Consider the following 56,250-nt stretch of genomic DNA (forward strand, 5'->3'; position numbering starts at 1 on the left):
CTCACGCCTGATCGGGAGGAAAAATAATCATGGCTCAATCGAATCACGACTTTATCGAACGCAAGGTTGGCTGGCTGATCGTTTTTACTCTGCTGACCGTCAGTGTTGGTGGCCTCGTAGAGATCGTTCCCCTGTTCTTCCAGCACTCGACCACTACTCCGGTAGAGGGTCTCAAGCCTTATGACCCGGTGCGCCTCGTTGGCCGGGACGTGTACATCCGCGAAGGTTGTTTTAACTGTCATTCGCAGATGATCCGTCCGTTCCGTGCCGAAACTGAGCGCTACGGCCATTACTCCGTTGCCGGCGAATACGTCTATGACCACCCCTTCCAGTGGGGTTCCAAGCGTACTGGTCCGGATCTGCATCGTGTTGGCGGCCGTTACTCCGACCAGTGGCACCGCATCCACCTGTTGAACCCGCGCGACGTTGTGCCCGAGTCCAACATGCCTGCTTTCCCTTGGCTTGACCGTCCGGCCAGAGTGGACGACATCGAAGCAAAGATGACGGCGCTTCGCAAGGTTGGTGTCCCCTACTCCGACGAGGAGATCAAGGGCGCCCGCAAGGCACTTGAAGGCAAGACCGAGCTAGAGGCAGTGATCGCCTATCTGCAAGGGCTTGGCACTGCGCTGAACGCCGGCAAGCCGGCTCCGGTTGCCGAGGCCGCTCAAACGGCAGCTCCGGCTGCTGACGCCTTGGGCAAGGTCTTCTTTGAGGTTGGTTCGAGCGCACTGCCGGCAGATGCAACTGCTGCTGTCAATACCGCTGCCGAGTTCCTCAAAGGTAAGGCTGATGCCAAACTCGATTTGACCGGCTACACCGACAAATCCGGTGACGTCGAAAAGAACCTCGAGTTGGCCAAGGAGCGCGCCAAGGCTGTCCGCGAAGCGCTGAAGGCTGCGGGTGTTCCGGAAGACAGGATTAACATGAAGCCGCCGGTCAGCATTACCGGTTCTGGCGACAATGCTGAAGCCCGTCGTGTCGAGCTCAACCCGGCCAGTTGATCGGCTTCGGGAAGACCATTCTGAGAACGAAGGAGTGTGACCTTGGATATCAATGATGCACGTACGGTGCTGACCGTTATGGGATTGGTGTGTTTCATCGCCATTTCCCTGTGGGCGTTCAGCGGGCGAGCGCGTAAGGGATTTGACGAGGCAGCACTCCTGCCGTTCAGCGAGGACGACTTGCCGGTCCTGGATGCAGGGCGGCAAACCAAGGAAGGAAATAAAAATGGCTGACTTTGTTAGCGGTTTCTGGAACGCCTACGTGATGGTGCTGGTGTTCCTGAGTATCGGTTTCTGCGTGTTCGTGCTTGTTTCGAACACCACCAAGCGGACATCCGGCCCGGTCGGGCTGCATGATCACGTCTGGGACGAAACCCTCCAGGAATACAACAATCCGCTGCCGCGCTGGTGGATGTACATGTTCTGGATCACGATCATCTTTGCGATTGTGTATCTCTCCATGTACCCCGGTTTTGGCAACAACCAAGGTAAGCTTGGCTGGTCTGCTGCAGGTCAGTGGGAGGCGGAGCAAAAGGCCGCAGCCGAAAAGTACGGCCCGATTTTCGCAAAGTTCCGTACCATGGACTTGAATACGGTCGCTACCGACAAGGAGGCGAATGCCATGGGGCAGCGTCTGTTCGTTACCTACTGTGCGCAGTGCCATGGTGCTGATGCCAAGGGTGCGAAGGGTTTCCCCAATCTGACCGATAACGACTGGCTTTATGGTGGTGAGCCGGAGACCATCAAGACGACCGTTCTTGGTGGTCGCCAGGGCATGATGCCTCCGTTCGGTCCGGCTCTCGGCGCCGATGGAGTAAAGGATGTTGCGAACTATGTTCGTTCGCTCTCCGGTCTGGCCAATGATTCGTTGCGTGCGCAGCGTGGTAAGGAGCTTTTTGCTCAGAACTGTGTGGCGTGTCATGGTCCGGAAGCCAAGGGTACTCAAGCTCTTGGCGCTCCGAATCTGACCGACAAGACCTGGCTCTACGGTTCTGCTGAGGCGACGATCATCGAGACCGTTACAAACGGCCGTACCAACCAGATGCCTGCGTTCAAGGAATTCCTGGGCGAAGACAAGGTTCATCTGCTGGCCGCTTACGTTCTGAGTGTTTCGAAGAGCGCTGCAGCTCCTGTGGAAGCCAAGAAGTAATCATTGATTGGTGTGGTTTTGCGCCAGGCAAGCAACTCCCCGGGCCGGTCCCGGGGAGTTTTTGAGTTCTAATATTAGAATATATTTAAATACTGATCATGAGCCAGCCAGAAACCCAAACTCCAAAAGCACCGGAGCCCCAAGTCAAGGCCGGTCCGGAAGAGGATACCTTGTATGCCGTTCGGCAGAAGGTTTATCCGCGAGCTGTCACCGGTATCTTTGCAACGTGGCGCTGGATTCTGGTTTGGGCTACGCAGCTCATTTTCTACGGGCTGTGCTGGTTGCCATGGAACGGCAGACAAGCCGTGTTGCTTGATGTAGTTGAACGCAAGTTTTATATCTTCAACTGGGTTTTCTGGCCCCAGGATGTGTTTTTTCTGGCGATCCTCCTGATCATCAGTGCGTATTCACTTTTTTTCTTTACGGCAGTTGCAGGACGTTTGTGGTGTGGCTATGCATGTCCGCAAACGGTGTACACAGAGATCTTTATTTGGATCGAAGAGAAGATCGAGGGTAATCGCGCGCAGCGGATGAAGCTCGATCAGGCTCCGCTGAGTGCCCGTAAAGTGGGCATCAAGGCTGCCAAGTTCGGCGCATGGGGCCTGCTTTCACTGTGGACGGGATTTACCCTCGTAGGCTATTTCACGCCGATTCGGGAGCTTGTCCAGGAAGCCATTACATTCAGTTTCGGACCATGGGAGCTCTTCTGGATTTTCTTCTATGGTGGCTTCACCTATTTGTTCGCGGGACTGATGCGGGAGCAGGTCTGCAAATACATGTGCCCCTATGCTCGTTTCCAGGGCGTGATGTTCGATCCCGATACCCTCGTCATTACCTACGACCCGGAGCGGGGTGAGCCGCGCGGTGCGCGCAAGAAGGGTGTTGATCCAAAGGTGATCTCCAAGGGTGATTGCGTTGATTGCGGGATATGTGTCCAGGTTTGCCCGACGGGTATTGATATCCGGAATGGCCTGCAGTACGAGTGCATTGGTTGCGCAGCTTGTATCGACGCGTGCGATCAGGTCATGGACAAGATGAATTACCCGAGGGGGCTCATCCGCTATACCACCGAGAACGCGATGAAGCGCCATTGGGGACGTAAGGAAATTATTGGGCACCTGATGCGGCCGCGAATCATGATTTATGCGGCGGTGCTGGTAGCGATCTGCGCGGCGTTTGTTTGGGGACTGGCAACGCGGTCCACTTTGCGCGTGGATGTTATTAAAGACAGGTCAACCTTGAGTCGCGAGGTAGAGGGCGGACTGATCGCCAACGTTTACAACCTTCAGGTCATGAACATGACCGAAAGTGCTCGTCGATTCACGCTGTCTGCGAGCGGACTCGAGGGTGTTCAAATTACGCCGAATACTCCGTTTGAGGTGGATGCCGCAAGCTTCAGGTCGGTTACTGTAGAGGTCGCTGTTCCGCCCGAGTCCGGCAAGCCGGGCTCAAACACGATTTATATCGAAATCAAGGCTGTGGACGACGAAAAGGTCCGTGTGCGTGAGAAGACTGCTTTCCTGCTGCCGCGATAGGATAAATATTTAATGAATACGACAACAATGAAAACTGGCGGCAATCCGACTCCTTGGTACAAGGAACGCTGGACTTGGTTATTGATGCTCATGCCGGCAACGGCAATTGTCGCCGGGTTCATTACCCTGTGGCTGGCGGTAACAACCTTCGATGGCCTCGTTGCTGATGATTATTACAAGCAGGGCCTGGCTATAAACCAGACACTGGCTCGAGCTAATGCTGCACAGGAGCTCGGGCTGGTGGGACAGGTCAAGTTCTCTGCTGAAGATGTTCGTGTTGTTCTTTCCGTCAGACAGGGCGTCGAATTGCCCAGCAAACTGTTGGTGACACTCGCTCACCCGACAAGAGGCGGACTGGATCAGAAACTGGTGCTCGAGTTGCGCGATGGTGCTTATCTTGGCAGCTTGCAGGCGGCGCTGACCAGCGCTCACTGGAAGGTTTTAATCGAGGACGAGTCACGCAGTTGGAGGTTGTCAGGGGTCGCATTTCTCCCCACCGAGACCGAAATCCGCATTAATTCAGCCGATCTCAAACCTGTAGATTGACCGGCTGTCATGGTGTGGCAAGCGTTGCTCAAAACCGATGTCACTCTTTTGAGTAGGTTTGCGACCGGATTTGTTCTTGTAATAGTGCTTATCGGTATCGTTTTGCCCCGCGGTATATGACCGAAGACGAGTGGAAGGTCACACGGTTGAAAATGGCGGGCTAAACGTCTGCTTTCAAGGGAGCTAGTCGATGTTGAAACTGATTCAGGTTTTGTGGCCGTCGTTTCTGGTGGCGGGGGTTGCGGAAATCGTGTTTTTCACGGTTGTCGCTCCCCGTGAGTTGTATTTGTTTGGCGAGCCGGCGCATTTCTCGGCTATCGCCACTTACTCTATCGGCTTCTTTGCATTCTGGATTGTGTGTGCTGCGTCGAGTCTGACGACACTCTTCTTTCAGCGCACATCGAACGAAATAAACCAGTCGGATTCTATTTAGCTGCTTCCTTGCCGGGCTGATTTTTATTTTTCGGCGCAAGATGTAAAAAGGCCTCGCAGATTGTGCGAGGCCTTTTTCATATTTGGATTTTATTTGATGCGAGGTGAGTTTCAGCGATAGACGAGAACCGGAACCTTGCTGTGGGTCAGAACCTTCTGGGTTTCGCTGCCGAGTAGCAGACCGCTGAGACCGCGGCGGCCATGAGAGGCCATGAAAATCAAATCGCTGCGGTTGCGTTCAGCGGAGGCGATGATGGCCTCGAACGGCACTTCGCTTACAACCGTATCACTCCCGGCCGTTACGCCTGCAGCTTCCGCTGCTGATTTGGCTTGGGTCAGGATCTTCTCTGCTTCGGCGGCGGCTGCCCGGTTGAACTGTTCGGGGGTTGTCGGATCGAACAACGCGCCTTCGCCGTAAATCGGCGTCGGGAAGTCGGGTTGGGCATAGAAAAAGATAATGCTTGCACCGGCGTCCTTGGCGAAATCAATGGCGCGGGAAACTGTGGATGCAGAGAGTTCTGAGCCGTCGGTGGGTACAAGGATATTTTTGAACATTGCGTCTCTCCTGGTGCTTGTGGGCGTGTTGTCATTATAGAACGTCTCATCTTCGCAACGAGATTGACGAATGTCAATCAGACCATACACCGCTTGTCGCACGATCAGTATGAGGATGAAAACGTCGCGGATGCTTGTCTGCGCTGTGTTCAACAGAAAGAAGGAGTGCTTGATTATGTCTCGCCGCGAACCTGCCCCGCCGATTGATTTCGCCCGAAAATCCTTGCGGCAATTACATGACTCGGTGGAGTCATCGATTGATCCTCTTGGCATGGCCGCGCCTCTTGTTCATGCCCAGCTTGCCTGGATGGCTCATCCCCAGGAGCTTGCCGAGGCTCTTTCAAGGGTTTCGACCAGTCTGTGGACGCTCCAGTGGCATAGCTTCCGGCGGATCATGGGCTTGCCAAGCCAGGATCCCGTCAAGCCCAAGGAGGACGATAGCCGTTTTGTGGATCCTGTTTGGGCGGAGTCTCCAGGCTGGGATCTGGTCAAGGAGTGGTATCTGCTTCTTACGCACCACATGCAGGACATGCTTTACGACACACCTGGACTTTCCCAGAAGGAGAGACGCCGCGCCGCCTTCTGGTGGCGTAATGGACTTAATGCCGTGGCGCCTTCCAATTTTTTGCTCACGAATCCTGTAGCGATGCGCATGGCCATTGAAACCAATGGCGAGAGTCTCACGAGAGGTTTCCGGAACTTTCTCGACGATCTGGCTGCCGGCAATATCCGCATGACCAATCCGGATGATTTCAAGGTGGGTGAGAACCTTGCCGTTACGCCGGGCAAAGTCGTTTTTCGTAATCATCTCCTTGAGGTGCTGCATTACACGCCGACCAGGCCAAAGGTTCATCAGACGCCCATTGTTATTGTGACGCCATGGATCAACAAGTTTTACATTCTTGATATCAATCCCAAAAAGAGCATGATCCGCTATCTGCTCGATCAGGGGTTCGATGTATTCATTACAAGCTGGAAAAATCCCGGCGAGGAAATGCGGGATTTGCGTTTCGACGACTATCTCACCGACGGTATCCAGCCCCTGATCGATACCGCGCGGGGCCTTTCGGGATCTGCCAAGGTGCATGCCGTAGGTTATTGCATTGGCGGCACGGCGCTATCGACCTATATGGCGTGGGCCAATCACCATTTCACGCCGGACGAAGTGCCGGTGGCACACTGGACGCTCTTCACCACGCTCGTGGATTTCCACAAGCCGGGCGACATTGAAGTGTTTGTGGATGAGGGCAGCATCCGCTTCATAACCCAGAACATGGAGCGCAAGGGCTATCTTGATGGTGCCGAGATGGCTTCGTCATTTCGGCTGCTGCGCTCGAACAGCCTGATCTGGCATTACGTTGTGCATGGCTGGCTTTACGGTGAAACGCCTCCGCCGTTCGACGTGCTTTACTGGAATATGGATACCACGCGGATGCCCTATGCGATGCATGCCTGGTATTTGCGCGAGCTGTACCTTAATAACAAGCTGATCGAAAAGAATGCCCTGACCGTGGCGGGAGAGTCCATCGATCTTGGGGCCATATGCCAGCCGCTGTATGCCGTTTCTGCAGAGGATGACCACATTGCGCCGTGGCGCCAGGCATTCAGGGCCATGAATTACGTAGGCGGTTCAAAGCGTTTCGTATTGTCCAGTTCGGGGCATATCCTCGGTATCGTCAATCCTCCGGTCAAGCCCCCGAAACGAAGCTTCTGGGTTGGGCCCGCCCGGCGTAGCGACACGGCAGATGACTGGCGGGGGGATCTGCCGGAGCAAGCCGGAAGCTGGTGGGATGACTGGATGGCGTGGCTGAAGCCCCAGTGTGGCGAGCTGGTGGATGCGCCTGCGGTATCGAACGAGGCTTTCCCGGCCCTCGGGGCGGCGCCGGGAAGCTACGTGCTCGAACATTGAGCATCGCCCCTGGGGCAGCTTGCAAGCTCGCCCCAGGCGTCGAGGCGACGGGCGAAGCTGTAGCCGGCATTGGCGGGGCTGGTGGAGGGCAGGCGGCGATACTGGAGTTGCTGGATGTCTGGCGGCAGGGACTTCAACACGTGTCGCCGGAAGCTGCTCTCCGCCATTGCGCCATTGAAAAATACCCGCTTGATGTGTGGGTGGCGCGCGAAGAAATCGGCGAAGTCGTTGGGAACGATCGTGCCGGGGTCTATGCTGGAGTCGAGGCTGCCTTGGCGTTCGCAGCACTGTAGAACGTCCCACAGGGCGATGCCGTAGTCGGTGATTTTCTGCAGGCGGAGCAGGTAGGGAAGTGCAGGATCCGCGCCCGCCAGCTCTCCGAGAATCGGCCAGAAAAAGTTGCGTGGGTGGGCGTAGTATTCGCCGGCCCGCAACGATGCACCGCCAGGCATGCTGCCCAGAACCAGGGTGTGGGCCTGAGGGGTGGATACCGGCGGGAAACTGTAGATCAGGGTCATGATTCAGAGTGAGACTTTACACCGGCGCTCAGCCGGATACGGGTTCAGGAGCAAGGGATGAAACAGCGCGCACATGTGCTGGTCGTGGACGATCAAGCGGACAACCTGCTGATTCTCGAAGATGTGCTGGCCGAGCACTATGAAGTCCATCCCGCCACGAATGGAAGGGAGGCGCTTGATTATCTCGAGGGGGGAGGGCGTGCCGATCTCATCCTGCTGGATGTAATGATGCCGGATGTGGATGGTTTCGAGGTGTGCAGGCGACTCAAGTCGTCGGAGTCGACCCGGTCGATTCCGGTGATATTCCTCACTGGACTTGACCGTCCGGAGGATGAAGAGCTCGGATTTTCCCTCGGAGCCGAAGACTTCATCCACAAACCCATCTCGCCGCCGGTTGTGCTGGCCCGTGTCCGCACCCATCTTGCGCTGTCGAGGGCTACCCGTGCGCTGCAGCGGCGCAACGCCGATCTGGAGTTGATCGTTGCCGAGCGAACGGCCGAGATCAGCGAGCAGGCCCGGCGTCTGGTTGCCAGCAAGCAGGAAGTGATTGCTGCCCAGGCTTCCACCATCACGGCGTTTTGCGCCCTTGCCGAAGCGCGCGACAACGAAACCGGAAACCACATCCGGCGCACCCAGCACTACGTCCGCATCCTTGCCGAAAACCTGCGCGATCATCCGCGCTTTTGCGACAAGTTGGATGAGGAGGTTATCCAGCTCCTCTTCAAATCGGCTCCTTTGCACGATGTCGGCAAGGTCGCAACCCCCGACGCCATCCTTCTCAAAAACGGCAAGCTCACGCCTGAAGAATGGGTGTTGATGAAGCAGCACTGCGAATATGGCCGCAACGCCATCATGCAGGCCGAAAGTGCCCTGGGCGGGGTGAGCGACGCTTCTTTCCTTTTGTATGCAGCGGAAATCGCCTACGGACACCACGAGCGCTGGGATGGCAGCGGCTACCCGCAAGGTATCGCCGGTGACGCCATTCCGCTCTCGGCGCGCCTGATGGCCGTTGCCGACGTGTATGACGCATTGATCTCAAGACGCGTCTACAAGCCGCCGTTTCCTCATGAGCAGGCGCTTTCGATGATCGTTGCCGAGCGTGGCCAGCATTTTGACCCGGATATCGTGGATGCGCTGCTGCGTGTAGCGGGCGAATTTGCCGAAATCGCTCATAGTTTCCGGGATGAGCCGGAGTATGCAGCGGGCGATGAGTCCTAGCTCGACGGGCGCTGCAAAGTTGTTTCCCCGGGGGCTATCGCGCCGGGCCATTGCGCTAGGTGGTGCCGTCAAGGAGCGCTTGAAGGCGATGAGCCAACCAGTGGAAACCAATGTGTTCCTGCTCCAGCCGCAGTCCTGCGCGGATGCGCTTGTCGCGCAGATCGTCGTAGAGGGCTCTCTCCTCGGGCGTCAGTCTGTGCAAGTCCGCCTGCAGGGGTTTGTCTTCGCTTCCCCAGACGGCGGCATGCGCATCAAGGGTTTCCCTGTCCATCAAGAACGAATCCACGTGATCAAAGTAGCTACGCAGCTGATTCAGGATGCCAAAGCCGTGGGTGTCGATGTCGCCCCAGTAATGGATTGGGCAGTGCTTTAGCCAAGGGCTGCGTGCCAGTGCATCCCAGCCGTAACCCGCCCCAAAAACAACAACGGCATCTTTGACCTGCGGAAACGCCAGGAAGTTGGTTTCATTCTCGGTGATGAATACCCGCTTCACGGGGAGTTCCAGGCGACTGAAGCTCTCGGCATCCAGGCTTACGTCGGGGCATACCGTGCCTGGCACAGCCTGGAGTGCTGGATCGAGCACCCGGAAGCGAATGCGCGTCGGCTTTTCCAGAAACCCGTAGCGGGCCGCAAACTGGCTGACCCCCGTTTTGCTGATGTCTACTGCCTCTGCGGGCAGCGCCAAATCGAGTAACTCGGCCAGCACATTGCGATGCGCCTCGATGAATTTGCTGTGCACGCCCGGCAAGTCCACCTGCCTCAAGTAGATGCCCGGGCGAGGATGTCGAGCAAGCCAGCCCACTACGGCCAGCAAACGGGGCCACTCGGAGGATAGTTCAAGCGCCTGCAGGGGGCGTTTTTCCAGCCAGGGCAGCAGGGCGGGGTGGGTTTGCCGGGTTGCCGCGACTTGACTCGAAAAGCGATCCTGCTCTCCGCGCTTGCCCAGCCAGATTAAGGCATCCTCCAGGGTCTCGACCCAGGCGCTCGTGGGCAGTTTTTGGGCACCCTGGACACGGTGACGAAGCTCCTGATAATCGATCCGCAAAAAGCTCGCGGCCGCCAGTTCGGTGGCCCAGGCACGAACGGCATCAAAGCGATTTGTGATGTCAGCCGAACCTGGCGACTTGAGCGACAGGCGCAAAGGAAAGCGCGCATTGCCGGTCACCACGTCGCGCAGAAGCTCGCCACGCTCCCACAGTCGCATCAATTGCGCTTTTAGGTCCTTCGGGCCGGTCCACGTCACTGCGCCAACGCCTGCGCCGCTTGGGCAGGCGTCAAGGCCTTGTGCGCCCGGTATTCCTCAATGGAAAGGTTGCGGACTTTGGAGGCGCGTCCGCCCTCGTTGTGCACGAAGCCCACACTGGATACGAAGGGTTCGATGATGTGGATCTTCTGCAGCGGCGTCACGATGAGCAGTTGCAGGTTGAGTTGCCGGAACAGCTTCAGGCCGTACTGGGCTGATTCATCCGACCCACGACCAAAAGCCTCGTCGATCACCACGAAGCGGAACGAACGTGAGCGCACCGCACCCCATTCCAGGCCGAATTGATACGCCAGGCTGGCGGCCAGTATCGTGTAGGCCAGCTTCTCTTTTTGCCCGCCGGACTTGCCACCGGAGTCGGAGTAATGCTCGTGTTCGCTGTTGTCCTCTCGCCACCGCTCGCTGGCGGCGAACAGGAACCCATTGCGCACATCCGTGACCTTGCTTGTCCAGCGGCGATCCTGTTCGGACAGCCCTTCGCGCCCCCGGAAACGGTCGATGATGAGCTTGACCTGCAAGAACTTGGCCTCGGAATACTGGGTATCGTCAGAGCCGCTTACAGCGCCTTCGGTGCAGGCGCGCAATTCCTGCTGGAAGTCCCGGATCTCGGCATCGGGGCTGATCTGCGACTCCAGGACGATATAGCGCCCGGGGTTGTAGTCGATCTCGCCCAGGGACTTGTTGATGTGCGTGATGCGCTCCTTGATGGTTTCGCGCTCACGGGCCAGTTGGGCATTGAAGTTGGCGATTTCGTTGATCGTGTTGACGTTGAGCAGCTCCTTGAACTTCGCAACAAAGCGCGGCAGGTCGTCGCGGTTCAATTGCGTCAGCAGGTTTTCGTATTCGAAGGCCGCCTCGAGGCTGGCATCCATCTCTGCTGTCTCGAGCTTGAACGCTTCCTTGAAAAAAGCCATGGCCTTGATGATCTTCTCGGTCAGGCGTTTGAGCTTCTGATCTTCCGCGTCAATCCGGGCCTGCAGCCAGGTACGCACGTCCTGCTCGCGGTTGTCGCAGGATTCCACGCTCAGTTGATGTTCGCCCAGCGCCTCGGCGCGTATGGATTCGAGCGTTGAGGCCAGGGTAGCGTCGGCGCCAGCGCCGTGCAGCAGCGTCGCGGTCTGGAGACGAAGTTCCTGTGCGTCCGAGCGGCGCTGTTCCACCTTGGCGCGCTTCTCGCGTGCACTTTGCAGCTCTGCTCCCGTTTCCTTGTGGGCTTTTTGCAATGCGCGCAGGGTGTCGTTCAACTGTTTAAGGATGTCCGACGCCGATTCCAGCCGGCTGCGCTCATCGGTCAGCTGGGCGATTTCGGTGGCGACGCTGGCCCAATCCAGTTCATCGAACGCGGTGAACTCTTCGAGGCGGATCAGCGCATCGAGGCGGCTCGCCAGTTCGCTCCGCGCCTTCTGGATTTCACTGATCTGGCTGGCTATATCACCCAGTCGCGCTTCAAGCTGACGGCGCTTGGTCTCCAGGGCTGCGATCTTGGCGCTGTTGCTCCACCCCAGTACGTAACGGCTGCGGTCATCGATGCGGTGGCGGTCGTCTTTTTCGTGCCGGCCGCTCGGGTCCTTGATCTGCCCGGCGCGGGTGATCGCACGTGTCTCGCGGCGGAACTGTTCTTGCGTGATACAGCAGGCCACGTCGAAACGATGGGCAAGCTCACGCTCCAGCCAGTCGTAGTGCGGCGAGTCGGGCTTGATGGCCAGCTTGCGAACCAGGGAGTCGCGGTGCAGATCCGGCAGTGCTGCAGCCTTGCGCGGCCGTACATGGAAGTACACCAGACGGCCACGCAGATGGGCGCCATCCACCCATTCGGCAACCGCCTTGTAATGGGCATCGGGCACCAGCAGCGCCAGCCCGAAGCCCCGCAGCAGGCGTTCGGCTGCGCCTTCCCAATCGCGCTCATCATCGCGCACCTGGATCAACTCACCGGCGAAGGGCATGTCGTCCACGTTCAGCCCCAGTGCGGCACACATTACGGCGCGGAGCTGGATCTGTTGATCGTCAATGTTGCTGCGGCGGCGCTTGAGGCTGTCGATCTCGGCGCTCTGCTGAGCTTGTTCCTGGGTGCCCTGCTGGAAGGTCACGCTGTGCTCGGTCAGTGCATTTTGCAGATCGGCATCACGGTTGCGCGCTTCTTCTTGCCAGCTTTTATATCTGCCACGCTGCGCGGTGAAGCTGGAGGCATCCGCCGCTGCCGCCTCGCCCAGCACGCCTGCCAGCTCCCCATAGCGACCGGCTTTGGTTTTGCGGGCATCCCGCAAGTGTTCCTTCTGGCGAATTTCTGCGGCAAGACGCTCCAGCCGGTCGCCGCCGTTGTCATTGATGGCCTGCTTCAGTTCATCAACTTGCTGGCCTTGCGCCTCATGAATCGCGTCGAGCTTGTGTACCTGGGCATTTGCGCGCTCCCATTCTTCCGCCAGCAAGCCCAGGCGTTTGTCGATAAGGCCGAGCTTCAGGCCCGCGAAGTGGGGCCGCAGACTGTCCCGGGACCCGCGCAAACGGTCGACTTCGGCGACCAATGCACGATGGCGCCCGCAGTCGGCGATCAAGGGTGTGAGCAATTCAACCTGTTGCTGGGTTTTCAGCACCGCCTGATGGGCACGGTTGAGATCGTCGAAGTGGCCAATCAAGGCCTGGATACGTGGGGCGACGTCGAACGGTTCCAGCATATGGCTGCGCACGAAGTCGGTCAGATTGCCCACCGACTTCATTGATACCGTCTGGTGGAAAAGCTCCAGCGCCTGATCGTTCTCAATGCCGAAACGCCGGCGGAACCAGGCCGCATAGGGCGGAAAACTGTCGTGCAATTCGGCCCCGAGTCCACGCAGCTTTTTGCGCAGCTGGGCAATGTCCGAACCGAAATGGGCAAAGTCAGAGGCAATCGACAGGCCCCGCTCTGCACCCAGAAAGAAGCGTGCCGGTTGGCCCTGTGTGTCCTTCATCCAGAACACCTGGGCCAGCGTCACCGTCTGGTCGTAGCCCGCGTTGTGGAACACGCCCAGGATGACGGAGTAACTGTTGTGGTCGCGCAAGCTCACCGGCTTGGCTGCGCCCGTCACTTCGTTGCGCTCGGATTTGTAGTGCCCGAGCACGTAGGAGCGCAGCGTTCGCTCCTTGCTGTCCGCCCCTGCTGCCTTGTTGTAGGCAATCCGGTTGGCCGGCACCAGCAAGGTGGTGATGGCATCCACCAGGGTGGATTTGCCCGAACCGATATCGCCCGTGAGCAGGCCATTCTTGCCATCCAGTTGGAGCGTCCACACCCGGCTGTCGAAAGTGCCCCAGTTGAACACTTCCAGACGGGCCAGGCGAAAGCCTGACAGGGTGTCGTCTGCACAGAAGTCCAGGCCCAATGATTGCGGGTCATTCATTGCCGGCCTCCTCCTTGGCATGTGTCACGCCGGCCAGTTGTAACTGGTAAGTGGCCAGGCGAGTGTCGAATTCAGCCAGCCATTGGGCATCGACAAAGGCTTTCAGGATCCGCCGCACTTCGTAACTTGCCGGGCCGGCCGCAGCACTGCCGGCAGGCTTGAGTTTATGCAGAAACCCCAGCTCGGCCACCTTGTTGATCGTGGTCTCGATCTGGTCGATCAGCTTGGCTTCATTCGGGCCATCGGGCAGGAACACCCGCACCAGTTCGACAATCTCATCCCGACCGAGTACCAGCCGGGTATCGCCGCCACCGGCGTCGAATTCGGCCAGCTTCTTGCGTAACAAGGCGAGCAACAAACTTACCGGGAAGGATAAGGGCCGGCGCGCCACCAAGCGCGGCAAGTGGGGTGCCGGGTCGTCGTCGGCGGGCTCTGGCCGGCTCTTGAGAAAGGCATAGCCTTCTGCTTCATCCAGCACCAGATCCAGGTTGAGTACCGCCACGTAGTCGCGCACCCGCGCTTGCAGGTTCAGCAGTGCAGCCCATTGGCCCTCGTTACCCTCACGGTAGAGCACGCTCTTGAGCAAGCCGATCAGCAGCACCGACAGATCAGCGGCGGGCACTGCGATCATGTGTTCTTCTTCCATCCCTTGCCTCAACCCTTGTTCTTGTTCAACGCATGAAAATCACCCGTGGCAGTCGCGCGCAGCGGGTGATTGCCTGACCGTCCGTTGTCACCGCCTGCCAGTGGATGGGCTCGGACGTGTCCTCATCCACCACGGTGCTGAAGGTTTCACTGCCCAGTTGCAGATAAGCCACCAGCTCGGCCAGGCCGTGCTGCAAAGCCTGGCTGGCCACCAGTTCGTTCAAGGTGATCTGCGCCCGGTCCTGCAAGGCGTGGCGGATATGGCGGGTGAGCCGTGCCTTGTCCACCACCACCTGATCAAACAGCGCCGAAGGGTCGATATCCTCATCGCCCGCCTGCAAGTTCAGCTCGGCAATCACCGGCTTGATGGCCGGCGTGAACAAGGGGCGTTCCATCGCCAGCTCGATATCGGCGCAGGCCTCAGCCATTTCCATCACCTGGCCAGCAGGTGGCCAGTCTTTGCCCCAATGAGCACGCAGGGCTACGGCCTTGCTCTCGATGCCGTGCAGAATGTCCATGATGCGGCGGTTTTCAAGCCAGGCCTGGTCATCGAGAAATCGGCGTAACTGCTGCGACAAGGATGCGACCGTGCGCTGGGTGTGCTCGCCAGCTTCCATCCAGTCGTAGTGCACGCGGCGGGTACGGCTGTCGGGCTTCAGATCCGTCACGGCGGGCAGCGCCAGCACGCGATCCAGCAGCTGGGTCAGTTCTTCCTGCCTGCGGCTGGAGAGCAGAAAATCCCAAAATGCGCGGAAGCTCTTGCCCTGATCGGAATCGGCAATCGCATCGCGTTCGCCCATGATGTCTTCCAGCAGAGCCCCCTTGCTGCCTTCCCACAGCGCAATGCGCTCACGCACACGGCGGTCGAGCTGGCGGAAGTTGTGCTCCACCTCGCGAAAGTCGGTCAGCAAATCGCGCGCACCCTGCATGAACTGCTGGAAACGGTCCTTCAGCGCAGTGTCATCCAGCAGCGGCACATCGCCCGACAGCACCCGCGCGATCTCGGCGTCGATGTCGTCACGCTTCTTGTGCAACTCCGCGATGCGCTTGGCCGGGTCGGCCTCGCTGCCCTCGCTCATTTGTTTGAGCAGGTCAAACAAGGTGAGCAAGCGCGACTCGGTGCCGACGAACTGCCGCTCACTGAGCTGCGCCAGCCAGGCGATGGCCTTTTCGGTGGCGGGCGTCAAATCGAACTGCGCCTCATCCGTGCCCGGGCGGTAGAACTTGCGCAGCCAGCCCTTGTCGGGCGCCGCCCAGTCGTTCAGGTAGTCGAGCGCCGGCTTGGGAAAAGCGGTTTCGCCCACGTGCAGGCGCAGGGCATACAGCTCGTCTTCCAGCGCCTCCGCCAAATCCGCCGCCGCCATCACCCGCACATTGGGGGCGACAAACACCCGGTGCAGAAAACTTGCCACCAGCGGAGCATGGTCTGAGCGCAACAAGCGCCACGCCGGGTGGTGGGTGCGCAGGGTGTCGAGGGTGGTGAAGTCCAGCGTCATGCGAATTTTGGTTCCGATGGGGTAAATGGCGCCGACAATCAATCCACTGATTATATTCACCGTCAAGATGATTGAGTACGCCGACCCTGTGTTCGAGTTTTCATGGCGACCCCGAAGCTCGCGCACGCTCTCGAGAATGCAAGGGCGCGGCGCATTTCTGCCTGCAGCACCGCGCGCGGATTCAACCGTCGGTCATCCGGCCCGATCGTCTCGAGCTTCTGCTTCACCCTGCTTATCTGCACGCTCCGTGTGTTCGCAATTCAGGACGATAGGGTGCAAGGCGGCGGTCAGGTTGCCCAAGCCGCCTTTGGGCATCGTGTCGTGGTTCGGGAACAGCCGGTCGTAGGATTCCAGCTTCAGTTGCCGGGTGCGCGAGCAGGTATGGCTGACGATTGCCGTTCCCAAGCGCCGTGCATCGCCGGCGGTAACGCGGCTTGCAAAGAAAACCCATGCATGCGCGCCATTCCCGGTCCGCGACATTTCCAGCGCCGCCGGAGCCCCCAGTTCTTCGCAGGACTGCATGCAGGCTCGCGCATCGTCCCGCCGATCGGGCCTTGTCGAAGTCAGCGGCCAGGAGGCTGCAGGTGCCGTCTAAACATCCGTGCGCCCCCGAAAAAGTCCCCTGAACAGGGCTACCGCCAGAGTCGGAAACGCCGTGCGCTGGAAATCGCCGTCATCCATGTACCGAGTGACGATCCTGTCGTTCTCGGACATGGGCTTTTTCGGGACGCGGCCGGCGAACACATGCGCACTTCGCCCGGTGAGCGGGTTCAGGTCGCGCAGGATCGCCACGGCTTGAGGTGCCAGCAGGACAAGGTGCGGTGTGGTGACGCCCTTGCGCGTCCAGCCGTTCATCCGGCTGGCGGGTGTGTTTCATTCACCTCTGTCGAGGTCGATTTCCGCCCATTCCGCTTGCCGCAGTTCGCCCGGCCGGACGAAAACCAGCGCGGACGGCTTCAGGGTTGATTGCACGATCAGCGTTCCCCGGAAAGCATCGACAGCTAGGAGCAGGGCGCCGACTTCGGCCGGCTCCGTGATCGCGGCCATGTGCTTTTCCCTTGTTGGGGGCAGGGCGCCGCGCAGATCGCCCGCAGGGTCGCGATCAGCCGGCTAGTCGCACGGTGTAGCCGGAACACCTGTCCGCAGCTCTGAAGGGCTCGGTGGGCCGTTTCCAGCCGTCCGCGGGCTTCTATCTGGCGGATGGTGGTTAAGACGGCGGGGGGCGTTCAGGTCGGCAATGGGCTTGCCGCCGATCCACGGGAAAACGTCCCGCTCGAAGCGCCACCACTTACCGCCATTTTGGGGGGCGGAAGAGAGAGGCCGTCGCCGTCCGTCATTTTGACGGGCTTGTCGGCAGGTTTTGCGGTTTTGATGGCGGTGTCTGTAAGTGGCATGACGGTAACCCATTGGCGGTAAGTGCTTGTTACCGTCTAAGTTACCGGCTTGCAATGGCCTGCTTCGGACTACTTTGGACGTAAAAAAGGCCGAGAATCCTGATTTTGCCAGGTTTCTCGGCCTTCTCCGGAACATCCCGGACTCGATTCTGGTGGAGCTGGGGGGAATCGAACCCCCGTCCGCAAGTCCTCTACAGTCAGTTCTACATACTTAGCCGACCTATTTGGGTTTAACCCGGGGTTTAGCCAGTCGGCAGGCCGACCACGGGCGAGTTACCTTGAGTTTCGCGCGGGACCAAGTAACCCGATCCTTTGCTAGTCCCTGTAAATGACGCTGCAATGGGTTTGACCCCATCTGACCCAGGAGACCTGTCAGTGCAGCGGCTTAGGCCTTAGGCGGCCAGAGCGAAACGCTCGTCGTTGGCGTTTGTATTTTTTCCAGTGGATTTACGAGGTAACTGGTCCTCGGTATGCCCTGATCTGCTTTGCAACCCACGTCGAAGCCAGGTCAGCCCCTTGGTGATGCATTACTTTGTCCAGCCAGTAGCTGGAAAGTTCCCAATCATAGCACGCGATCAGTCTTTTCGATGAAGGACAGGATTTCAAGTGGATGTTCGATGATCGCGTCTGCGGCCCAGGCTTCAATCGGCTCGTTACTGCCGAGGTAGCCGTATGCCGCGGCGAGAGTTCGCATGCCGGCGGCTTTACCTGCCTTGATGTCACGAATGTCGTCGCCAACATAAATGCAGCGGAGTGGATCAAGCGCGGCGAGCTTGCAGGCGTGAAGGAGCGGGTCGGGGAAGGGCTTGGCACGCGCCACGGTATCGCCGCCGACGATGCAGATGCTGCGTTCCGCGAGGCCGAGGGCTTCGATGATGGGGCGGGCGAAGCGTTCGGCCTTGTTGGTGACTACGCCCCATACGATGCCGCGTTCGTCGAGGCTGTCGAGCAGTTCGGACATGCCCGGGAAAAGGCAGGTTTCCACGTAGAGGCTTGCGGCGTAGAGCGTGAGAAAGCGCTGCGCCAGGTCTGCATACGCAGGGGCATCCGGTGTGAGGCCGAAGCCTGCACCCAGCAGGCCTCGAACACCGTTTGAGACCTGGGGTCTCAGCACTTCGAAGGGTGTTGGGGCGAGGCCGTTCTCATGCTGAAGATGGGCAAGGATCCCCGCGAGATCCGGTGCGGTGTCTGCGAGCGTGCCGTCGAGGTCGAAGAGAACGGCCTCAGGCATGCCTGGATGTACGCATCAGGTAATTGACGTCGGTGTCGCGACCGAGGGAGTAAATCTTGCTGAAGGGGTTGTAGTTCATGCCGATAAGCTCTTCCACATCGAGGCCTGCCTCGCGAACATAGCGGGCAAGTTCGGAGGGCTTGATGAACTTGGCGTATTCGTGCGTACCCTTCGGGAGCAGATTGAGGACATATTCGGCGCCGACCACAGCCATGAGGTAGGCCTTGAGGTTGCGGTTGAGGGTGGAGAAGAAGACGTGGCCCCCGGGCTTGACCAGCGTTGCGCAGGCGCGGATGGTGCTGGCCGGGTCGGGGACGTGTTCAAGCATTTCCATGCAGGTGACCACGTCGAAACTGGCCGGCGCCTCGCGGGCCAGGTCTTCGGCGGAGATGAGGCGGTAATCGACGCTCTGTCCACTTTCGAAGAGGTGTAGCCGGGCGACGCCGAGGGCCTTCTCGGAGAGGTCGACGCCAGTGACCTGTGCTCCCCGGGTGGCCATGGATTCGGCGAGAATGCCACCACCGCAACCAATGTCTACCACTCGCTTGTCAGCAATCCGGGCTGCGTTGTCGATCCAGTCGAGACGTAGCGGGTTGATCTGGTGAAGCGGTTTGAATTCGGATTCGGGATCCCACCAGCGGTGGGCGAGGTCACTGAATTTCTGTAGTTCTGCAGGATCGGCGTTCATGGATGCGGGGCGTCAGCGGGACGAAGAGTTATTCAGGGGTTGATTGTATTGCGCTGTGCAGAAAAACAAAAAGCCCTGCAGGGCAGGGCTTTTTGAGGACTGACGCGAAGTCAGAAGGTCGGCAGATTACTTGGTGCCGATCACTTCGATTTCAACGCGACGATCCGGCTGCAGGCACTCGACCAGCTTCTTGTTCTTGCCGCTTTCCTTGCCGAGATTGGTGCACTTGCCGGTGGTCACGGGCTGCTTCTCGCCCTTGCCTTCGGTGTAGACACGGTTGGCTTCTACGCCCTTGCCGACCAGGTAGGTCTTGACGGCAGCAGCACGCTTTTCAGACAGCTTCTGGTTGTAGGCGTCGCCACCGATGCGGTCGGTGTGGCCAACGGCCAGAATGACTTCCAGCTTGACGTTCTTGGCCTTGGCAGCCAGGTCGTCCAGCTTGGACTTGCCGGCGGGCAGCAGGACAGCCTTGTCGAATTCGAAGAGGGCGTCGGCAGCCAGCTTGACCTTTTCAGCAACCGGGGCAACAGCCGCGGGAGCGGCGGCCTTGGAGCCAGCGGCCGGGGCAGCGGCGGCTACGCATTTTTCCTGGGGTACGACGTCCTTGTCGCACTCGCAGCCGACCGGCAGTTCGCCAGCCATGGTGTTGGCGGCGGCCGCAGGGGTCCAGTAGCCGGTACGCCAGCAGAGGTCAAAACCGCTGCGTGCAACGACATTGCGTGCATCGATCACGTAAGGCACTTCGCCTTTCGCATCGACGACGACGTCTTTGGCGAAGCTGGCGGAGGCGGTCAGGCCGAGGGTAGCCATTGCGGCAGCCATCAGCAGTTGTTTTTTGGCTTGTTTGATCATCGTTTTCCTCGTCGCAAGGCAAAGGGGTAGAACCGGAAGATTCATCCATGTCGCCGGAGAACACTATGAACTCAGGCAGCATATCCAATTCATTGGCGGAATCTATTTTGCCATAGGCGGGCAATGCCCAATAGCTCCGTGTTGGTTATTTGCAACAGTTTCCCATGCTCCATGCGCTGCTGTCCATCGACCCAGACGTCCGATACGGCATGTCTGCCTAATACGTATACCACGTGCGAGACGGGGTCGAAGCAGGGGAGTTCATCGGGGTCGTTGATGCGGATGGCGCAGATGTCGGCCGCCTTGCCGGGCAGGAGGGAACCGATTTCCTTGTCGAGGCCAAGGGCGCGGGCACCGTTGAGGGTGGCCATGCGCAGCGCCTGGCGGGCGGGCAGGGCCGAAGCGTCGCCGGTAGAGAGTTTTGCGAGCAGGCTGGCTTGATGCATTTCGCGGAAGAGGTCGAGCCGGTTGTTGCTGGCGGCGCCGTCGCTGCCGAGGCCGACCGCCAGTCCGTGGTCGAGAAGCCGGGTGCTGGGCGCCGCGCCGCTGGCGAGTTTCATGTTGGAAGTGGGGCAGTGGGCGATGGCGCACTGGTGCAGGGCGAGGCGCTCCATGTCTTCCGGTGTGAGGTGGACGGCGTGAACGCCGATCAGATTCGGACCGAGGATGCCGAGGCTCTCCATGCGGGTGATCGGGCGCTGGCCGAAATCCCGCAGGCTGTCGGCGATCTCGCCGGCGGTTTCGTGAAGGTGGATGTGGATTGGCAGTTCGAGTTCGTCGGCGAGGGCGCCAATGCGTTCGAAGCTTGTGTTCGAGACCGTGTAGGGCGCGTGAGGCGCGAGGGCGAAGCGAATAAGCGGGTGGTCGCGCCAGGCGTCGTGGGTGGCGAGGCCTTTGCGCAGGTAATCGTCGGCGTCAGCGGCGTATTGCGACGGGAATTCAAGGACTGTCATTCCGAGCACCGCGCGGAGGCCCAGGCGGTCGAAGGCTTCTGCAGTGGCCTCCGGGAAGAAGTACATGTCGTTGCAGGTGGTGATGCCGCCACGCAGCATTTCGGCGCCGGCCAGCAAACTGCCGTCACGTACGAAGGCGTGGGATGCGTGGCGGGCCTCGGTGGGCCAGATGGCTTCCTGGAGCCAGCGCATCAGGGGCAGATCGTCAGCGAGGCCGCGCATCAGTGTCATGGCGGCGTGGCAGTGCAGGTTGATTAGGCCGGGAATGAGGATGTGTTCGGGCAGGCTTACCGTTTTTGCGGCCGTGAAGCGCGCGCGGGCGTCCGCGAGTGGCAGGATGGCCACGATTTTTCCGCGCTCTACGGCGATCGCGTGATGTTCCAGCGTGGTGTCGTCCGGCTCGACCGGAATGATCCAGCGCGCTTCGATGAGCAGATCGACCGGTGTGGGCATCATGGTGTTTCTCGTCGGAGGCAGAAAAAACCCCGCTTGCGGCGGGGTTCTGGAGGCGTGTGCGGGTGTATGGCCAGCGTATTACCTGGCCGGGCCCTTGACGTCTACGGTGACGCGTCGGTTCGGGGCGAGGCATTCGATCAGTGCCTTGCGGCCGAGCTTGTCGTCACAGCTCTTGATCGGCTGGGTCTTGCCGGCACCCATGGTGTCGATCACGTCAGCCTTCACGCCCTTGCCGGTCAGGTAGGATTGGACGGCGCTTGCGCGCTTTTCGGAGAGTTTCTGGTTGTACGACTGGGAGCCGAGGCGATCGGTGTGGCCGGTGATGATCACCGAGGTCACTGCGGCACAGGTGCCGAGCTTGCCGATCACGGCGTTGTCGAGGTTGGCTCTGGCAGACTTGGTGAGCACGGCCTTGTTGAAGGCGAAGGTGCTGTCGGCAGCCAGGGTAACGCTGAAATCACATTTGCTGGCAGCTGCCGCGGGGGCGGGGGCTGCAGCCGGGGCTGCGGCAACGGCGCGCGCGGAGGCTGGGGCGCACTTGTCGGCGCCGACGACATCCTTGTCGCATTCGCAGGCGACCGGCACTTCACCGGCCTTGGTGTCGGTGGCGGCGCCCGGGGTCCAGGTGCCGGTGCGCCAGCAAAGGTCGGCACCGCTCTTGACGACGGTGTTGCGTTGGTCGATCACATAGGGGACGTCGCCTTTCGGGTCGACGACGATGTCCTTGGATTGGGCCGTTGCGCCGACGCTGGCAAGCATCAGCAGGGCAGCGGCGGTCAGGCGGAATTTGGCGGTGTTCATGAAGATCTTCCTCTATGAAATGGCGCGTTTCCGGCGCCCGTCTCGTAATCGGTCGTGCGGCGCGATTAAATCACACGACGACCGCTGATCACAACGCATGCTGGCAGTGCAGCGTGAGTTTCCGGGGTGATGCAAGCCGAAATCGGGTATCGGCGGCGTGCTAAACTCGCTCCTTTTCGTCTTTTCGACGAATAGTCGATTCCTCGCGGTGCCATGATCCCGTTCGCCAAAGAAACCATACCCATCAGCCTCGAAGACGAGATGCGCCACGCCTACCTGGATTACGCCATGAGCGTGATCGTCGGGCGGGCCCTGCCGGATGTGCGTGACGGCCTCAAGCCGGTGCACCGGCGCGTGCTTTTTGCGATGCACGAGCTGGGCAACGACTGGAACAAGGCTTACAAGAAGTCTGCCCGTATCGTCGGTGACGTTATCGGTAAGTACCACCCCCACGGCGACCAGTCCGTGTATGACACCATCGTGCGCATGGCCCAGGATTTTTCCCTGCGCTACATGCTGGTGGATGGCCAGGGCAACTTCGGTTCGGTGGACGGCGATAGCGCGGCCGCCATGCGTTATACCGAAATCCGCATGGCCAAGATCGGCCATGAGCTGCTGGCCGATATCGAGAAGGAAACCGTCGATTTCGGGCCCAACTACGACGGCTCCGAGAAGGAACCGCTGGTTCTGCCGGCACGCATCCCGAACCTGCTGATCAATGGATCGGGCGGCATCGCGGTGGGCATGGCGACCAACATCCCGCCCCACAACCTGACCGAAGTCGTCGACGCCTGCCTGCGTCTGCTGCAGGAGCCGGATGTTTCCATCGACGAACTGATCAAGATCGTGCCGGCGCCAGACTTCCCGACTGCGGCGCTGATCTATGGCCTGTCCGGCGTCCAGGAGGGCTACCGCACCGGCCGTGGCCGGGTGGTGATGCGCGCGCGCACCCACTTCGAGGACATCGGCAAGGGCGATCGCCAGGCGATCATCGTCGATGAGCTGCCGTACCAGGTTAACAAGAAGACGCTGATCGAGAAGATCGCCGAGCTGGTCAACGAAAAGAAAATCGAGGGCATCAGCGACATCCGCGACGAGTCGGACAAATCCGGCATGCGCATGGTGCTCGAGCTCAAGCGCAACGAAATGCCCGATGTTGTGTTGAACAACCTGTTCAAGCAAACGCAGCTTCAGGACACCTTCGGCATGAACATGGTGGCGCTGGTGGACGGCCGGCCGCGCCTCCTCAACCTGCGCCAGATGCTCGATTGCTTCCTCGCCCACCGGCGTGAGGTCGTCACCCGCCGCACCGTCTTCGAACTGCGCAAGGCCCGCGAGCGTGGCCACATCCTCGAAGGCCTGGCGGTTGCGCTGTCCAATGTGGACGAGATCATCGCTCTCATCAAGGCCGCTCCGACGCCGCCGGAAGCCAAGCGTGGCCTGATGGCCCGCCAGTGGCGCTCGGCGCTGGTCGAGGAAATGCTTTCACGTGCGGTGGCCGACAGCTACCGCCCGGACGGGCTGGCGCCGGAATTCGGCTTGTCGGCACAGGGCTATCGTCTTTCCGACGCCCAGGCCCAGGCCATTCTCGAACTGCGCCTGCAGCGCCTTACCGGCCTCGAGCAGGACAAGATCGTCGCCGAGTACCGCGAGGTGATGGACGTGATCGCCGACCTGCTCGACATCCTCGCCCGCCCCGAGCGCATCACCGCAATCATTGGTGACGAACTGGCGCTCATCAAGCAGCAGTTTGGCGACCCGCGGCGCTCCGAGGTGGTGATGAACACCGCCGATATCAACATCGAAGACCTGATCACGCCGCAGGACATGGTTGTAACCCTGTCCCACACCGGCTATTTCAAGCGCCAGCCGCTCACCGACTACCGTGCCCAGAAGCGCGGCGGCCGCGGCAAGCAGGCGGCTGCGGTCAAGGATGACGATTTCGTCGACCAGCTTTTCGTGGCCAACACCCACGATCACATCCTGTGCTTCTCGAACCGCGGCCGGCTGTACTGGCTCAAGGTGTATGAAGTGCCGGAAGGCACCCGCAATTCCCGCGGCCGCCCGATCGTCAATCTCTTCCCGCTGCTCGAAGGCGAGAAGATCACCGCGGTGCTGCCGGTCAAGGAGTTCGACGAAGGCCATTTCGTCTTCATGGCGACGGCCCAGGGCACGGTCAAGAAGACCCCGCTCACTGATTTCTCCAATCCCCGCAAGGCCGGCATCATCGCCGTCGGCCTCGATGATGGCGATTACCTGGTCGGCGTTGCGATCACCGACGGTCAGCACGACGTGATGATGTTCTCCGACGCCGGCAAGGCCGTGCGCTTCAGCGAGAACGACGTGCGTCCGATGGGCCGTCAGGCCCGCGGCGTGCGCGGCATGATGCTCGAGGACGGTCAGACCGTCATCGCCATGCTGGTGGCCAGCGACGAGGAGCAGAGCGTCCTCACCGCGACCCAGAACGGCTTCGGCAAGCGCACGCCGATTGCCGAATACACCCGCCACGGCCGCGGCACCAAGGGCATGATCGCGATCCAGACATCGGATCGCAACGGCAAGGTGGTCGCCGCCACGCTGGTCACCGAGAAAGACCAGATCATGCTGATCACCACGGGCGGCGTGCTGGTGCGTACCCGGGTTTCCGAGATTCGCGAGATGGGCCGTGCAACGCAGGGCGTCACGCTGATCTCGGTGGACGAGGGCAGCGTGCTGTCCGGCGTGCAGAAGATTCTGGAAGGTGAAGAGGACGAGCAGGATGCCGGCCACGACGAGGCGAGTGACGAAGGCACTCAGCCCGAAGTCTGAACGGATTGACGCAGGAAGGATTTAGACAATGCGCATTTTCAATTTCTCGGCCGGTCCGGCCGTGTTGCCCACCGCAGTGCTGGAACAGGCCCGCGATGAACTGCTCGACTGGCACGGTTGCGGCATGAGCATCATGGAGATGAGCCACCGGGGCAAGGATTTCACCGGGGTCATCGAGGAGGCGGAAGCCGATCTGCGTGATCTGATGGGCATCCCGTCGAATTACAAGGTGCTCTTCCTGCAGGGCGGGGCGACGCAGCAGTTCGCGCAGATCCCGATGAACCTGCTGGCCGGTCGCTCGGCCGATTATGTCGTCACGGGTTCGTGGTCGAAAAAGGCCTACAAGGAAGCGCAGCGCATCGGCGGCGTTCGCCTGGCCGGCACGACGGAGTCCGGCAAGTTCACCTGCGTGCCCGCCGCCGGCGAACTGCAATTCGACCCGCAGGCTGCCTACGCGCACATCTGCACCAACGAAACCATCCACGGTGTCGAGATGTTCGACCTGCCGGACGTGCCGGCAGGCGTGCCGCTGGTCGCCGACATGAGTTCCCACGTCCTGTCGCGCCCGATGGATGTTTCGCGCTATGGCCTGATCTACGCCGGTGCCCAGAAGAACATCGGTCCGGCAGGGCTCGTCATCGTGATCGTGCGTGAAGACCTGCTGGGCAAGGCCTTGCCGAGTACGCCCTCGGTGATGGATTTCAGCGTCATGGCCGAGCACGGCTCGATGCTCAATACCCCGCCCACCTTCGGAATCTATCTGGCCGGGCTGGTCTTCAAGCACCTCAAGGCCCAAGGTGGCCTGGCGGCGGTCGAAGCGGCCAATATCGCCAAGGCCACGCTGCTCTACGACGCCATCGAGAGCAGTGGCGGCTTCTACCGCAATCCGGTGGAGCAGGGCTGTCGCTCGCGCATGAACGTGCCCTTCACGCTGGAAAACCCGGCGCTGGATGCAGACTTCCTGGCCGAGGCTGCAGCGCGTCGGCTGGCCGGCCTCAAGGGTCACAAGTCGGTGGGCGGCATGCGTGCGTCGATCTACAACGCCATGTCGCTGGAAGGTGTGGCTGCGCTGGTCGAGCTGATGCAGGATTTCGCTGCGCGCAAGGCGTGAGCGTCGCAATTTCAGGAGAAGGCATGAACGAGGGGATGCTGCAGGAACTGGGCGTGGTCCGCGACGAGATCGACGCCATCGATGCACAGATGCTGGCGCTGCTCAATGAGCGGGCCAAATGTGCCCAGCACGTGGGTGAAATCAAGGCCCGCTACGGCGAGGCAGGGCAGGTTTATCGTCCCGAGCGCGAGGCCCAGGTGCTGCGCCGGGTCCAGAGCCTGAACGCGGGCCCGCTGCCAGACGAAAGCGTCACGTTCTTCTTCCGTGAAGTGATGTCGGCGTGCCTGTCGCTGGAAAACCCGTTGGGCGTAGCCTTCCTCGGCCCCCTCGGGACTTTTTCCGAGAGCGCGGCGGTCAAGCATTTCGGTCATGCCGCGCGCCTCGCGCCGCAGGGCTCGATCGACGACGTCTTTCGCGAGGTTGAGGCCGGCCATGCCCAATACGGCGTTGTTCCGGTCGAGAACTCCACCGAAGGCGCCGTTGGCCGCACGCTGGATCTGCTCTTCGGTTCGCCGCTCAAGATCTGCGGTGAAGTCGTGCTGCGCATCCATCAGCACCTGATGACCCGCGAAACCAGTCTTGCGGGCATTACCCGGGTTTATTCCCACGCCCAGTCCCTGGCCCAGTGCCACGAGTGGCTCAACCGCTCGCTGCCCGGCGTGGCACGGATTTCCGTCGGCAGCAACGCCGAGGCCGCCCGGCTGGCGTCCATCGAGCCCGGAACCGCGGCGATCGCTGGCGAGGCCGCCTCAGAGCGTTACGACCTGCCGCGCCTCGTCGAAAGCATCGAAGACGAGCCCAACAACACGACCCGCTTCGTCGTCATCGCCCGCCACGATGCGGGCCGTTCGGGCGTCGACAAGACCTCGCTGATCATGTCGGCTTCCAACCGCCCGGGCGCAGTGCACGAATTGCTGGCGCCCTTTGCCGACGCCGGCGTGTCGATGAACCGCCTGGAGTCCCGCCCGGCTCGCGCGGCTCTCTGGGAATACGTTTTTTACGTGGACGTCGAGGGCCACCGGGACGACCCGGCCGTAAAGGCAGCTCTTGATGCGCTGGCCTCTCGCGCCGCCTTCCTGAAAGTCCTGGGTTCCTACCCCCAGGCTGTTTACTGATTGTCCCCAGGAGTCATCAATGCGTTTGTGTGATCTGGCACCTGCCCACATCCGGGCGATTTCTCCCTACCAGCCCGGCAAGCCGATTTCCGAACTGGCCCGCGAAATGGGGCTGGCGGAAGAGTCCATCGTCAAGCTGGCTTCCAATGAAAATCCGCTCGGCGTCGGCGAAAAAACCCGTGCCGCGATGTACGCGGCGCTGGCCGACATCGCCCGCTACCCGGATGGCAACGGTTTCGAGCTGAAGGATGCACTGCGTCGCCGCTATGGCGTCGAGCTCAACCAGATCGTGCTCGGCAACGGCTCCAACGACATTCTGGAAATGGTTGCCGGTGCCTTGCTCGGGCCCGAGCGCGAGGCTGTGTTCGCGCAGCACGCTTTCGCCGTTTACCCTCTGGCAACCCAGGCCGCGGGTGCCCGTGGCATCGAAGTGCCGGCAAAGAATTTCGGCCATGATCTAGACGCCATGCTGGCGGCGATCACCCCCGCCACCCGCGTCGTTTTTATCGCCAACCCGAACAACCCGACCGGCACCTTCGTGCCTGGCCACGCACTCGAAGCCTTCCTGGCCCGCGTGCCGGAGCACGTGCTGGTCGTCCTCGACGAGGCCTATACCGAATACCTGGCGCCGGACCAGCGCTACGACGCCGTTGCCTGGATCACGCGTTTCCCCAATTTGCTGGTCAGTCGCACCTTCTCGAAGGCCTATGGCCTTGCCGGCCTGCGGGTGGGTTACGGCCTGGGCAGCCCGGAAGTCATCGACCTGCTGAACCGGGTGCGTCAGCCGTTCAACGTGTGCAGCGTGGGCCTGGCGGCTGCTGCTGCGGCCCTGTTCGACGACGAGTTCTTGCAGCGCAGCTACGAACTCAACCGTGACGGCATGGTGCAGCTGACCGAAGGCTTCCGGCGTCTCGGTCTCGACTGGATTCCGTCCGCGGGCAATTTCGTCACCTTCAAGGTGGGCGATGGTGCCGACGTCAATCTGCGCCTGCTGCGGCAGGGCGTCATCGTGCGCCCCATCGCCGCATACGGCATGCCCGAGTGGCTGCGAGTTTCGATCGGCCTCGAAAGCGAGAACGCTCGCTTCCTCGAAGCCCTTCCCGATGCCTTGACCTGAGCGGAGCCGGGCGTGAAGAAGATCGACAAGCTGGTTGTCTGCGGTGTCGGCCTGATCGGCGGCTCCTTCGCCCTTGCCCTGCGCCGGGCCGGATTGGTCAATCGCATCGTGGGCGTCGGCCGCCGTCCGGAGCCCCTGGATGCAGCCCTGCAACTCGGCGTGATCGACGAGGTTTCCACCGACTGGGCTGGCGCCCTCGACGGTGCCGAGCTTGTTCTTCTCGCCATGCCGGTCGGTCAGATGGATGCGGTGGCGGCAGCGATCGCTCCCCATCTCGGCCCGGACACCATCGTTACCGATGCGGGCAGCACCAAGCGCGACGTGATTGAAGCGGTTTACCGTCACTTTGGCGCACAGCTTGCGAATGTCGTGCCGGCGCATCCGATTGCCGGCGCCGAGAAAAGCGGGCCGACAGCCGCCCGTGCCGATCTTTACCAGAGCCGCAAGGTGGTGATCACGCCACTTCCCGAAAACGATCCGGCCTCCGTCGCCAGGGTGCGTGAAGTGTGGGCGGCCTGTGGGGCAGTGCTTCACGAAATGAGCCCGCAGGAGCACGACCGGGTGTTTGCCGCGGTAAGCCATTTGCCACACCTGCTGGCTTTTGGCCTGGTCCATGATCTCGCCGGGCGCGCCAACGCCGAACAGCTTTTCAGCTACGCGGCGAGCGGCTTTCGTGATTTCACCCGGGTCGCCGGCAGCCACCCCGAAATGTGGCGCGACATCTGTGTCGCCAACCGGCATTCCCTGCTTGCCGAACTGGACGCCTATCTGTCCGAACTGGCCTATTTGCGGGCGCTTCTCGTTGAGGGCGATGGTCCGGCCCTCGAAGCCGTTTTCGATGAGGCCAGCCGGGCACGCAACACCTGGGCCGACAAGGCCTTCCCGGCCTCACCCTCGGGCGAGTAGCCGTCCTGAACACCTGCGCGGTGTGCAGCAAGGTCTGCGCGCCGGCATTTCATTGCCGTCTCTGAAACAAGGAATTTTCATGGAATTCATCGATCTGACGCCGATGCGGAAGGCCGCCGGGACGGTGCGCCTGCCTGGCTCCAAGAGCATTTCCAACCGCGTGCTGCTGCTGGCCGCCCTCGCCGACGGCGACACGCTTGTCGAAGCACTGCTCGAGTCCGACGATACCCGCGTGATGAAAAACGCAATCGCTGCGCTCGGCGTCAAGGTCACGGAGGAGGGCGATGCGCTGCGTGTTTCCGGTTGCGGCGGGCGTTTTCCGCAGCTCGTGGCAGACATCTTTGTCGGCAACTCGGGCCTCAGCATCCGCACGCTGGTGCCAGCCATCGTGGCCAGCCTGTCCGGCTGCGACGATCCGGCTGCGAAGGTAACGCTCTCCGGTGTGCCGCGGATGCATGAGCGGCCAATCGGTGATCTTGTCGACGGCCTCAAGCAGCTTGGCGCGTCGGTCGAGTGGCTTGGCCAGGAAGGCTATCCGCCGCTGGCGCTCAAGCCGGCGCTGCTCGGTGCCGAGCGGGTCAGCGTGCGGGGCAGCGTCTCCAGCCAGTTCCTGACCGGGCTCCTCCAGGCTGCGCCGCTGGTGGCCCGCGACAAGGCGCTGGTTATCGATGTCGAGGGCGAGCTGATCAGCCGTCCCTACGTCGAGATCACCCTCAACCTGATGGAGCGCTTCGGAGTCATCGTCCAGCGCGAAGGCTGGAGCCGTTTCATTGTGCAGCCAGGCCAGCGCTACGTTTCGCCAGGACGCATCGTCGTCGAGGGTGATGCGTCTACCGCCAGCTACTTTCTAGCGGCCGGCGCCCTTGGTGGAGGCCCGGTGCGGGTCGTCGGGGCTGGCAGGCGGAGCATCCAGGGCGACGTCAAGTTTGCCGATGCGCTGGCCACGATGGGCGCACAAATCAGCTGGGGCGACGACTGGATCGAAGCCCGTGCGCCGGCATCCGGCAAGCTCAAGGCCTTCGATCTCGATCTCAACCACATTCCCGATGCAGCAATGACCCTCGCCGTGGCTGCGCTGTTTGCCGATGGTCCGAGCACCCTGCGCAACATCGGAAGCTGGCGCGTCAAGGAAACCGACCGCATCGCCGCAATGGCGACCGAGCTGCGAAAGCTCGGTGCGATGGTCGAGGAATTCCCCGAAAGCCTGAAGGTGACGCCGCCGGCGCGGCTGAATTCTGCGGTGATCGACACCTATGAGGATCACCGCGTCGCGATGTGCTTCTCGCTGGTGACGCTGGGCGGGCCATATGTGCGCATCAACGATCCGCAGTGCGTGAACAAGACCTTCCCCGAATACTTCGCCACTTTTGCCGGCATCACGACGCCGGTGCCGGTTGTCGCGATCGACGGCCCTTCTGCGTCCGGGAAGGGAACCGTGGCCGCCCGTGCCGCGGCAATCCTGGGTTTCGAATACCTTGACAGTGGCTCGCTGTATCGCCTTGTCGCGCTGGCCGGTTTGCGTCAGGGTATTGCCCTCGATGATGAAGCACGTCTTGCGGCTCTCGCGGCTGCGCTGCCGGCACGCTTCGACGACGAACGGATTTTCCTGGGTGAAGAGGACGTGACCGACGCAATCCGCAGCGAGGAATGCTCGGTCGGCGCTTCCAGGGTGGCTGTGCTGCCGGCCGTGCGGGAGGCGCTGTTCTGGCGCCAGCGCGCCTATCGGCAAGGCCGTGGCCTCGTCGCCGAGGGGCGCGACATGGGGTCGGTCATCTTCCCGGATACGCCGGTCAAGATATTCCTCACCGCGTCGGTCGACGCACGTGCCGAACGGCGTTATAAGCAGTTGATCGATAAAGGAATGGCTGCTAACATGGATGAGCTTCTTAAGGATTTACGCGATCGCGATGCCCGGGATTCCCAGCGCGCAGTCGCTCCTTTGAAGCAACGCGAGGATGCGGCGCTACTCGATACCTCCGGAATGACGATCCAGCAAGCGGTCGATTTCGTCATCGGGCAGGCAGCCGCCTTCGTAAAATAACCTCTTCCGCAGCCCGCCCGGGTGCGGAAGGTTTTTCAACCAGGAGCCGTTTCGCGACGGTTGTAAGGTTCTTTTTTCCATATGTCCACTGCCACCCCTGTTTCCTTCGAGGAAAGTTTTGCCGCCCTGTTTGAGGAATCCCTCAGTCGTCAGGAGATGCGTGCCGGTGAGGTGATCACCGCCGAAGTCGTGCGGATTGACCAAAACTTCGTCGTCGTTAACGCCGGCCTCAAGTCCGAGAGCTATATCCCCCTCGAAGAGTTTCGCGGCGATCGCGGCGAGCTGACCGTCGATATCGGCGACTACGTTCAGGTTGCCATCGAGCAGCTCGAAGACGGCTACGGCGAAACCCGCCTGTCCCGCGACAAGGCCAAGCGCATCGCCGCCTGGAACGACCTCGACAAGGCGCTGAACGACGCGATCCTCGTCAAGGGCATGATCACCGGCAAGGTCAAGGGTGGCCTGACGGTCATGGTTAACGGCATCCGTGCCTTCCTGCCGGGTTCGCTGGTGGATATGCGTCCGGTCAAGGACACCACCCCGTTCGAAGGCAAGGAATTCGAATTCCGCGTCATCAAGCTCGACCGCAAGCGCAACAACGTGGTCGTGTCCCGTCGTGCAGTGCTCGAAGCTTCCATGGGTGAAGAGCGTCAGAAGCTCCTCGAAACCCTCAAGGAAGGCACTGTCGTCAAGGGTATCGTCAAGAACATCACCGACTACGGCGCATTCGTGGACCTCGGCGGCATCGACGGCCTGCTGCACATCACCGACCTGGCCTGGCGTCGCGTGCGTCACCCGTCGGAAGTGCTGTCGGTTGGCGATGAACTCGAAGCCAAAGTGCTCAAGTTCGATCAAGAGAAGAACCGCGTCTCCCTCGGCCTCAAGCAGCTGGGCGAAGATCCGTGGGTGGGCATCTCCCGTCGTTACCCGCAGGGCACCCGCCTGTTCGGCAAGGTGACCAACATTACCGACTACGGCGCATTCGTTGAAGTCGAGCAGGGCATCGAAGGCCTGGTCCACGTTTCCGAAATGGACTGGACCAACAAGAACATCCACCCGACCAAGGTTGTCCAGCTGGGCGACGAAGTCGAAGTGATGATTCTCGAAATCGACGAAGACCGCCGCCGCATCTCCTTGGGCATGAAGCAGTGCATGTCCAACCCGTGGGACGATTTCGCCATCAACCACAAGAAGGGTGACAAGGTCCGTGGTCAGATCAAGTCCCTGACCGACTTTGGCGTCTTCATCGGTCTGGAAGGTGGTATCGACGGTCTGGTGCATCTGTCTGACCTGTCCTGGTCGCTGACCGGCGAAGAAGCCGTCCGCCAGTACAAGAAGGGTGACGAAGTCGAAGCCGTTGTGCTGAACATCGACGTCGAGAAGGAGCGTATCTCCCTCGGCATCAAGCAACTCGATGGCGATCCCTTCACCAACTTCATCGCTACCCACGACAAGAACACCCTTGTCAACGGCACCGTGAAGACCGTGGATGCCCGTGGCGCCGTGATCGGCCTGAACAACGATGTCGAAGGCTACCTGCGCGCTTCCGAGTTCTCCCGCGATCGCGTCGATGATCTCTCCCTGCTGTTGAAGGTCGGTGAAGAAGTCGAAGCCCTGATCGTCAACGTGGATCGCAAGACCCGCGGCATCAATCTGTCGATCCGTGCCAAGGATCAGGTCGAGCAGAATGAAGCGATGACCAAGCTGGCGTCTGACAGCTCTTCCGCTGCCAGCGGCACCACCAACCTCGGTGCGCTGCTGAAGGCCAAGCTGAACGAGCAGAAGTAAGCGGCTCGGGCATGACCAAGTCGGAGCTCATCGCCCGGCTGGCGGAGCGGTTTCCCCAGCTGGTCGCGAAGGACGCCGAATTCGCGGTCAAGATGATTCTCGATGCGATGACCGACGCCCTGTCGCGGGGTGATCGTATCGAGATCCGCGGCTTTGGCAGCTTTGCCTTGAATTACCGCCCGCCCCGGGTTGGGCGAAATCCCAAGTCCGGCGAAAAGGTGCAGGTTCCGGAAAAATATGTTCCGCATTTCAAGGCGGGCAAGGAGTTGCGGGAGCGCGTGGACATGATGGGGTGATCCCCGTCTCAGTTCATGGGCCGGAGTCATCCGGAGTCTTTCAGCTCGATCACGAAGGCGGCGCAAGCCGCCTTCTTTTTTTTGTCCGTGTCGGGGATAATTTCAGAATGCGCGCACTCATCTGGGTCTTCCGACTCTTCCTCTTCCTGCTGCTGTTCGGATTCGCCGTCAAGAATGACGACGTTGTCGTTCTGCGTTTCTTCTTTGGCGCGCAGTGGCATGTGCCGCTTGTGCTGGTGATCCTGTTGTTCGTTGTGGTGGGGGTTCTCATCGGTGTGACGGCAACGCTCGCCACCCTGTATCGCCAACATCGCGAGATTGGTCAGTTAAGAGGGAAGAACGAAGAAGGTACCAAGTCCGACAGGCAGAATCCGCTTCCCCTGGCCCACGGGCCCGATCTGCCGGAGAGCTACTGACTCCATGGAATTCGAACTCTGGTGGTTACTGGCTTTTCCGCTTTTTTTCGTGCTGGGCTGGCTGGCGGCGCGCGTTGATATCAAGCATCTGGTCAAGGAGTCCCGTGCGTTGCCGCGGACCTATCTGACCGGCCTCAATTTTTTGCTCAACGAGCAGCCCGACAAGGCCATCGACGCCTTCATCGAGGCGGTAAAGATCGACAATCAGACCGTCGAGCTGCATTTCGCGCTGGGAAGCCTGTTTCGCCGACGGGGTGAAACGGACAGGGCGATCCGCATGCACCAGAACCTGGTTGACCGCAACGACCTGTCGGACGATCAGCGCCAGCACGCGCTGTCGGAGCTTGGCCTGGATTTCCTCAAGGCGGGCTTGCTGGATCGTGCCGAAGCGGTGTTCCTCAAGTTGCGCGATACCCGTCTGAACGATTTCGCCCTAAAGAACCTGCTCGACATCTACCAGCAGGAAAAGGATTGGCGGAAGGCCATCGAGATCGCCGAGGCGCTGCCTCACGAAGGTGTTCTCTGGGAAAAGGAAGTCTCCAATTTCCACTGCGAACTGGCCAGCGCTGATATCGCGAACTCCCGATTCGACGATGCGCTCAGCAGCATCACACGGGCCCTTGAAATGAACCGAAAGTCGGTTCGCGCGAGCATGTTGCTGGGCGATCTGCATGCAGCCCGCGGCGATGATCAGGCTGCGCTCGATGCCTGGAAAAGGGTCGAGAGTCAGAATCCGGTGTATCTCGCCCTCGTCGCCGAGCGGCTCATGGATGCGTACAGGCGCCTGGATCAGCTGGAGCAGGGCATGCAACTCCTGCGCAGCTATCTTGAACAGTACGCTTCGCTGGATCTTCTCGATGCCCTGTTCCAGTGGGAATTGCAAAAAGAAGGCCCCCAGGCTGCCTATCAGCTCGTGCGCGACGAGTTGCGTCGCAACCCAACCCTGCTGGGGCTCGACAAGTTGCTGGAGGCTGCGCTGTTGACGGCGCCGGTGGCGCAGCGTAACGATATCGAGCTGGTGAAAGGGCTGGTGCACGGGCATACGCGTCGCGTTGCGCGCTATCGTTGCGATGCCTGTGGTTTCAAGGCGCGGCAGTTCTACTGGCGCTGCCCGGCCTGTGGCGGATGGGAAACCTATCCTCCAAGGCGCACCGAAGAGTTCGATCTCTCCCCCTGATCTTGGGCGGGGTTATTGCGGAAGGGCTCCTCTTTCGCGCAAGCTGCCAGTTTGTGGCGCGGTTATCTAGATTCATCTCGGGAATGAGCATATGAAAATCACCGTGGTCGGTACGGGTTATGTGGGTTTGGTATCCGGCGCCTGTCTCGCTGAAATGGGCAACGACGTGCTTTGCCTTGATCTGGATCCGGAAAAAATCCGCATTCTCAAGGAAGGCGGTATTCCGATCCACGAGCCGGGCCTGGATCAGGTTGTGGCCCGCAACGTTGCCGGCGGACGTCTGCATTTCACGACCGATGTTCAGGAGGCCGTTCAGTTCGGCACGATCCAGTTCATTGCTGTCGGCACGCCACCCGACGAGGACGGCTCGGCCGACCTGAAGTACGTACTGTCGGCCGCCAGGGCCATCGGCCGTCACATGACCGACTACAAGGTGATCGTCGACAAGAGCACCGTGCCGGTCGGAACTGCCGACAAGGTCAAGGCTGCGGTGCAGGCTGAACTCGATGCCCGCGGTGCTGCGATTCCGTACAGCGTTGTGTCGAACCCCGAGTTCCTCAAGGAGGGCGCGGCGGTTGACGATTTCATGCGCCCGGATCGCATCGTCGTGGGCGCCGAGGACGACCAGGCCATCTTTCTGATGAAGGCCTTGTACGCGCCTTTCCAGCGTAACCACGAAAAGCTCCTGATCATGGACCTGCGCAGTGCCGAGCTGACCAAGTACGCGGCCAACGCGATGCTGGCCACCCGGATCAGCTTCATGAACGAGCTCGCGCTGCTGGCCGAAAACCTCGGCGCCGATATTGAACTGGTGCGCCAGGGCATCGGCAGCGATCCGCGCATTGGCTACCATTTCCTGTATGCGGGTTGCGGCTACGGCGGCTCGTGCTTCCCGAAAGACGTCAAGGCGCTGATCAAGACCGGTGCGGATGCGGGCCATGCGCTGCATGTGCTCAACGCGGTCGAGGATGCCAATGACGCCCAGAAGCTGGTGCTGGTGCACAAGATCGTGGCCCATTTTGGTGAAGATCTGAGCGGCAAGCATTTTGCGTTGTGGGGGCTGGCGTTCAAGCCGAACACCGACGACATGCGCGATGCGCCTAGCCGCGTGATCATCGCCGAGCTTTTCCGGCGCGGAGCGACCGTTACCGCCTACGATCCGGTGGCGATGACGGAAAGTCGCCGGATATTTGGCGACGAGCCCCGTCTCTCCTATGCCGACCGCCCGATGCAGGCGCTCGACAACGCTGATGCGCTGGTGATCGTCACCGAGTGGAAGGAGTTCCGCAGCCCCGACTTCGATGTCATCAAGGCCAAGCTCAAGAGCCCGCTGATTTTCGACGGTCGAAATATTTTCGACCCGGCCCTGCCGAGGCAGGCGGGCCTGAGCTACCTGAGCATCGGCCGACCCTGAGCGGGCGAACGCTCAGGCTGTTTTCAGGGGCTTCCGGCGGGAGTCCCTTTTTGCTTTTTGGCGGCTCCGGTTCCCGCGGAGCGCGCCGCAGTTTGCCCTGTCCGCCTGACAGGCATTCGGTATGATCGCCCCAACCCGATTTTTCCACTGGATCGAATGATGGAATTCAAGACTCTCGAAGACTACGTGGGCCAGACCCCGCTGGTCCGGCTCAAGCGCATCGCTGCCGGACGTAATAACGTCATTCTCGCCAAGCTCGAAGGCAACAATCCGGCCGGTTCGGTCAAGGATCGTCCGGCCCTGTCGATGATCCTGCGTGCCGAGGCGCGCGGCGAGATCGCTCCTGGCCAGACCCTCATCGAGGCGACCAGCGGCAATACCGGCATCGCCCTTGCCATGGCTGCCGCCATTCGCGGCTACGGCATGATTCTTGTGATGCCCGAAAATCAGAGCATCGAGCGCCGCCAGAGCATGAGTGCGTTTGGTGCCGAGCTGGTGCTGACTCCGAAGGAGGGCGGCATGGAACTCGCCCGTGACGTGGCCTCGCGCATGCGCGACGAAGGACGCGGCGTCATCCTCGACCAGTTCGCCAACCCTGACAATCCGCTGGCTCACTTCGAAGGCACCGGCCCGGAAATCTGGGAGCAGACCGGCGGAACAGTGACCCATTTCATCAGCAGCATGGGCACGACGGGCACGATCATGGGTGTATCCGCCTATCTGAAAGAGAAAAACCCGGCGATCCGCATCGTTGGCTGCCAGCCTACCGATGGATCTCAGATTCCCGGTATCCGCAAATGGCCCGAGGCCTATCTGCCGAGCATCTATGACAACGCCCGGGTCGACCAGCTCGAATACGTATCGCAGGCCGATGCCGAGGAAATGACTCGCCGCCTCGCACGTGAAGAAGGCATTTTTGCCGGAATTTCCTCGGGCGGTGCCATGTGCGTGGCGCTGCGCCTGGCCGAGCAGCTCGAGAACGCGGTGATCGTTTCCATCGTTTGTGACCGGGGCGATCGTTATCTGTCTACGGGTGTCTTTCCTGCCTGATGATCCGCATGGCCACTACGCTTGTTTTTGATATCGAAACGATTCCCGATGTCGAGGGTATTCGCAGGCTGCACGGCCTGCCGGAGGAACTTGCGCCCGAGGAGGTGGCAGAGTTCGCCTTTCAGCAGCGGCGTGCCGCCAACGGGTCGGATTTCCTGCCTCATCATTTGCAGCGGGTCGTGACGATTTCCTGCGCACTGAGGGACGCCAGTCAGTTTCGCGTGTTTTCGCTGTCGGAGCCCGATTGTGCCGAGGGCCAGCTCATTCAGCGCTTTTTCGACGGCGTCGAGAGATTCACTCCGCAACTGGTGTCATGGAACGGAGGTGGCTTTGACCTGCCCGTGCTGCACTACCGCGGCATGTTGCACGGCGTCAGCGCGCCCCGCTACTGGGATCTGGGCGACGGGGATTACAACGACTCCCGTGATTTCAAGTGGAACAACTACATAGGGCGTTACCACACCCGACATCTCGACCTGATGGACTTGCTGGCGCTCTACCAGCCGCGGGCTAGCGCGCCGCTGGATGATCTCGCCAAGCTGATGGGGTTTCCCGGCAAGCTCGGCATGGATGGATCGGCCGTGTGGAAGGGCTACTGTGAAGGCCGTATCGCGGAAATTCGTGATTACTGTGAAACCGATGTGGCGAATACCTACCTGGTGTTCCTGCGTTTCCAGTTGATGCGTGGGGTGCTCGACAAGGCTGGGTACGAAGCCGAGATCGCTTTCGTGCGGGAAACGCTGGGTCGCCTTGAGGCTGCCCACTGGGAGCGCTTCCTTGCGGCGTGGCCGGTCAGTGCGCCAGATGAAAATAAATAGAGGTAGTTGTTGACAGATTTTCTGGGTCGTCTATAATGCGGGCTTCTTAGGCGCGTAGCTCAGCTGGTTAGAGCACCACCTTGACATGGTGGGGGTCGTTGGTTCGAGTCCAATCGCGCCTACCACATACCTAAGAAGGAAAACGATGTCTCGAACTTGCAGCGAGCAAGGCTAATTAAGACCGAGTCTGCTGTGAGGCGTTTTCCAGAAAAAAGAAAAAGCGCGGCTCGTCCGCGCTTTTTTTTTGCCCAGCTTTTTCCGTAAGCGAGTCATCATGCCCAATATCACCTTGCCCGACGGTTCTGTACGCAGTTTCGAGCAGCCCGTGACGATTGCCCAGGTTGCTGCCTCCATCGGTGCCGGCCTGGCTCGCGCTGCGCTTGCCGGCAAGGTCGAAGGCAGGCTTGTCGATACTTCTTTCCTTATTGAAAACGATACGGCGCTCGCCATCGTTACCGACAAGGATGCAGAGGGTCTTGAGGTTATCCGCCACTCTACGGCTCACCTCTTGGCCTATGCGGTAAAAGAGCTGTTTCCGGATGCTCAGGTCACCATCGGACCGGTAATCGAAAACGGCTTCTTCTACGACTTCTCCTACAAGCGTCCCTTTACGCCCGAAGATCTCGAAAAAATCGAGCTGCGCATGGCCGAGCTGGTCAAGCGTGATATTCCGGTCGAGCGTAGCGTGCTGCCGCGGGATGAGGCTGTTGCGTTCTTCAAATCCATTGGCGAGCATTACAAGGCCGAGATCATTGCGTCGATCCCGCAGGATCAGGATGTATCCCTGTATCGCGAGGGCGATTTCGTCGATCTGTGTCGCGGACCTCACGTCCCTTCTACCGGAAAACTCAAGGTTTTCAAGCTGATGAAGGTAGCCGGCGCCTACTGGCGTGGCGACTCGAAGAACGAAATGCTGCAGCGCATTTACGGCACGGCCTGGGCGAAGAAGGAAGATCAGGAAGCCTATCTGCACATGCTTGAGGAGGCCGAAAAACGCGATCACCGCCGCCTCGGAAAGCAGCTCGATCTCTTCCATCTGCAGGATGAGGCGCCGGGTATGGTTTTCTGGCACCCGAAGGGCTGGACCCTCTGGCAGCAGATCGAGCAGTACATGCGCCGTGTGCTGACGGCGGCGGGCTACGATGAGGTCAAGACGCCGCTTGTGATGGATCGCCAGTTGTGGGAGCGATCGGGGCATTGGGATAACTACCGTGACAACATGTTCACCACGGAATCGGAAAAGCGCGACTACGCGATCAAGCCGATGAACTGTCCGGGGCATGTCCAGATCTACAATCACGGTCTGCATTCCTATCGCGATCTGCCTTTGCGTCTGGCCGAGTTTGGTTCCTGCCACCGCAACGAGCCCTCTGGTGCGCTGCATGGCCTGATGCGGGTGCGCGGCTTTGTACAGGACGACGCGCATATCTTCTGTACCGAAGAGCAGATCGTCTCCGAGGTCACGGCCTTCAACGAACTGCTGTCCCGCGTCTATCGCGATTTCGGTTTTACCGATGTGGCCGTCAAGCTTTCCCTGCGTCCGGAGAAGCGTGCTGGTAGTGACGAGGTCTGGGACAAGGCCGAAGGCGGGTTGCGCGAGGCGCTCGCTGCTTCAGGTCATGGCTGGGAAGAGTTGCCCGGTGAGGGCGCTTTCTACGGTCCGAAAATCGAGTATCACGTCAAGGACGCTCTTGGGCGTTCCTGGCAGTGCGGCACGATGCAGCTCGACTTCGTGCTGCCCGAGCGGCTGGATGCCGAGTATGTGACGGAAGATAATTCCCGCCGCCGTCCGGTGATGCTGCATCGTGCGATTCTCGGGTCGCTGGAGCGTTTTATCGGCATTCTCATCGAGAACCACGCCGGTGCGCTGCCCATGTGGCTGTCTCCGGTGCAGGCCGTGGTGATGAATATCTCGGATGCGCAGGCCGATTATGTGACGGAAGTGGTCAAAACGCTGCGCTCGCGCGGATTCCGCGTCGAGGCGGATTTGCGCAACGAGAAAATTACTTATAAAATACGCGAACATAGCGTACGTAAGCTGCCTTACTTGCTGGTCGTTGGTGACAAGGAGAAGGCAGCTGAAGTTGTGGCCGTGCGCGCCCGGGGTAATCAAGACCTCGGTCAAATGTCCCTCGATACGATTGTCGAGCGTTGGCAACGTGAAATATCCGCGTTTGCCGGCACGGCCTGATATTTTTTGCTTTCTTGGAGAATTGAACCATCGCTCAGGATAAAAAACTGCGCATCAACGGCGAAATCAGTGTGCCGGAAGTGCGTTTGACGGGGGAGGACGGTGAGCAAATTGGCATCGTTACTCTGCGTGCTGCACTGGAAGCGGCTGAAGAAGCCGGTTGCGATCTGGTAGAGATCGCGCCGATGGCGAAGCCGCCAGTTTGTCGCTTGATGGACTTCGGCAAATACAAGTACGAAGAAGCCAAGCGGGCTCATGAAGCTAAGCAAAAGCAGAAGCAGATTCAGGTCAAGGAAGTCAAACTTCGTCCGGGTACCGACGAGAACGACTACCAGATCAAGTTGCGCAACCTCATCAAGTTCCTGACCGAGGGTGACAAGGCCAAAGTGACGCTGCGTTTTCGCGGTCGTGAAATGGCTCACCAGGAATTCGGCATGCGCCAGCTCGAACGGGTCAAGGCTGACCTCGAAGAAATCGGCCAGGTCGAGCAGATGCCCAAGATGGAAGGGCGCCAGATGATCATGGTCATCGCGCCGAAAAAGAAGCACTAGGAATTCCCGGTGTCGCAAGGCACTGGAATACGGCGGGCAGCATAGCCCGCCGGAAACAAGTGGTGACGGGTTGTTGAAGCGTTTCCGGAAGTCGGAAGCCACCCGGGGCCATGTCATAAGCTGGAGTACTTCATGCCCAAGATGAAGACGAAGAGCGGGGCCGCCAAGCGGTTCAAAATCCGCTCGAGCGGTAGCATCAAGCGTTCGCAGGCGTTCAAGCGCCACATCCTGACCAAGAAGACGACCAAGAGCAAGCGCCAGCTGCGCGGCATGACTGCCGTTCACGCTGCGGACGAAAAGTCCATCCGCGCCATGATGCCTTACGCCTGATTAGGAGAACGCAATGCCCAGAGTTAAGCGCGGTGTAACCGCACGTGCACGTCACAAAAAAGTCCTCGATCAAGCCAAGGGCTATCGTGGTCGTCGCAAGAACGTATATCGGATCGCCAAGCAGGCGGTGATGAAGGCCGGGCAATATGCCTACCGTGACCGTCGTCAACGCAAGCGTCAGTTCCGTGCCCTGTGGATCGCCCGTATCAACGCCGCTGCACGTGAAGTCGGTCTGACCTACAGCCGCTTCATGAACGGCCTGAAGAAGGCTTCCATCGAAGTGGACCGCAAGGTTCTGGCCGATCTGGCCGTGTTCGACAAGCCCGCTTTCGCGGCGCTCGCCGAACAAGCCAAGGCCAAACTCGCTGCGTAATCGTACGCCGCTCGAAAAAAGGAGGCCTGGCCTCCTTTTTTTTGTCCTGAACCCGGGATAAGACTGAAAAAATGGATCAACTCGATCAACTCGTCGCAGAGGCTGGTGCTGATTTCGCCGCTGCTGCAGACGGAGCCGCGCTGGAATCCGCCAAGGCGCGTTATTTCGGCAAGGGCGGCTCTCTCACCGAGCTGCTGAAGGGCCTCGGCAAACTCGATCCGGAAGCCCGCAAGACTGTCGGCGCCGAGATCAACAAGGCCAAGGCTGCCATTGAGGCGTTGTTGACCGCCCGTCGCGACGCGCTACAGCAGGCGGCTCTCGAAGCCCAGCTCGCAGCCGAGGCTCTGGACGTTACCCTGCCTGGTCGTGGCGCCGGTATCGGCGGCCTGCACCCGGTGGTGCGTACCCTGGAGCGTGTCGAGCAGCTCTTCCGCTCCATCGGCTTCGATGTGGCCGAAGGCCCCGAGATCGAGACCGACTTTTACAATTTCACTGCATTGAACACGCCGGCCAATCACCCGGCCCGTTCGATGCACGATACCTTCTATCTGGAAAACGGCGATGGTGTGATGCTCCGCACTCACACCAGCCCGGTCCAGATCCGCGCCATGCAGGCCCACGTCGAGGCCTACAAGGATCGCGAGACGATGCCCGAGCTGCGCGTGATTGCGCCGGGCCGCGTCTACCGCGTCGACTCCGATGCCACCCACTCGCCGATGTTCCATCAGATCGAAGGTGTGTGGATCGGCGAGTCGGTGAGCTTTGCCGACCTCAAGGGCGTGGTTGCAGATTTTCTGCGCAGCTTCTTCGAAAGCGACGACCTGCAGGTGCGCTTCCGTCCCTCCTTCTTCCCGTTCACCGAGCCGTCTGCCGAAATCGACGTGGCTTTCATGAGCGGCGCGTTGAAGGGCCGCTGGCTGGAAATCGCGGGCTGCGGAATGATGCACCCCAACGTGTTGCGTTTCGGCGGCATCGATCCCGAGCGCTACACCGGCTTTGCTTTCGGCATGGGGCCGGACCGGCTGACCATGCTGCGGTATGGCGTCAACGACCTGCGCCTCTTCTTCGAAGGCGATCTTCGTTTCCTCGGTCAATTCAGGTAAGCCATGCAATTCTCAGAACTCTGGTTGCGCAGTTTCGTCAGTCCGGCTCTTGATTCGGACGCGCTGGGGCATTTGCTCACCATGGCGGGGCTGGAAGTGGAAGGGCAGGGCGGCGTCGCCTCCGTGTTCTCCAAGGTGGTGGTTGCGCAGATCGTCGAGGCGGAAAAGCATCCGAATGCCGACAAGCTGCGTGTCTGCAAGGTGGATGCCGGGCAGGGCGAGTTGCTGCAGATTGTCTGTGGTGCCCCCAATGCCGCGGTCGGAATCAGGATTCCATGTGCCCTCGTTGGCGCCGACCTGGCTGGTTTCGGCATCAAGGCGGCCAAGCTGCGTGGTGTCGAATCCTTTGGCATGCTGTGCTCTGCCAAGGAACTCGGTCTTTCGGATGAGAGCAGCGGCCTGCTGGTGCTGCCGGAGGACGCCCCGATCGGTATCGATCTGCGGGAATACCTCAAGCTTGACGACACCCTGTTCACGATCAAGTTAACGCCGAACCGTGCCGACTGCCTGAGCCTTTCCGGCATTGCCCGTGAAGTGGCGGCCTTAACCGGCAGTCCGCTCAGCCTGCCCGCCTGCGAAGTCGTGGCTCCGTCTCACGGCGAGACGCGCGCGATCGTTCTTGATGCGCCGGAAGCTTGCCCGCGTTACAGCGGCCGGATCATCCGCGGAGTGAACGCCAAGGCGCCGACGCCGGACTGGATGCAGCAGCGCCTCGTGCGCAGCGGCATCCGCTCGATCAGTGCGCTGGTGGATGTGACCAACTACGTGATGCTGGAACTTGGTCAGCCGCTGCATGCCTTCGATAACGCGAAGCTCGGCGGTGCGATCCATGTGCGTCTGCCGAAGGCCGGCGAACAGGTGCTGCTGCTCAACGGCCAGACCATCCCCCCGGCTGCCGACACCCTGCTGATTGCCGACGAATCCCGCGCGCTGGCGCTGGCCGGCATCATGGGTGGCGACGATAGCGGGATTACGCTGGAAACCACCGATCTTTTCCTGGAAAGCGCTTTCTTTGCGCCGGACGCCATTGCCGGCCGCGCCCGCGCTTACGGTTTTTCGTCGGACGCGTCATACCGCTTCGAGCGCGGTGTGGACTTCGAGCTCGCCGGCAAGGCGATGGAGCGGGCCACGCGCCTGATCCTCGATATCTGCGGCGGTTCAGCCGGCCCGGTGCAGGAGGCGCTGGCTGCCGACAAGTTGCCGGCGCGCGCGCCGATCCGCCTGCGTGCGGCACGCGTGCGCCGCGTGCTGGGCATTGCGCTCAGTGCAGACACGGTTGCCGCAATGTTCCACCACCTCGGTCTTGCCGTGGTGCGCGATGGCGACGATTTTGTCGTGACGCCGCCGTCCTACCGGTTCGACCTTGAGATCGAGGAAGACCTGATCGAGGAAATTGCCCGGATCCACGGCTACGACAACATTCCGGTGCTTGCTCCGCGTGGCCCGATCACGATGTTGCCGCGGCCCGAGGCCCGGCGCGACGCGATGTCTGTCCGTCGCCTGGTGGCCGGTCGCGAATATCAGGAAGTGATCAACTTCGCCTTCGTCGAGGAGGCGTGGGAGAAGGACTTTTGCGCCAATACCGATCCGGTTCGCCTTGCCAACCCGATTGCCAGCCAGATGAGCGTGATGCGCTCGAGCCTGATCGGCGGGCTGGTGGCCAACCTTGTGACCAATCGCAAGCGTCAGACCAACCGGGTTCGTGTTTTCGAGATTGGCCGCTGCTTTAGCCGCGATGCGGCCGGCACGCCGGTGGATGGTTTCCGGCAGCCGGTGCGTCTGGCCGCGCTGGCCAGTGGTCTGGTGAGCCCGGAGCAGTGGGGCGAAGCCAACCGCAATGTGGATTTCTTCGACGTCAAGGCCGACCTCGAAGCGTTGTTTTTCCCGCGTGTCGCCGAGTTCGAGCGGGCTGTCCATCCGGCGCTGCATCCGGGGCGTTCTGCCCGTGTGCTGCTGGATGGTCGCGAAATCGGTTTCATCGGTGAGCTGCACCCGATCTGGGTTCAGCGCTACGAACTGGGGCTTGCGCCGGTCGTCTTCGAGGTCGAACTGGCTGCGTTGCTGGAAACCGTGACGCCAGCCTATCGCGAAGTGTCTCGTTTCCCGGCGGTAACCCGCGATCTGGCGCTTGTGGTTGATCAGGGCGTTGCCGCGGCCGGCTTGCTCAAGGGTCTGGAGGGCGTGGCGCCGGCCATCGTGCAGCGCATCGAACTGTTCGACCAGTATCAGGGCAAGGGTATCGAGCCGAACCGCAAGAGCCTTGCTTTCCGTGTAGTGATGCAAGAAACTCACCGGACGCTTGAGGATGCGGAAGTCGAGGCTGCGATGGCAGCCCTGACCCGTCACGCCGAGGATAATCTCGGCGCGAAGCTCAGGGCTTGATGCATCATGACAATGACCCTGACCAAGGCGGAACTCGCCGACATGCTCTTCGAACAGGTGGGCCTCAACAAGCGCGAAGCCAAGGATATGGTGGAGTGTTTCTTTGAGGAAATCCGCCTGGCGCTGGAGCGCGGCGATTGCGTCAAGCTTTCCGGTTTTGGAAACTTCCAGCTGCGCGAGAAGCCTCAGCGTCCTGGTCGCAACCCAAAAACCGGCGAAGAGATTCCGATTACGGCCCGGCGTGTGGTGACTTTTCATGCCAGCCAAAAGCTCAAGGCCAATGTGGAGCAACTGAGCGATGTCGCCAAGTGAACCCCAGGCAGTCGTAGAGCTGCCGCCGATTCCCGCCAAGCGTTACTTCACGATCGGTGAAGTCAGCGACCTGTGCGGGGTCAAACCTCATGTGCTGCGCTACTGGGAGCAGGAATTCACCCAGTTGCGGCCGGTCAAACGCGGTGGTAACCGGCGTTATTATCAGCACCATGAGGTGCTGCTGATTCGCCGTATCCGGGAACTGCTCTACCAGGACGGCTTCACGATTTCCGGTGCGCGCAACCGTCTCGACGAGACGGCGGCGCGCAAGCGTGAGGATGTCGAGGAGTCGGTCGGCCTGCGCGAGCAGCTCTCGGCGCTGCGTGCCGAAATCAAGTCTATCCTGCAGGATTTGCAGGACTGACCCGCGCGCGGGGCGGGGAGCCCCTTCCTGCCTGAAATACAAGCGGTGCCGGGTCTCGGCGCACGCTCACGCAGCTTCATTTACCCGGATTTTTCCCATGACATATTGTGTCAGCATGTCGCTCGACGCCGGTATGGTGTTCCTGTCCGATTCCCGTACCAATGCGGGCGTCGACCATATCAATACCTTCCGCAAGATGAGCATTTTCCAGCGCCCCGGCGAACGGGTGCTGGTGCTGATGAGCTCGGGCAACCTGGCGATCACCCAGCAGCTCGTCTCGATGCTGCGCGAGTCAATGGCGGCCCAGGACGGGCGGGAAAGTCTGTGGTCGGTGCCCAACATGTTCGAGGCAGCGCGCAATGTAGGGGAAACGCTGCGCGAGGTGCATCGACGGGATGCCGATGCGCTCAGCAGCTTCGGCATCGACTTTACCGCCGCGCTGATTCTCGGCGGGCAAATCGGGCGGGAGCAGCCGCGCCTGTTCAATATCTATGCCGCGGGCAACTTTATCGAGGCCACGCCGGACACGCCGTATTTCCAGATCGGTGAATCGAAGTACGGCAAGCCGATCATCGACCGTGTCGTGAAGCGTCATACCAGTCTGGACGAGGCCGCCAAGCTGGCGCTGATCTCGATGGACTCGACGATCCGCTCCAATCTTTCGGTTGGTGTGCCGCTGGATCTGGCGATTCTCAAGACCGATGAGCTGAAGATTTCGTCGCATATCAGTATCGACGCAAAGGACGAATACTTTGCGATGATCCGCAACCGCTGGAGCGAGGCTCTGGGTCACGCTTTCGATGAACTGCCCAACCCGGATCTGCTGGGCAAGGGCGACCAGCTGCCCTGATTGACCGCCTGCCCCACGGGGCAGGCCTTACCAGCCCTGGGCCTGGCGCCGGCCCAGCTCGCATTCGGTCCGGAAATCCAGAAACTGGCGCAGACGCTTCATCTCGAACTTGCCGCTCTCCGCGGCCTCCCGCAGGGCGCAGTCGGGCTCTGAATCGTGGCGGCAATCGCGGAAGCGGCATTTTCCGATGTACGGCCGAAATTCCGGGAAGCTCGCTTCGAGGGCTTCTGAATCCAGATGCACCAGCCCGAAGGTCTGCATGCCCGGGCTGTCGATGATGCCGCCGCCTTCGGGCAGCGGGTAAAGCCGCGCGAAGGTGGTGGTGTGCTTGCCGGTGTCGAGATATTCGGAAATCTCCCGCGTCTCGGCGCGTGCTTCTGGAATCAGCGCGTTGGTCAGCGTTGATTTGCCCATTCCCGATTGCCCCACCAGCAGGCTTGTTTCGCCGATCAGGCGGGCGCGCAACGCGTCTGCGCTGTCGAGGGCGGAGAGTTCGAGGATCGGGTAGCCGAGCTTTGCGAAGGTGGCGAGCTGGGCGCGGGCGCCTTCGAGGCCGGCGACGATGTCGATCTTGTTGAGCACGATCAGCACTTTCAGGTGCTGGCTTTCGGCAGCGCAAATGCAGCGCGACAGGAATTCGTCGGAAAAGCTCGGTTCGGTGGCCACCACCAGCACCACCTGGGTGGCGTTGGCCGCGATCAGCTTCTGGCGCCAGGCGTCGGAGCGGTAGAGCAGGCTGGTGCGTTCGAGCAGCTTGTCGATGACGCCCTGGCCTGGGCCGGTGGCGGCGATCTGAACCCGGTCGCCGCAGGCGAACAGGCTTTTCTTGCCGCGGGGCACGCACAACAGGATTTCACCCGTGTCATCGGTGCGAACTTCGTATTGGCGCCCGAAGGCGGCAATCAGGGTGCCGGTGGTTTTCATTGAGCGCTGGCCTGCAAACGGGCGATACGGATCGCCGCGGGCGGATGGGAATCGTAAACGCTGGAGTAGAGCGGATCCGGCGTGAGTGTCGAGGCGTTGTCGCGGTAGAGCTTGACCAGCGCGCTGACCAGCGCCTGGGCCGGGGCCTGGCGGGCAGCGTAGGCATCGGCCTGGAATTCGTGGGTGCGCGACCACATGCTCATCAGCGGGGTCAGCGGAAAGCTGAATACGGGCAGCACCAGCGCAAACAGTACCAGCGTGGGGGCGGTGCCGGCGGTATGCATGCCAAGCCCGCTGAAGAACCATTCCTGGCTGGCCAGATGGCCGAGCAGCGCGAAGAAGGCCAGGCTGCCGGTGCCGATCACGGCGAGGCGTTTCCAGAGGTGGTGATGGTGGTAGTGGCCAAGTTCATGGGCCAGCACGGCTTCGACTTCGGTGGCGTCGAGCTTGTCGAGCAGGGTGTCGAAGAAGACGATCCGCTTGGCGGCGCCGAAGCCGGTGAAGTAGGCATTGCCATGGGCCGAGCGCTTCGAGCCGTCCATCACGAAGAGGCCGGACAGACGAAAGCCGCAGCGCGTCATGAGGCCCTCGATGCGGTTTTTCAGGGCGCCATCTTCAAGGGGCTTGAACTTGTTGAAAAGCGGCGCGATGAAGCTCGGGTAGACCAGCAGCACCAGCAGGTTGAACACCAGCCAGAAGGCCCACACGTCAAGCCACCACAAGCTGCCCATCGCCTCCATCAGCCACAGCACGAACGCGATCAGCGGCAGGCCGATGAGTGCCGAGAGCAGGATGCCCTTGACGGCGTCGGCGACGAACAGGCCCGGGGTGAGGCGGTTGAAGCCGAAGCGGGCTTCGAGGCCAAAGCTGCGGTAGAGCGTCAGTGGCAGTTCGACGATCCAGGAAACGATGGCGACTGCGCTGATGAAGGCCACGCCGTGGCCGAGGCTGCCGGGCTCAAAAAGCCCGGCGGTGAGCGCATGCAGCTGCTGCAATCCGCCGCCGACGCTGAGTGCCAGCAGCAGCAGAGCCGACACCAGCACGTCGACAATGCCGACCCTGACCCGTGCCACGGTGTAGTCGGCGGCTTTGCGGTGGGCATCGAGCCCGATGATTGCAGCGAAGGCGGGCGGTACGGCATCGCGGTGGGCGGCCACATGGCGCATCTGGCGCCGGGCCAGCCACAGGCGGGTCAGCAGGCCGGCGCCAAGGGCGACGAGGAACAGGGCGGTGAAGCTGCTGGATGTCATCAGAGGGGGTGCGAAGCGGGGCAGGAGGGAGTGACGTGTCACGGTGTGGGCGTAGAATCGCGCCTTTACCGAAAAAGCGAGCCGATTATGGCACAGGACCAGAATCACCTCATCTGGCTGGACATGGAAATGACCGGCCTGAATCCCGACAGCGACCGCATCATCGAGATGGCGATGATCGTGACCAACAGCAACCTGGAAGTGGTTGCCGAAGGCCCGGTGATCGCCGTGCATCAGTCCGACGCCGTACTCGATGCGATGGACGAGTGGAACAAGAATACCCACGGCCGTTCGGGCCTGATCGAGCGGGTGAAGGCTTCGACGATCGACGAGGCCGCTGCCGAGGCCGCCTACCTCGAGTTCATGCGCGAATACATTCCGTCGCGCACCTCGCCGATGTGCGGCAACTCCATCGGCCAGGATCGCCGCTTCATGGCGCGCTACATGCCGAAGCTGGAAGATTGGTTCCACTACCGCAACCTCGACGTGTCCACGCTCAAGGAGCTGTGTCGCCGCTGGCGCCCGGATGTGTACAAGGGCCTCGAGAAGCGCGGCGCCCACCAGGCTCTGGCCGACATCCAGGAATCCATCGCCGAACTGCGCTACTACCGCGAGAATTTTCTGAAGGTTTGAAGATGCGTCCGGACGCCCTTGTTGCCTGGTGGCGGCGCAACCGCCGCCGGGTGATCGGGCTGGCGTTGGTGTGCGCCTTCTTCTTTGCGCTGGGCTATTTCAGCCCGAGGGTGAATTCGCCGCTGATGTGCAAGATCTACGGCTGAGCCCCGGCGGCGGCTTTCAGCTGCCGCGCAGCCACTTGCGGTTGCTCTGGGTTTCGAGCAGGTCGCGCGGTGTTGGCAGGCCCTGCACACTGGCGCGAGCCAGCGCAACCTGATGCAGCTGGGCAACGGCAAGGGCTTCCAGGAGGGCGTCCCGGTGATCGATGCGTTCGATGCCGAAGGCGCCCAGCCAGGCATCCATGCGTGCCTGCCCGGCGATGCGTTCGGGGTAGAGGCTGGGCATCAGCACCATCAGGTCGATCCAGTCGAGTTCGGGCCGGCTGCCCAGGTGCTGCTCGAAGGCCCGCTCAAGCATGCCCTGGTTGAAGGGCGCATTGAAGACGACCACCGGTGCGCGGCCAATGAAACGCAGCAGCCCGATCAGCGCCTCGGCCGGCGCGCTGCCGAGGCTTGCCTGGAAGGCGTCGCCGGGGTGGAGCAGGCCGTGGTTGAGCGCCACCGCGCCCACCGCCAGCAGCCGCTGGCCGCCGCCATCCTGCGGGCCGGTTTCGGTGTTGACGACCACGTAGCGGGTTTCGTAGTGCGAGCGGCCGGTATCGCAGGCGGGCAGGGCCGCGATGGCCTCGAGGCTGGTTTGTTGCTCGGGACTGAGGCCCGGGCCGCTGCCGGGCAGGAATCGGGAGAGCCAGTTCATATCTGGTAGTCCAGCTTGAGACGGAGTTGGATTTTGCGCGCCTGGCGGAAGGCTTCCTTGAGGATGCGCCGGTCGAGTTCGTTGAGATCGTCGGGCTTGACCCGGTTGTCGCCCGGCGCGCCGTGGTCTGTGTCGAGGTGCTGGTGGCGCAGGCGCAGCAGCTGGATGAAGTGAAAGCCGTCGGCCATGGCCGAGAGTTCTTCAGCCGGCATGCCGATGCGCGAGCCGCCCTGGCGCAGGCGCTGGACGGTGCTGGTGGCGTCGACGCCGGTGCGCAGTGCCAGCACGCGGGCGGCATCGACAAACAGGCGGGCGCCGAATTTCTTGAGGTCGATGCTGCCGGGGTGCTTGGGGTCTTCGTCGGTGATGAAATCGCGGATCTTGCCTAGCGGCGGCGACACATCAAGCGCGTTGGCGGCCATGGCCTTCAGGAAGGCCGGGTTGCCGCCGGTCATGGACAGCAGCCAGTGGCGCAGCTTGTAGGCGAGTTTTTCGTCGCCGTAGAGCACCCGGTAGTCGAAGAAGATGGTTGCGTTGAGCAGCGCTTCGGGGTGGGGCTCGCGAATCCAGTTGCCGAATTTTTCGCGCCATTCCTCGAAGGTGAGGCACAGATCCGGGTTGCTGGCCATGATGTTGCCGGTGCACAGCGGAAAGCCGCAGGCGGCCAGATCGTTGTTCACATCCTTGGCAAATTCGAGCAGGCGCAGCTTGAGGGGTTCCTTGTCGGCCCATTCGGGCAGCACGTAGAGGATGCCGTTGTCCTGGTCGGTGGACAGGGTCTGCTCGTGGCGGCCTTCGGAGCCGAACGCCAGCCAGGCGTACTCGACGCCGTAGAGATCATGGCGTTCGAGGTTGAGCTCGATGATGCGGCGGGTCAGGGCGTCGTTGAGGGCCGAGATGAACTGGGTCAGCTGCTCGGCGCCGATGCCCTGGGCGAGCAGGTTGAGGGCCAGCTGACGGATGTCGCGGCTGGCCCGCTGCATGGACTGGACGTCGGAGGCGCTTTCGATGCTGGAGCGGATCTGGCGCAGGCCGATGCGCTGCAGCGCAAACAGGTCACGCTCGGAGACGACACCCTTGAGCTTGTCTTCGGAATCCACCACCAGGATGTGGCGCACGCCGTGGGTGGCCATTTCGAGGGCCGCGTCGTAGGCACTGGCGTTGCCGCCGAGGGTGTGGGGCGGGGCGGTCATCACTTCGGCGATGGGCCGGGTGAGATCGAAGCCGGGCAGCACGATGCGCTTGAGGATGTCGCTCTGGGTGAGCACGCCGACGGGCTTTTCGTCGGCGCCGGCCACCGCCATGCAGCCCACGCCGAATTCGACCATTTTTTCCAGGGCGTGGCGGGTGGGAACGTCGGGCGCCACGAAGACCGGATCTTTCTTGACCAGGTTGGACAGCGAGGTGTTCATCGTCTGCTGTTCGGCCGCGCGCTGGGAGAACTGCGCCTGCAGTTGCTCCCGCGACTGGCTGACCAGGCTGGCGATGTAGCGCGTACAGAAAATCTGGAAAACGGGGCTGATTTCCTGGAGACGCAGGAAATCGGCGGCCGGCAGCTGAAGGCAGTAGCTGTCTTCGAGGGCGACGTAGCGGTTGGTGGAGGCGCGCCCGGCCGAGATGGCGCCGATCGGGAAGCCCTCGCCGGGGCCCAGGGTGAGCGTCGAGTATTCGGTGACGGCGACGCTGGCCACATGCCGCGCCTGCACTTTGCCGCGGTAAACGATGTACAGGAAGCGCGGCGGGCCGTCCTCGGGCATCAGGATTTCCGATTCCGCAGGATAGAAGGCCGTGGCCAGCCGTTCGCCCAGGAATCGCAGGGCTTCCGCCTCCATCCGGTCAAAGGGGGCGTGGCGGCGCAGGAACTCCAGGTTGGTGCGGATCAGGGTGTCGGAGGCGGTGTCCATAAGTAAAACCAGAGCGCAGATCAAACCGTCGAATCTACTCTGCAGTTGCCCTGCTGTCATGACCTGGCGCAAGAAATCAATGTTTCTGCCTGGTTTGGCGCCGTCCGGCGTGATCTACGTCGCACCGGCAATCAGGCACAATCGGGCGATTCCAACCACAGGATCTGCCATGACTGCCCCCCTCCTGCCTGCTGTCGAAATCGCTTCCGGCGCCAACCCGACCCATGCCGTCATCTGGATGCACGGCCTCGGGGCCGATGGCCATGATTTCGAGCCCGTCGTCGATGAGCTGGACCTCGACCGCCTGCCACCGACGCGCTTTGTCTTTCCCCACGCGCCGGAGCGTCCGGTGACGATCAATGGCGGCTATGTGATGCGCGCCTGGTACGACATCCTGACGATGGATTTTTCGGGGCGACGGGAGGATGCGGCCGGCGTCATCGAGTCGGCGGCGCAGATCGAGGCGCTGATCGCCCGCGAGAACGCCCGCGGGATTCCCGACAGCCGCATCGTGCTGGCGGGCTTCTCCCAGGGCGGGGCGATTGCGCTGCACACCGGCCTGCGTCACCGGGCGCGGCTGGCCGGCATCCTGGCCCTGTCAACCTATCTGCCGCTGGCCGACACGCTGGCTGCGGAGGCCAGCGACGCCAACCGCAGCGTTCCGGTTTTCATGGCCCACGGCGAGGCCGATCCGGTGATTCCCCATGCTTTCAGCAGGCAGTCGGCCGACTTCCTGCTTGCTGCGGGCTATCCGCTGGCCTGGCGCAGCTACCGGATGGAGCATTCCCTGTGCATGGAAGAGCTGCGCGACATCGAGCTCTGGCTGGTCGGCGTGCTGACGGATTAACTGGCGCGGCGCTTGAGCAGGTTGTTGCCGATGAAGCTCAGCACCGTTTCGCCGCGCTGGTTGACGGCCTTGTAGAGCAGGCGGGCGATGCCCCGGTCGGGCTTGGATGACGAGGGGCGCACTTCGAGCACTTCCACCACGCTGTGCAGCGTGTCGCCGGGGCGCACCGGGGCGAACCAGCGCAGTTCGTCCAGGCCCGGCGAGCCGATGCTCGACCCGGCGAAAATGCCGCTCTGGATGAACAGGCGGAAGCACACCGCGATCGACTGGAAGCCGCTGGCGATGAGCCCGCCGTAGGGCGATTCGGCCGCGGCGTTGGCGTCGAGGTGGAAGGGCTGGGGGTCGTAGCGGAAGGCGAAATCGATGATTTCAGCCTCGGTGAAGGTCAGGCCGCCGCTGGTGAAGCGGTCGCCGGGCGTCAGGTCGTCAAGGTAGCGGGTGTCCATTTCGGGGCTCCTGTTTTTTGGGGCTGTTGCGGGAAGGTCGCGTCCTGCTCTGTGGCGTTCGGGCGGGCCGATCCGTCAGGTTTTTTTACAGTTTGCGTGGCGTAATTTACTCGAGCTTTGTTTTTAATAACATTTTTTCACAGGTATGGAAGTTGCTGAAGCCTCCCTGAATAAGGCTTGCGGGCCGTCGCCTGCGGCCACAAAACGGTAAGGGGACAAAAATGGCTGCGGTTTACGGTGAAGAGCGCGTTAATTACTACACGACTGACTACCAGTACAGCCCGCAGGCTGCCGGGCTCGTCGGAGGTGGTTATGTCCTGACCTGGATCTCCAGAGGACAGGATGGCGCTGTCGACGGAATTTACGCCCAGCGTTACAACGCCTCCGGGAGCGCGGTCGGTGCCGAGTTCCAGGTCAATACCCAAACCGCCGGAAGCCAGGTCGACCCGGCCATCACCGGTCTTGCCGACGGCGGCTTCGTGATCGCCTGGAGCGACCCCAATGGCGACGGCAGCGAATCCGGCGTGTATGCCCAGCGCTATGACGCGGCCGGCATCGCCCAGGGCGGGCAGTTCCGCCTCAATACCTACACCGCAAGCAACCAGGACGTGCCTGATCTGGCCGCCTTTTCGACCGGCGGCTTCATCGCAACCTGGGCTTCCTACGGCCAGGACGGCAGCACCTATGGAATCTATGCCCAGCGCTACGACGCGGCCGGAACCGCGGTGGGCGCCGAGTTCAAGGTCAACAGCACAACAAGCAACGAGCAGACCGAGCCCCATGTGGCAACTTTCGGCGATGGCAGTTTTGTCGTCGTGTGGCGCTCCTACCTCCAGGACGGCGACAGCTACGGCATTTACGCACAGCGCTTCAGTGCCGCAGGCCTCGCGACCGGCAGCGAGTTCCGGGTCAACACCACAACGGCCAGCGCGCAGTACGAAGAGCAGGTGGCCGCGCTCGAAGGTGGCGGCTTTGTCGTCGTGTGGAGATCCGAAGATCAGGATGGCTCCAACGCCGGCGTCTATGCCCAGCGTTATCAAGCCGACGGCAGTCCGGCCGGCGGGGAGTTCCGGGTCAACGTTTCGACGCTGGGCGGCCAGTACCAGCCCGACATCAGCGCGCTGGCCAACGGCGGCTTTGCGGTCACCTGGTACAACGACAACTCCGACGTGAGCGGAACGGGATCCTACGCCGACGTGTACGTGCGCGAATTCGCTGCCGACGGTACGCCGCTCACCGGCCAGGTCAAGGTGAATACTCCCAATGGCTCGACCAGCCAGTACGAGCCGACGATTGCCCACATCGGAAGCGACAACTACGTTATTGCATGGCGCTCGGATGCCCAGGACGGTTCCAATTCGGGCATCTATCAGCAGCTCATGGGCACCGCCACCGAGCTGGCCCGCTCCGAAGCGCCCACCCTCGGCGATTTTGGCGGCTCCGTCAGCTTTGGCGAGAACCTCGTCAATGCCAGCCCGCAGTTGCTCGACCCGGTCGTCAGCTTCACCGATCTGGATTCTCCAAGCATGGCGGGTGGCCTCGTCACGGTGTTCTACGTGAGCGGCGCCAGTGCCGGCGACCAGTTGGCGATCAGCTCCGAAGGCATGGCGGCGGGGCAGATCAGCGTGTCGGGCAGCAGCGTGAGCTTTGGCGGCACGGTGTTCGGCAGCCTGGTCGGCGGCAGCAATGGCAGCAATCTCAGCGTCAGTCTCAATGCCGCGGCAACGCCCGATGCGGTTGAAGCCTTGATCCAGCGCATCACGTACGGCAGCTCCGACAACAGCCCGGCGCCAACGCGTCAGATCGGTGTGCGCGTCGAAGATGGCGGCGGCGCATCGGCAATGGGTGGGCTGATGACGATCAACCTCACCAAGGAACTCGACGGCACGCCTGCGGTGCACGGTGAAGAACAGGTGAACACCTACACGCCGGGCCAGCAGCAATGGCCGTCGGTGGCCACGCTTGGCGACGGCAGCTACGTGGTGGCGTGGCAATCCGACAACCAGGACGGCAGCGGCTGGGGCGTTTACGCGCAGCGCTTTGCCAACAATGGCGAAGCCCTGGGCCCCGAGCAACGGGTCAACACCCTCACCGGCAGCGACCAGAGCTGGCCGCAGATAGCCGGCCTGTCGAACGGCGGCTACGTCATCGCGTGGCAGGACAACGCCAACGACGGCAGCGGCTGGGGCGTGTTCGGGCAGCGCTACGACGCCAACAACCTTGCCGAGGGCGATCAGTTCCGGATCAACACCACCACCAGCGGTGACCAGTACAACGACAGCCTGGCGGCCTACACAGACGGCTTCGCGGCGGTCTGGTCCACCAGCAACGACATCTACCTGCAGCGCTACAGCAACGCCGGGGTGAAGCAAGGCGCCGAAACCCTGGTCAGCACCGTCCCCGGCGGCGGCACCGCCCAGAGCGGCGCCCAATACCTGCCCGACGTGGCGGCCTACGCCAACGGCAACCTGGTCATCGTCTGGACCGACGCGGGCGGCAACGACGGCGACAGCTACGGCGTCTACGGGCGCACCTACAACGCCGGCACCGGCAGCTTCGGCAGCAGCTTCCTGGTGAACACCACCACCAGCAGCTACCAGGGCTACTCCAACGACGGCAACTACGCCCCCAACGTAGCCGTGCTGAGCAACGGCGACTTCGTCGTGGTGTGGCCCTCCTACAACCAGGACAGCCCGAGCACCTGGGCCGTGACCGGCCAGCGCTTCGACGCCGCCGGCAACAAGCTGGGGGGCGAATTCCAGGTCAACGAAACCCTCGCCGGCAGCCAGTACATTCCCGACGTCACCGCCCTGTCCAGCGGCGGCTTCGTCGTCACCTTCTACAACGACAACTACGACATCGACGGCACCGGCTCGACGGGCGACGTCTACCTGCGTGAATACGACGCCGGCGGCAACCCGGT

53 protein-coding genes, 1 tRNA gene, 1 other RNA gene and 1 pseudogene (1 of these 56 only partly in view) are annotated in these 56,250 nt (G+C 61.4%); 36 read left to right on the forward strand and 20 right to left on the reverse strand.

What is annotated here, in order from left to right:
- Nucleotides 1–29: 29 nt before the first annotated feature.
- The 7 genes and pseudogenes from ccoO to Q1W26_RS04060 form a co-directional block, all read left to right on the forward strand.
- Nucleotides 30–641, forward strand: a pseudogene (gene ccoO, locus Q1W26_RS04030) (cytochrome-c oxidase, cbb3-type subunit II); the annotation flags it as partial.
- 51 nt (nt 642–692) lie between these two features.
- Entirely contained in the window at nt 693–1,001 is a 309-nt protein-coding gene (locus tag Q1W26_RS04035; RefSeq protein ID WP_300436326.1) for an OmpA family protein, read from the forward strand.
- A 42-nt stretch (nt 1,002–1,043) separates the two neighbouring features.
- Nucleotides 1,044–1,235 (forward strand): cbb3-type cytochrome c oxidase subunit 3, encoded by a 192-nt coding sequence (locus Q1W26_RS04040; protein WP_300436209.1) that lies wholly within the window; start codon nt 1,044–1,046, stop codon nt 1,233–1,235.
- Nucleotides 1,228–2,151 (forward strand): cytochrome-c oxidase, cbb3-type subunit III, encoded by a 924-nt coding sequence (gene ccoP / locus Q1W26_RS04045; protein ID WP_300436211.1) that lies wholly within the window; start codon nt 1,228–1,230, stop codon nt 2,149–2,151. The genes Q1W26_RS04040 and ccoP overlap by 8 nt, the downstream gene beginning before the upstream one ends.
- A 98-nt stretch (nt 2,152–2,249) precedes the next feature.
- Nucleotides 2,250–3,686 (forward strand): cytochrome c oxidase accessory protein CcoG, encoded by a 1,437-nt coding sequence (gene ccoG / locus Q1W26_RS04050; RefSeq protein ID WP_300436214.1) that lies wholly within the window; start codon nt 2,250–2,252, stop codon nt 3,684–3,686.
- Between the two features lie 12 nt (nt 3,687–3,698).
- Nucleotides 3,699–4,232, forward strand: a complete 534-nt coding sequence (locus Q1W26_RS04055; protein WP_300436216.1) for a FixH family protein — start codon at nt 3,699–3,701, stop codon at nt 4,230–4,232.
- 190 nt (nt 4,233–4,422) lie between these two features.
- Complete coding sequence (locus Q1W26_RS04060) at nt 4,423–4,665, forward strand: hypothetical protein (protein ID WP_300436217.1); 243 nt, start codon at nt 4,423–4,425, stop codon at nt 4,663–4,665.
- Nucleotides 4,666–4,775: 110 nt separating this feature from the next.
- Here the strand turns inward: Q1W26_RS04060 and Q1W26_RS04065 are convergent, their stop codons facing one another.
- A complete protein-coding gene (locus Q1W26_RS04065) occupies nt 4,776–5,219 on the reverse strand; it encodes a universal stress protein (protein WP_300436220.1) in 444 nt (147 codons plus the stop codon).
- A 175-nt stretch (nt 5,220–5,394) separates the two neighbouring features.
- On the opposite strand from Q1W26_RS04065, the gene Q1W26_RS04070 reads away from it, so the two are divergent.
- A complete protein-coding gene (locus tag Q1W26_RS04070) occupies nt 5,395–7,128 on the forward strand; it encodes an alpha/beta fold hydrolase (RefSeq protein WP_300436223.1) in 1,734 nt (577 codons plus the stop codon).
- Here the strand turns inward: Q1W26_RS04070 and Q1W26_RS04075 are convergent.
- The gene (locus Q1W26_RS04075; protein ID WP_300436225.1) at nt 7,110–7,646 is read right to left on the reverse strand and encodes a DNA-deoxyinosine glycosylase; all 537 of its coding nucleotides are present in this window, start codon (nt 7,644–7,646) and stop codon (nt 7,110–7,112) included. The two genes, Q1W26_RS04070 and Q1W26_RS04075, sit on opposite strands and share 19 nt — an antisense overlap.
- 57 nt (nt 7,647–7,703) lie before the next feature.
- On the opposite strand from Q1W26_RS04075, the gene Q1W26_RS04080 reads away from it, so the two are divergent.
- On the forward strand, nt 7,704–8,864 hold the full coding sequence (locus tag Q1W26_RS04080) for an HD domain-containing phosphohydrolase (protein ID WP_300436228.1): 1,161 nt from the start codon (nt 7,704–7,706) through the stop codon (nt 8,862–8,864).
- 55 nt (nt 8,865–8,919) lie between these two features.
- Here Q1W26_RS04080 and Q1W26_RS04085 read toward each other — a convergent pair whose 3' ends face one another.
- The 13 genes from Q1W26_RS04085 to Q1W26_RS04145 form a co-directional block, all read right to left on the reverse strand.
- The gene (locus tag Q1W26_RS04085) at nt 8,920–10,107 is read right to left on the reverse strand and encodes a DUF3322 domain-containing protein (protein ID WP_300436230.1); all 1,188 of its coding nucleotides are present in this window, start codon (nt 10,105–10,107) and stop codon (nt 8,920–8,922) included.
- Nucleotides 10,104–13,517 (reverse strand): ATP-binding protein, encoded by a 3,414-nt coding sequence (locus Q1W26_RS04090; protein ID WP_366143632.1) that lies wholly within the window; start codon nt 13,515–13,517, stop codon nt 10,104–10,106. Before Q1W26_RS04090 ends, Q1W26_RS04085 begins: the two co-directional genes overlap by 4 nt.
- Entirely contained in the window at nt 13,489–14,142 is a 654-nt protein-coding gene (locus Q1W26_RS04095; protein ID WP_300436237.1) for a DUF4194 domain-containing protein, read from the reverse strand. The genes Q1W26_RS04090 and Q1W26_RS04095 overlap by 29 nt, the downstream gene beginning before the upstream one ends.
- A 25-nt stretch (nt 14,143–14,167) precedes the next feature.
- Nucleotides 14,168–15,637, reverse strand: coding sequence for a DUF3375 domain-containing protein (locus tag Q1W26_RS04100; RefSeq protein WP_300436240.1), 1,470 nt, complete (start codon nt 15,635–15,637; stop codon nt 14,168–14,170).
- A gap of 192 nt (nt 15,638–15,829) precedes the next feature.
- The gene (locus tag Q1W26_RS04105; protein ID WP_300436243.1) at nt 15,830–16,159 is read right to left on the reverse strand and encodes a hypothetical protein; all 330 of its coding nucleotides are present in this window, start codon (nt 16,157–16,159) and stop codon (nt 15,830–15,832) included.
- A 69-nt stretch (nt 16,160–16,228) separates the two neighbouring features.
- Nucleotides 16,229–16,492 carry a hypothetical protein gene (locus Q1W26_RS04110; RefSeq protein WP_300436246.1) on the reverse strand — a complete coding sequence of 88 codons (264 nt, stop codon included), beginning with the start codon at nt 16,490–16,492 and terminating at the stop codon, nt 16,229–16,231.
- Between the two features lie 18 nt (nt 16,493–16,510).
- Nucleotides 16,511–16,684 (reverse strand): hypothetical protein, encoded by a 174-nt coding sequence (locus tag Q1W26_RS04115; protein WP_300436249.1) that lies wholly within the window; start codon nt 16,682–16,684, stop codon nt 16,511–16,513.
- Nucleotides 16,685–17,181: 497 nt separating this feature from the next.
- Nucleotides 17,182–17,547, reverse strand: a transfer-messenger RNA (tmRNA) gene (gene ssrA / locus Q1W26_RS04120).
- A 46-nt stretch (nt 17,548–17,593) separates the two neighbouring features.
- The gene (locus Q1W26_RS04125) at nt 17,594–18,262 is read right to left on the reverse strand and encodes an HAD-IA family hydrolase (protein WP_300436251.1); all 669 of its coding nucleotides are present in this window, start codon (nt 18,260–18,262) and stop codon (nt 17,594–17,596) included.
- The gene (gene ubiG / locus Q1W26_RS04130; RefSeq protein WP_300436254.1) at nt 18,255–18,950 is read right to left on the reverse strand and encodes a bifunctional 2-polyprenyl-6-hydroxyphenol methylase/3-demethylubiquinol 3-O-methyltransferase UbiG; all 696 of its coding nucleotides are present in this window, start codon (nt 18,948–18,950) and stop codon (nt 18,255–18,257) included. Before ubiG ends, Q1W26_RS04125 begins: the two co-directional genes overlap by 8 nt.
- Before the next feature lie 126 nt (nt 18,951–19,076).
- A complete protein-coding gene (locus tag Q1W26_RS04135) occupies nt 19,077–19,802 on the reverse strand; it encodes an OmpA family protein (protein WP_300436257.1) in 726 nt (241 codons plus the stop codon).
- Between the two features lie 89 nt (nt 19,803–19,891).
- The gene (locus tag Q1W26_RS04140; RefSeq protein WP_300436328.1) at nt 19,892–21,208 is read right to left on the reverse strand and encodes a TRZ/ATZ family hydrolase; all 1,317 of its coding nucleotides are present in this window, start codon (nt 21,206–21,208) and stop codon (nt 19,892–19,894) included.
- An 81-nt stretch (nt 21,209–21,289) separates the two neighbouring features.
- Nucleotides 21,290–22,012, reverse strand: a complete 723-nt coding sequence (locus Q1W26_RS04145; RefSeq protein ID WP_300436260.1) for an OmpA family protein — start codon at nt 22,010–22,012, stop codon at nt 21,290–21,292.
- 213 nt (nt 22,013–22,225) lie between these two features.
- Here Q1W26_RS04145 and gyrA point away from each other — a divergent pair, with 213 nt between their 5' ends.
- From gyrA to Q1W26_RS04260, 23 genes are all read left to right on the forward strand, one after another.
- A complete protein-coding gene (gene gyrA, locus Q1W26_RS04150; RefSeq protein WP_300436262.1) occupies nt 22,226–24,820 on the forward strand; it encodes a DNA gyrase subunit A in 2,595 nt (864 codons plus the stop codon).
- A gap of 28 nt (nt 24,821–24,848) precedes the next feature.
- Nucleotides 24,849–25,931 carry a 3-phosphoserine/phosphohydroxythreonine transaminase gene (serC, locus tag Q1W26_RS04155; protein WP_300436265.1) on the forward strand — a complete coding sequence of 361 codons (1,083 nt, stop codon included), beginning with the start codon at nt 24,849–24,851 and terminating at the stop codon, nt 25,929–25,931.
- 23 nt (nt 25,932–25,954) lie between these two features.
- Nucleotides 25,955–27,046 (forward strand): prephenate dehydratase, encoded by a 1,092-nt coding sequence (gene pheA, locus Q1W26_RS04160; protein ID WP_366143633.1) that lies wholly within the window; start codon nt 25,955–25,957, stop codon nt 27,044–27,046.
- Nucleotides 27,047–27,065: 19 nt separating this feature from the next.
- A complete protein-coding gene (gene hisC, locus Q1W26_RS04165; protein WP_300436267.1) occupies nt 27,066–28,163 on the forward strand; it encodes a histidinol-phosphate transaminase in 1,098 nt (365 codons plus the stop codon).
- A 12-nt stretch (nt 28,164–28,175) separates the two neighbouring features.
- Nucleotides 28,176–29,069, forward strand: coding sequence for a prephenate dehydrogenase/arogenate dehydrogenase family protein (locus Q1W26_RS04170; RefSeq protein WP_300436269.1), 894 nt, complete (start codon nt 28,176–28,178; stop codon nt 29,067–29,069).
- Nucleotides 29,070–29,148: 79 nt separating this feature from the next.
- Nucleotides 29,149–31,110: a bifunctional 3-phosphoshikimate 1-carboxyvinyltransferase/cytidylate kinase gene (locus Q1W26_RS04175; protein ID WP_300436271.1), complete on the forward strand. Its 1,962-nt coding sequence runs from the start codon at nt 29,149–29,151 to the stop codon at nt 31,108–31,110.
- 81 nt (nt 31,111–31,191) lie between these two features.
- Nucleotides 31,192–32,898, forward strand: a complete 1,707-nt coding sequence (rpsA, locus tag Q1W26_RS04180; protein WP_300436274.1) for a 30S ribosomal protein S1 — start codon at nt 31,192–31,194, stop codon at nt 32,896–32,898.
- A gap of 11 nt (nt 32,899–32,909) precedes the next feature.
- Complete coding sequence (locus Q1W26_RS04185) at nt 32,910–33,194, forward strand: integration host factor subunit beta (protein ID WP_079434022.1); 285 nt, start codon at nt 32,910–32,912, stop codon at nt 33,192–33,194.
- Nucleotides 33,195–33,301: 107 nt separating this feature from the next.
- Nucleotides 33,302–33,610: a lipopolysaccharide assembly protein LapA domain-containing protein gene (locus Q1W26_RS04190; protein WP_300436276.1), complete on the forward strand. Its 309-nt coding sequence runs from the start codon at nt 33,302–33,304 to the stop codon at nt 33,608–33,610.
- Between the two features lie 4 nt (nt 33,611–33,614).
- Nucleotides 33,615–34,787, forward strand: coding sequence for a lipopolysaccharide assembly protein LapB (gene lapB, locus Q1W26_RS04195; RefSeq protein WP_300436278.1), 1,173 nt, complete (start codon nt 33,615–33,617; stop codon nt 34,785–34,787).
- A 91-nt stretch (nt 34,788–34,878) separates the two neighbouring features.
- Nucleotides 34,879–36,201 carry a UDP-glucose/GDP-mannose dehydrogenase family protein gene (locus Q1W26_RS04200; RefSeq protein WP_300436280.1) on the forward strand — a complete coding sequence of 441 codons (1,323 nt, stop codon included), beginning with the start codon at nt 34,879–34,881 and terminating at the stop codon, nt 36,199–36,201.
- Nucleotides 36,202–36,360: 159 nt separating this feature from the next.
- Nucleotides 36,361–37,251, forward strand: a complete 891-nt coding sequence (gene cysM / locus Q1W26_RS04205) for a cysteine synthase CysM (RefSeq protein ID WP_300436282.1) — start codon at nt 36,361–36,363, stop codon at nt 37,249–37,251.
- Nucleotides 37,252–37,259: 8 nt separating this feature from the next.
- Nucleotides 37,260–38,069 (forward strand): 3'-5' exonuclease, encoded by an 810-nt coding sequence (locus Q1W26_RS04210; RefSeq protein ID WP_300436284.1) that lies wholly within the window; start codon nt 37,260–37,262, stop codon nt 38,067–38,069.
- Nucleotides 38,070–38,117: 48 nt separating this feature from the next.
- Nucleotides 38,118–38,194: transfer RNA gene (locus Q1W26_RS04215), tRNA-Val, on the forward strand.
- Between the two features lie 149 nt (nt 38,195–38,343).
- A complete protein-coding gene (gene thrS, locus Q1W26_RS04220; protein WP_300436286.1) occupies nt 38,344–40,260 on the forward strand; it encodes a threonine--tRNA ligase in 1,917 nt (638 codons plus the stop codon).
- 29 nt (nt 40,261–40,289) lie between these two features.
- Nucleotides 40,290–40,811, forward strand: coding sequence for a translation initiation factor IF-3 (gene infC, locus Q1W26_RS04225; protein WP_366143634.1), 522 nt, complete (start codon nt 40,290–40,292; stop codon nt 40,809–40,811).
- 132 nt (nt 40,812–40,943) lie between these two features.
- Nucleotides 40,944–41,141, forward strand: coding sequence for a 50S ribosomal protein L35 (gene rpmI, locus Q1W26_RS04230; RefSeq protein WP_148581168.1), 198 nt, complete (start codon nt 40,944–40,946; stop codon nt 41,139–41,141).
- Nucleotides 41,142–41,154: 13 nt separating this feature from the next.
- Entirely contained in the window at nt 41,155–41,514 is a 360-nt protein-coding gene (gene rplT / locus Q1W26_RS04235) for a 50S ribosomal protein L20 (RefSeq protein WP_079434014.1), read from the forward strand.
- A gap of 71 nt (nt 41,515–41,585) precedes the next feature.
- Entirely contained in the window at nt 41,586–42,617 is a 1,032-nt protein-coding gene (gene pheS, locus Q1W26_RS04240; RefSeq protein WP_300436288.1) for a phenylalanine--tRNA ligase subunit alpha, read from the forward strand.
- 3 nt (nt 42,618–42,620) lie between these two features.
- On the forward strand, nt 42,621–44,999 hold the full coding sequence (gene pheT, locus Q1W26_RS04245) for a phenylalanine--tRNA ligase subunit beta (protein WP_300436291.1): 2,379 nt from the start codon (nt 42,621–42,623) through the stop codon (nt 44,997–44,999).
- A 6-nt stretch (nt 45,000–45,005) separates the two neighbouring features.
- Nucleotides 45,006–45,311: an integration host factor subunit alpha gene (locus tag Q1W26_RS04250; RefSeq protein ID WP_300436294.1), complete on the forward strand. Its 306-nt coding sequence runs from the start codon at nt 45,006–45,008 to the stop codon at nt 45,309–45,311.
- Entirely contained in the window at nt 45,298–45,675 is a 378-nt protein-coding gene (locus Q1W26_RS04255; protein WP_300436297.1) for a MerR family transcriptional regulator, read from the forward strand. Before Q1W26_RS04250 ends, Q1W26_RS04255 begins: the two co-directional genes overlap by 14 nt.
- 97 nt (nt 45,676–45,772) lie before the next feature.
- Nucleotides 45,773–46,525, forward strand: a complete 753-nt coding sequence (locus tag Q1W26_RS04260; protein WP_300436300.1) for a proteasome-type protease — start codon at nt 45,773–45,775, stop codon at nt 46,523–46,525.
- A 27-nt stretch (nt 46,526–46,552) separates the two neighbouring features.
- Here the strand turns inward: Q1W26_RS04260 and rsgA are convergent, their stop codons facing one another.
- Both rsgA and Q1W26_RS04270 read right to left on the reverse strand, forming a co-directional pair.
- Nucleotides 46,553–47,449, reverse strand: coding sequence for a ribosome small subunit-dependent GTPase A (gene rsgA, locus Q1W26_RS04265; protein ID WP_300436303.1), 897 nt, complete (start codon nt 47,447–47,449; stop codon nt 46,553–46,555).
- Complete coding sequence (locus Q1W26_RS04270) at nt 47,446–48,699, reverse strand: M48 family metallopeptidase (RefSeq protein ID WP_300436305.1); 1,254 nt, start codon at nt 48,697–48,699, stop codon at nt 47,446–47,448. Before Q1W26_RS04270 ends, rsgA begins: the two co-directional genes overlap by 4 nt.
- An 87-nt stretch (nt 48,700–48,786) precedes the next feature.
- Here Q1W26_RS04270 and orn point away from each other — a divergent pair, with 87 nt between their 5' ends.
- Nucleotides 48,787–49,332, forward strand: a complete 546-nt coding sequence (gene orn, locus Q1W26_RS04275) for an oligoribonuclease (protein WP_300436307.1) — start codon at nt 48,787–48,789, stop codon at nt 49,330–49,332.
- A 2-nt stretch (nt 49,333–49,334) separates the two neighbouring features.
- The gene (locus Q1W26_RS04280) at nt 49,335–49,478 is read left to right on the forward strand and encodes a hypothetical protein (protein WP_300436309.1); all 144 of its coding nucleotides are present in this window, start codon (nt 49,335–49,337) and stop codon (nt 49,476–49,478) included.
- A gap of 16 nt (nt 49,479–49,494) precedes the next feature.
- On the opposite strand, the gene Q1W26_RS04285 is transcribed toward Q1W26_RS04280, so the two are convergent.
- Both Q1W26_RS04285 and Q1W26_RS04290 read right to left on the reverse strand, forming a co-directional pair.
- Nucleotides 49,495–50,130 (reverse strand): 3'-5' exonuclease, encoded by a 636-nt coding sequence (locus tag Q1W26_RS04285; protein ID WP_300436312.1) that lies wholly within the window; start codon nt 50,128–50,130, stop codon nt 49,495–49,497.
- Nucleotides 50,127–52,034 carry a DUF294 nucleotidyltransferase-like domain-containing protein gene (locus Q1W26_RS04290; protein ID WP_300436315.1) on the reverse strand — a complete coding sequence of 636 codons (1,908 nt, stop codon included), beginning with the start codon at nt 52,032–52,034 and terminating at the stop codon, nt 50,127–50,129. The genes Q1W26_RS04285 and Q1W26_RS04290 overlap by 4 nt, the downstream gene beginning before the upstream one ends.
- A 169-nt stretch (nt 52,035–52,203) precedes the next feature.
- Between Q1W26_RS04290 and Q1W26_RS04295 the strand changes: the two genes are divergently transcribed.
- The gene (locus tag Q1W26_RS04295) at nt 52,204–52,881 is read left to right on the forward strand and encodes an alpha/beta fold hydrolase (protein ID WP_300436317.1); all 678 of its coding nucleotides are present in this window, start codon (nt 52,204–52,206) and stop codon (nt 52,879–52,881) included.
- Here Q1W26_RS04295 and Q1W26_RS04300 read toward each other — a convergent pair.
- A complete protein-coding gene (locus Q1W26_RS04300) occupies nt 52,878–53,327 on the reverse strand; it encodes a MaoC family dehydratase (RefSeq protein WP_300436320.1) in 450 nt (149 codons plus the stop codon). The genes Q1W26_RS04295 and Q1W26_RS04300 overlap by 4 nt on opposite strands.
- A 221-nt stretch (nt 53,328–53,548) precedes the next feature.
- On the opposite strand from Q1W26_RS04300, the gene Q1W26_RS04305 reads away from it, so the two are divergent.
- Nucleotides 53,549–56,250, forward strand: part of the annotated coding region (locus tag Q1W26_RS04305) for a PKD domain-containing protein (protein ID WP_300436323.1) (this coding region is incomplete at its 3' end). 12,692 nt of the annotated region lie beyond the right edge of the window; 2,702 of its 15,394 annotated nt are in view.

The organism is Zoogloea sp. (genome assembly GCF_030157465.1).
Lineage (GTDB): Bacteria > Pseudomonadota > Gammaproteobacteria > Burkholderiales > Rhodocyclaceae > Zoogloea.

What these genes read in the sequence shown, in the direction of transcription:
- Q1W26_RS04055 (WP_300436216.1), top strand. Translation starts at nt 3,699, where the DNA reads ATGAATACGACAACAATGAAAACTGGCGGCAATCCGACTCCTTGGTAC.
- Q1W26_RS04070 (WP_300436223.1), top strand. Translation starts at nt 5,395, where the DNA reads ATGTCTCGCCGCGAACCTGCCCCGCCGATTGATTTCGCCCGAAAATCC.
- rsgA (WP_300436303.1), bottom strand. Translation starts at nt 47,449, where the DNA reads ATGAAAACCACCGGCACCCTGATTGCCGCCTTCGGGCGCCAATACGAA.
- Q1W26_RS04075 (WP_300436225.1), bottom strand. Translation starts at nt 7,646, where the DNA reads ATGACCCTGATCTACAGTTTCCCGCCGGTATCCACCCCTCAGGCCCAC.
- orn (WP_300436307.1), top strand. Translation starts at nt 48,787, where the DNA reads ATGGCACAGGACCAGAATCACCTCATCTGGCTGGACATGGAAATGACC.
- ccoP (WP_300436211.1), top strand. Translation starts at nt 1,228, where the DNA reads ATGGCTGACTTTGTTAGCGGTTTCTGGAACGCCTACGTGATGGTGCTG.
- cysM (WP_300436282.1), top strand. Translation starts at nt 36,361, where the DNA reads ATGGAATTCAAGACTCTCGAAGACTACGTGGGCCAGACCCCGCTGGTC.
- Q1W26_RS04080 (WP_300436228.1), top strand. Translation starts at nt 7,704, where the DNA reads ATGAAACAGCGCGCACATGTGCTGGTCGTGGACGATCAAGCGGACAAC.
- hisC (WP_300436267.1), top strand. Translation starts at nt 27,066, where the DNA reads ATGCGTTTGTGTGATCTGGCACCTGCCCACATCCGGGCGATTTCTCCC.
- pheA (WP_366143633.1), top strand. Translation starts at nt 25,955, where the DNA reads ATGAACGAGGGGATGCTGCAGGAACTGGGCGTGGTCCGCGACGAGATC.
- Q1W26_RS04260 (WP_300436300.1), top strand. Translation starts at nt 45,773, where the DNA reads ATGACATATTGTGTCAGCATGTCGCTCGACGCCGGTATGGTGTTCCTG.
- pheT (WP_300436291.1), top strand. Translation starts at nt 42,621, where the DNA reads ATGCAATTCTCAGAACTCTGGTTGCGCAGTTTCGTCAGTCCGGCTCTT.
- Q1W26_RS04110 (WP_300436246.1), bottom strand. Translation starts at nt 16,492, where the DNA reads ATGAACGGCTGGACGCGCAAGGGCGTCACCACACCGCACCTTGTCCTG.
- pheS (WP_300436288.1), top strand. Translation starts at nt 41,586, where the DNA reads ATGGATCAACTCGATCAACTCGTCGCAGAGGCTGGTGCTGATTTCGCC.
- Q1W26_RS04090 (WP_366143632.1), bottom strand. Translation starts at nt 13,517, where the DNA reads ATGCCAAGGAGGAGGCCGGCAATGAATGACCCGCAATCATTGGGCCTG.
- Q1W26_RS04105 (WP_300436243.1), bottom strand. Translation starts at nt 16,159, where the DNA reads ATGCAGTCCTGCGAAGAACTGGGGGCTCCGGCGGCGCTGGAAATGTCG.
- ccoG (WP_300436214.1), top strand. Translation starts at nt 2,250, where the DNA reads ATGAGCCAGCCAGAAACCCAAACTCCAAAAGCACCGGAGCCCCAAGTC.
- Q1W26_RS04095 (WP_300436237.1), bottom strand. Translation starts at nt 14,142, where the DNA reads ATGGAAGAAGAACACATGATCGCAGTGCCCGCCGCTGATCTGTCGGTG.
- rpsA (WP_300436274.1), top strand. Translation starts at nt 31,192, where the DNA reads ATGTCCACTGCCACCCCTGTTTCCTTCGAGGAAAGTTTTGCCGCCCTG.
- Q1W26_RS04295 (WP_300436317.1), top strand. Translation starts at nt 52,204, where the DNA reads ATGACTGCCCCCCTCCTGCCTGCTGTCGAAATCGCTTCCGGCGCCAAC.
- Q1W26_RS04100 (WP_300436240.1), bottom strand. Translation starts at nt 15,637, where the DNA reads ATGACGCTGGACTTCACCACCCTCGACACCCTGCGCACCCACCACCCG.
- rplT (WP_079434014.1), top strand. Translation starts at nt 41,155, where the DNA reads ATGCCCAGAGTTAAGCGCGGTGTAACCGCACGTGCACGTCACAAAAAA.
- Q1W26_RS04270 (WP_300436305.1), bottom strand. Translation starts at nt 48,699, where the DNA reads ATGACATCCAGCAGCTTCACCGCCCTGTTCCTCGTCGCCCTTGGCGCC.
- gyrA (WP_300436262.1), top strand. Translation starts at nt 22,226, where the DNA reads ATGATCCCGTTCGCCAAAGAAACCATACCCATCAGCCTCGAAGACGAG.
- Q1W26_RS04125 (WP_300436251.1), bottom strand. Translation starts at nt 18,262, where the DNA reads ATGCCTGAGGCCGTTCTCTTCGACCTCGACGGCACGCTCGCAGACACC.
- thrS (WP_300436286.1), top strand. Translation starts at nt 38,344, where the DNA reads ATGCCCAATATCACCTTGCCCGACGGTTCTGTACGCAGTTTCGAGCAG.
- Q1W26_RS04185 (WP_079434022.1), top strand. Translation starts at nt 32,910, where the DNA reads ATGACCAAGTCGGAGCTCATCGCCCGGCTGGCGGAGCGGTTTCCCCAG.
- Q1W26_RS04175 (WP_300436271.1), top strand. Translation starts at nt 29,149, where the DNA reads ATGGAATTCATCGATCTGACGCCGATGCGGAAGGCCGCCGGGACGGTG.
- Q1W26_RS04200 (WP_300436280.1), top strand. Translation starts at nt 34,879, where the DNA reads ATGAAAATCACCGTGGTCGGTACGGGTTATGTGGGTTTGGTATCCGGC.
- Q1W26_RS04190 (WP_300436276.1), top strand. Translation starts at nt 33,302, where the DNA reads ATGCGCGCACTCATCTGGGTCTTCCGACTCTTCCTCTTCCTGCTGCTG.
- Q1W26_RS04135 (WP_300436257.1), bottom strand. Translation starts at nt 19,802, where the DNA reads ATGATCAAACAAGCCAAAAAACAACTGCTGATGGCTGCCGCAATGGCT.
- Q1W26_RS04290 (WP_300436315.1), bottom strand. Translation starts at nt 52,034, where the DNA reads ATGGACACCGCCTCCGACACCCTGATCCGCACCAACCTGGAGTTCCTG.
- Q1W26_RS04060 (WP_300436217.1), top strand. Translation starts at nt 4,423, where the DNA reads ATGTTGAAACTGATTCAGGTTTTGTGGCCGTCGTTTCTGGTGGCGGGG.
- Q1W26_RS04140 (WP_300436328.1), bottom strand. Translation starts at nt 21,208, where the DNA reads ATGCCCACACCGGTCGATCTGCTCATCGAAGCGCGCTGGATCATTCCG.
- Q1W26_RS04285 (WP_300436312.1), bottom strand. Translation starts at nt 50,130, where the DNA reads ATGAACTGGCTCTCCCGATTCCTGCCCGGCAGCGGCCCGGGCCTCAGT.
- ubiG (WP_300436254.1), bottom strand. Translation starts at nt 18,950, where the DNA reads ATGAACGCCGATCCTGCAGAACTACAGAAATTCAGTGACCTCGCCCAC.
- Q1W26_RS04210 (WP_300436284.1), top strand. Translation starts at nt 37,260, where the DNA reads ATGGCCACTACGCTTGTTTTTGATATCGAAACGATTCCCGATGTCGAG.
- Q1W26_RS04255 (WP_300436297.1), top strand. Translation starts at nt 45,298, where the DNA reads ATGTCGCCAAGTGAACCCCAGGCAGTCGTAGAGCTGCCGCCGATTCCC.
- Q1W26_RS04145 (WP_300436260.1), bottom strand. Translation starts at nt 22,012, where the DNA reads ATGAACACCGCCAAATTCCGCCTGACCGCCGCTGCCCTGCTGATGCTT.
- Q1W26_RS04065 (WP_300436220.1), bottom strand. Translation starts at nt 5,219, where the DNA reads ATGTTCAAAAATATCCTTGTACCCACCGACGGCTCAGAACTCTCTGCA.
- Q1W26_RS04300 (WP_300436320.1), bottom strand. Translation starts at nt 53,327, where the DNA reads ATGGACACCCGCTACCTTGACGACCTGACGCCCGGCGACCGCTTCACC.
- Q1W26_RS04250 (WP_300436294.1), top strand. Translation starts at nt 45,006, where the DNA reads ATGACAATGACCCTGACCAAGGCGGAACTCGCCGACATGCTCTTCGAA.
- Q1W26_RS04115 (WP_300436249.1), bottom strand. Translation starts at nt 16,684, where the DNA reads ATGGCCGCGATCACGGAGCCGGCCGAAGTCGGCGCCCTGCTCCTAGCT.
- Q1W26_RS04280 (WP_300436309.1), top strand. Translation starts at nt 49,335, where the DNA reads ATGCGTCCGGACGCCCTTGTTGCCTGGTGGCGGCGCAACCGCCGCCGG.
- lapB (WP_300436278.1), top strand. Translation starts at nt 33,615, where the DNA reads ATGGAATTCGAACTCTGGTGGTTACTGGCTTTTCCGCTTTTTTTCGTG.
- serC (WP_300436265.1), top strand. Translation starts at nt 24,849, where the DNA reads ATGCGCATTTTCAATTTCTCGGCCGGTCCGGCCGTGTTGCCCACCGCA.
- rpmI (WP_148581168.1), top strand. Translation starts at nt 40,944, where the DNA reads ATGCCCAAGATGAAGACGAAGAGCGGGGCCGCCAAGCGGTTCAAAATC.